Source organism: Enterobacter sp. HK169, assembly GCF_001719105.1.
Classification (GTDB): domain Bacteria; phylum Pseudomonadota; class Gammaproteobacteria; order Enterobacterales; family Enterobacteriaceae; genus Enterobacter; species Enterobacter asburiae_B.
The window spans coordinates 2,389,390-2,446,182 of sequence record NZ_CP017087.1 but is presented as its reverse complement, the minus strand read 5'-3'; the positions used below and the strand labels follow the sequence as shown (position 1 = coordinate 2,446,182).

52 protein-coding genes and 2 tRNA genes (2 of these 54 cut by a window edge) are annotated in these 56,793 nt (G+C 55.3%); 29 read left to right on the top strand and 25 right to left on the bottom strand.

The features are described 5' to 3' along the window. Positions 1–4,369, bottom strand: the 5' portion of a protein-coding gene (gene gltB / locus EnteroDNA1_RS11570) for a glutamate synthase large subunit (protein WP_064673375.1). The gene continues 92 nt to the left of window position 1, outside the view; the window shows 4,369 of its 4,461 coding nt (coding positions 1–4,369); the start codon lies at positions 4,367–4,369; its stop codon lies beyond the left edge, outside the window. A gap of 687 nt (positions 4,370–5,056) precedes the next feature. Here gltB and EnteroDNA1_RS11565 point away from each other — a divergent pair. Further along, positions 5,057–5,998: a TIGR01212 family radical SAM protein gene (locus EnteroDNA1_RS11565; RefSeq protein ID WP_134211484.1), complete on the top strand. Its 942-nt coding sequence runs from the start codon at positions 5,057–5,059 to the stop codon at positions 5,996–5,998. On the opposite strand, the gene EnteroDNA1_RS11560 is transcribed toward EnteroDNA1_RS11565, so the two are convergent. Continuing rightward, positions 5,978–7,480 (bottom strand): helicase HerA-like C-terminal domain-containing protein, encoded by a 1,503-nt coding sequence (locus EnteroDNA1_RS11560; protein WP_023309371.1) that lies wholly within the window; start codon positions 7,478–7,480, stop codon positions 5,978–5,980. The two genes, EnteroDNA1_RS11565 and EnteroDNA1_RS11560, sit on opposite strands and share 21 nt — an antisense overlap. 138 nt (positions 7,481–7,618) lie before the next feature. Here EnteroDNA1_RS11560 and EnteroDNA1_RS11555 point away from each other — a divergent pair, with 138 nt between their 5' ends. Continuing rightward, positions 7,619–9,265, top strand: a complete 1,647-nt coding sequence (locus EnteroDNA1_RS11555) for a dihydroxyacetone kinase subunit DhaK (protein ID WP_045888044.1) — start codon at positions 7,619–7,621, stop codon at positions 9,263–9,265. Positions 9,266–9,357: 92 nt separating this feature from the next. Here EnteroDNA1_RS11555 and ahr read toward each other — a convergent pair whose 3' ends face one another. From ahr to pepA, 5 genes are all read right to left on the bottom strand, one after another. After that, positions 9,358–10,377, bottom strand: coding sequence for an NADPH-dependent aldehyde reductase Ahr (gene ahr / locus EnteroDNA1_RS11550; RefSeq protein WP_033146757.1), 1,020 nt, complete (start codon positions 10,375–10,377; stop codon positions 9,358–9,360). A gap of 83 nt (positions 10,378–10,460) precedes the next feature. Beyond that, entirely contained in the window at positions 10,461–10,964 is a 504-nt protein-coding gene (locus EnteroDNA1_RS11545) for a GNAT family N-acetyltransferase (protein ID WP_069303349.1), read from the bottom strand. A gap of 123 nt (positions 10,965–11,087) precedes the next feature. Further along, complete coding sequence (locus EnteroDNA1_RS11540; protein ID WP_023309367.1) at positions 11,088–13,943, bottom strand: valine--tRNA ligase; 2,856 nt, start codon at positions 13,941–13,943, stop codon at positions 11,088–11,090. After that, positions 13,943–14,386, bottom strand: coding sequence for a DNA polymerase III subunit chi (gene holC / locus EnteroDNA1_RS11535; RefSeq protein WP_008502815.1), 444 nt, complete (start codon positions 14,384–14,386; stop codon positions 13,943–13,945). Before holC ends, EnteroDNA1_RS11540 begins: the two co-directional genes overlap by 1 nt. Before the next feature lie 86 nt (positions 14,387–14,472). Further along, on the bottom strand, positions 14,473–15,984 hold the full coding sequence (gene pepA / locus EnteroDNA1_RS11530; protein ID WP_023309366.1) for a leucyl aminopeptidase: 1,512 nt from the start codon (positions 15,982–15,984) through the stop codon (positions 14,473–14,475). A gap of 266 nt (positions 15,985–16,250) precedes the next feature. On the opposite strand from pepA, the gene lptF reads away from it, so the two are divergent. The 5 genes from lptF to mtgA all read left to right on the top strand — a co-directional run bounded on the left by lptF (position 16,251) and on the right by mtgA (position 22,510). Next, positions 16,251–17,351, top strand: coding sequence for an LPS export ABC transporter permease LptF (gene lptF, locus EnteroDNA1_RS11525; RefSeq protein WP_024906345.1), 1,101 nt, complete (start codon positions 16,251–16,253; stop codon positions 17,349–17,351). Then, positions 17,351–18,433 carry an LPS export ABC transporter permease LptG gene (lptG, locus tag EnteroDNA1_RS11520; RefSeq protein WP_024906346.1) on the top strand — a complete coding sequence of 361 codons (1,083 nt, stop codon included), beginning with the start codon at positions 17,351–17,353 and terminating at the stop codon, positions 18,431–18,433. The genes lptF and lptG overlap by 1 nt, the downstream gene beginning before the upstream one ends. A gap of 135 nt (positions 18,434–18,568) precedes the next feature. Continuing rightward, positions 18,569–20,902: an aerobic respiration two-component sensor histidine kinase ArcB gene (gene arcB / locus EnteroDNA1_RS11515; protein WP_069303348.1), complete on the top strand. Its 2,334-nt coding sequence runs from the start codon at positions 18,569–18,571 to the stop codon at positions 20,900–20,902. Between the two features lie 232 nt (positions 20,903–21,134). Continuing rightward, complete coding sequence (elbB, locus tag EnteroDNA1_RS11510) at positions 21,135–21,788, top strand: isoprenoid biosynthesis glyoxalase ElbB (protein ID WP_069303347.1); 654 nt, start codon at positions 21,135–21,137, stop codon at positions 21,786–21,788. After that, positions 21,785–22,510 (top strand): monofunctional biosynthetic peptidoglycan transglycosylase, encoded by a 726-nt coding sequence (mtgA, locus tag EnteroDNA1_RS11505; protein WP_069303346.1) that lies wholly within the window; start codon positions 21,785–21,787, stop codon positions 22,508–22,510. The genes elbB and mtgA overlap by 4 nt, the downstream gene beginning before the upstream one ends. 39 nt (positions 22,511–22,549) lie before the next feature. On the opposite strand, the gene npr is transcribed toward mtgA, so the two are convergent. From npr to EnteroDNA1_RS11450, 11 genes are all read right to left on the bottom strand, one after another. Further along, complete coding sequence (gene npr / locus EnteroDNA1_RS11500) at positions 22,550–22,822, bottom strand: PTS phosphocarrier protein NPr (RefSeq protein ID WP_003861872.1); 273 nt, start codon at positions 22,820–22,822, stop codon at positions 22,550–22,552. After that, on the bottom strand, positions 22,819–23,673 hold the full coding sequence (gene rapZ, locus EnteroDNA1_RS11495) for an RNase adapter RapZ (RefSeq protein ID WP_014885397.1): 855 nt from the start codon (positions 23,671–23,673) through the stop codon (positions 22,819–22,821). The genes npr and rapZ overlap by 4 nt, the downstream gene beginning before the upstream one ends. 45 nt (positions 23,674–23,718) lie before the next feature. Then, a complete protein-coding gene (gene ptsN, locus EnteroDNA1_RS11490) occupies positions 23,719–24,210 on the bottom strand; it encodes a PTS IIA-like nitrogen regulatory protein PtsN (RefSeq protein WP_008501443.1) in 492 nt (163 codons plus the stop codon). Between the two features lie 82 nt (positions 24,211–24,292). Further along, positions 24,293–24,580: a ribosome hibernation promoting factor gene (gene hpf, locus EnteroDNA1_RS11485; RefSeq protein ID WP_008501444.1), complete on the bottom strand. Its 288-nt coding sequence runs from the start codon at positions 24,578–24,580 to the stop codon at positions 24,293–24,295. Positions 24,581–24,602: 22 nt separating this feature from the next. Beyond that, positions 24,603–26,036 carry an RNA polymerase factor sigma-54 gene (gene rpoN / locus EnteroDNA1_RS11480; RefSeq protein WP_047060252.1) on the bottom strand — a complete coding sequence of 478 codons (1,434 nt, stop codon included), beginning with the start codon at positions 26,034–26,036 and terminating at the stop codon, positions 24,603–24,605. Between the two features lie 47 nt (positions 26,037–26,083). Then, a complete protein-coding gene (gene lptB / locus EnteroDNA1_RS11475; protein WP_033146751.1) occupies positions 26,084–26,809 on the bottom strand; it encodes an LPS export ABC transporter ATP-binding protein in 726 nt (241 codons plus the stop codon). Positions 26,810–26,815: 6 nt separating this feature from the next. Continuing rightward, positions 26,816–27,370 (bottom strand): lipopolysaccharide ABC transporter substrate-binding protein LptA, encoded by a 555-nt coding sequence (lptA, locus tag EnteroDNA1_RS11470; protein ID WP_033146750.1) that lies wholly within the window; start codon positions 27,368–27,370, stop codon positions 26,816–26,818. Next, complete coding sequence (lptC, locus tag EnteroDNA1_RS11465) at positions 27,339–27,914, bottom strand: LPS export ABC transporter periplasmic protein LptC (RefSeq protein WP_069303345.1); 576 nt, start codon at positions 27,912–27,914, stop codon at positions 27,339–27,341. Before lptC ends, lptA begins: the two co-directional genes overlap by 32 nt. Further along, on the bottom strand, positions 27,911–28,477 hold the full coding sequence (gene kdsC / locus EnteroDNA1_RS11460; RefSeq protein WP_048981180.1) for a 3-deoxy-manno-octulosonate-8-phosphatase KdsC: 567 nt from the start codon (positions 28,475–28,477) through the stop codon (positions 27,911–27,913). Before kdsC ends, lptC begins: the two co-directional genes overlap by 4 nt. A 14-nt stretch (positions 28,478–28,491) precedes the next feature. Then, entirely contained in the window at positions 28,492–29,478 is a 987-nt protein-coding gene (gene kdsD, locus EnteroDNA1_RS11455; protein ID WP_023333606.1) for an arabinose-5-phosphate isomerase KdsD, read from the bottom strand. A gap of 13 nt (positions 29,479–29,491) precedes the next feature. Beyond that, positions 29,492–30,469: a calcium/sodium antiporter gene (locus EnteroDNA1_RS11450; protein WP_023309354.1), complete on the bottom strand. Its 978-nt coding sequence runs from the start codon at positions 30,467–30,469 to the stop codon at positions 29,492–29,494. 227 nt (positions 30,470–30,696) lie between these two features. On the opposite strand from EnteroDNA1_RS11450, the gene mlaF reads away from it, so the two are divergent. From mlaF to murA, 7 genes are all read left to right on the top strand, one after another. Beyond that, positions 30,697–31,509 carry a phospholipid ABC transporter ATP-binding protein MlaF gene (gene mlaF, locus EnteroDNA1_RS11445; protein WP_024906354.1) on the top strand — a complete coding sequence of 271 codons (813 nt, stop codon included), beginning with the start codon at positions 30,697–30,699 and terminating at the stop codon, positions 31,507–31,509. 7 nt (positions 31,510–31,516) lie between these two features. Beyond that, the gene (mlaE, locus tag EnteroDNA1_RS11440; RefSeq protein WP_010436044.1) at positions 31,517–32,299 is read left to right on the top strand and encodes a lipid asymmetry maintenance ABC transporter permease subunit MlaE; all 783 of its coding nucleotides are present in this window, start codon (positions 31,517–31,519) and stop codon (positions 32,297–32,299) included. Positions 32,300–32,303: 4 nt separating this feature from the next. Then, positions 32,304–32,852: an outer membrane lipid asymmetry maintenance protein MlaD gene (mlaD, locus tag EnteroDNA1_RS11435; protein WP_033147081.1), complete on the top strand. Its 549-nt coding sequence runs from the start codon at positions 32,304–32,306 to the stop codon at positions 32,850–32,852. 18 nt (positions 32,853–32,870) lie between these two features. Further along, complete coding sequence (mlaC, locus tag EnteroDNA1_RS11430) at positions 32,871–33,506, top strand: phospholipid-binding protein MlaC (protein ID WP_033146748.1); 636 nt, start codon at positions 32,871–32,873, stop codon at positions 33,504–33,506. After that, positions 33,506–33,799 (top strand): lipid asymmetry maintenance protein MlaB, encoded by a 294-nt coding sequence (gene mlaB, locus EnteroDNA1_RS11425; protein ID WP_023309350.1) that lies wholly within the window; start codon positions 33,506–33,508, stop codon positions 33,797–33,799. The genes mlaC and mlaB overlap by 1 nt, the downstream gene beginning before the upstream one ends. A gap of 126 nt (positions 33,800–33,925) precedes the next feature. Then, on the top strand, positions 33,926–34,180 hold the full coding sequence (gene ibaG / locus EnteroDNA1_RS11420) for a BolA family iron metabolism protein IbaG (protein ID WP_008501458.1): 255 nt from the start codon (positions 33,926–33,928) through the stop codon (positions 34,178–34,180). A 50-nt stretch (positions 34,181–34,230) separates the two neighbouring features. Then, the gene (gene murA, locus EnteroDNA1_RS11415) at positions 34,231–35,490 is read left to right on the top strand and encodes a UDP-N-acetylglucosamine 1-carboxyvinyltransferase (RefSeq protein WP_023309349.1); all 1,260 of its coding nucleotides are present in this window, start codon (positions 34,231–34,233) and stop codon (positions 35,488–35,490) included. 60 nt (positions 35,491–35,550) lie between these two features. Here murA and sfsB read toward each other — a convergent pair whose 3' ends face one another. After that, the gene (gene sfsB, locus EnteroDNA1_RS11410) at positions 35,551–35,838 is read right to left on the bottom strand and encodes a DNA-binding transcriptional regulator SfsB (RefSeq protein ID WP_023309348.1); all 288 of its coding nucleotides are present in this window, start codon (positions 35,836–35,838) and stop codon (positions 35,551–35,553) included. A gap of 229 nt (positions 35,839–36,067) precedes the next feature. Continuing rightward, positions 36,068–37,039: an octaprenyl diphosphate synthase gene (ispB, locus tag EnteroDNA1_RS11405; protein WP_024906360.1), complete on the bottom strand. Its 972-nt coding sequence runs from the start codon at positions 37,037–37,039 to the stop codon at positions 36,068–36,070. Positions 37,040–37,296: 257 nt separating this feature from the next. Here ispB and rplU point away from each other — a divergent pair, with 257 nt between their 5' ends. From rplU to cgtA, 4 genes are all read left to right on the top strand, one after another. Further along, the gene (rplU, locus tag EnteroDNA1_RS11400) at positions 37,297–37,608 is read left to right on the top strand and encodes a 50S ribosomal protein L21 (protein ID WP_003025032.1); all 312 of its coding nucleotides are present in this window, start codon (positions 37,297–37,299) and stop codon (positions 37,606–37,608) included. Between the two features lie 19 nt (positions 37,609–37,627). Continuing rightward, a complete protein-coding gene (gene rpmA / locus EnteroDNA1_RS11395) occupies positions 37,628–37,885 on the top strand; it encodes a 50S ribosomal protein L27 (RefSeq protein WP_004385076.1) in 258 nt (85 codons plus the stop codon). 96 nt (positions 37,886–37,981) lie between these two features. Next, the gene (locus EnteroDNA1_RS11390) at positions 37,982–38,947 is read left to right on the top strand and encodes a DMT family transporter (protein ID WP_023309346.1); all 966 of its coding nucleotides are present in this window, start codon (positions 37,982–37,984) and stop codon (positions 38,945–38,947) included. 15 nt (positions 38,948–38,962) lie between these two features. Further along, a complete protein-coding gene (gene cgtA, locus EnteroDNA1_RS11385) occupies positions 38,963–40,138 on the top strand; it encodes an Obg family GTPase CgtA (RefSeq protein WP_039260419.1) in 1,176 nt (391 codons plus the stop codon). Positions 40,139–40,172: 34 nt separating this feature from the next. Here the strand turns inward: cgtA and pmrB are convergent, their stop codons facing one another. The 3 genes from pmrB to dacB are packed head-to-tail and all read right to left on the bottom strand — an operon-like array spanning position 40,173 to position 43,311. Further along, positions 40,173–41,216, bottom strand: a complete 1,044-nt coding sequence (gene pmrB, locus EnteroDNA1_RS11380; RefSeq protein WP_048981187.1) for a two-component system sensor histidine kinase PmrB — start codon at positions 41,214–41,216, stop codon at positions 40,173–40,175. Then, entirely contained in the window at positions 41,213–41,875 is a 663-nt protein-coding gene (gene pmrA / locus EnteroDNA1_RS11375; protein WP_033146744.1) for a two-component system response regulator PmrA, read from the bottom strand. Before pmrA ends, pmrB begins: the two co-directional genes overlap by 4 nt. 2 nt (positions 41,876–41,877) lie before the next feature. Next, the gene (dacB, locus tag EnteroDNA1_RS11370; protein WP_069303344.1) at positions 41,878–43,311 is read right to left on the bottom strand and encodes a serine-type D-Ala-D-Ala carboxypeptidase; all 1,434 of its coding nucleotides are present in this window, start codon (positions 43,309–43,311) and stop codon (positions 41,878–41,880) included. A gap of 228 nt (positions 43,312–43,539) precedes the next feature. Here dacB and greA point away from each other — a divergent pair, with 228 nt between their 5' ends. Next, on the top strand, positions 43,540–44,016 hold the full coding sequence (greA, locus tag EnteroDNA1_RS11365) for a transcription elongation factor GreA (protein ID WP_014171793.1): 477 nt from the start codon (positions 43,540–43,542) through the stop codon (positions 44,014–44,016). 151 nt (positions 44,017–44,167) lie between these two features. Here the strand turns inward: greA and yhbY are convergent, their stop codons facing one another. After that, entirely contained in the window at positions 44,168–44,461 is a 294-nt protein-coding gene (yhbY, locus tag EnteroDNA1_RS11360; RefSeq protein WP_003861814.1) for a ribosome assembly RNA-binding protein YhbY, read from the bottom strand. Positions 44,462–44,588: 127 nt separating this feature from the next. On the opposite strand from yhbY, the gene rlmE reads away from it, so the two are divergent. From rlmE to EnteroDNA1_RS11330, 6 genes are all read left to right on the top strand, one after another. Further along, positions 44,589–45,215 (top strand): 23S rRNA (uridine(2552)-2'-O)-methyltransferase RlmE, encoded by a 627-nt coding sequence (gene rlmE, locus EnteroDNA1_RS11355; RefSeq protein WP_003861812.1) that lies wholly within the window; start codon positions 44,589–44,591, stop codon positions 45,213–45,215. Between the two features lie 102 nt (positions 45,216–45,317). Next, a complete protein-coding gene (gene ftsH / locus EnteroDNA1_RS11350) occupies positions 45,318–47,252 on the top strand; it encodes an ATP-dependent zinc metalloprotease FtsH (RefSeq protein ID WP_029739626.1) in 1,935 nt (644 codons plus the stop codon). Between the two features lie 98 nt (positions 47,253–47,350). Then, positions 47,351–48,199: a dihydropteroate synthase gene (folP, locus tag EnteroDNA1_RS11345; protein WP_048981192.1), complete on the top strand. Its 849-nt coding sequence runs from the start codon at positions 47,351–47,353 to the stop codon at positions 48,197–48,199. Then, positions 48,192–49,529 carry a phosphoglucosamine mutase gene (gene glmM, locus EnteroDNA1_RS11340; RefSeq protein WP_023309339.1) on the top strand — a complete coding sequence of 446 codons (1,338 nt, stop codon included), beginning with the start codon at positions 48,192–48,194 and terminating at the stop codon, positions 49,527–49,529. The genes folP and glmM overlap by 8 nt, the downstream gene beginning before the upstream one ends. A gap of 223 nt (positions 49,530–49,752) precedes the next feature. Next, positions 49,753–50,085, top strand: coding sequence for a preprotein translocase subunit SecG (gene secG / locus EnteroDNA1_RS11335; RefSeq protein ID WP_023333590.1), 333 nt, complete (start codon positions 49,753–49,755; stop codon positions 50,083–50,085). A 9-nt stretch (positions 50,086–50,094) separates the two neighbouring features. Then, positions 50,095–50,181, top strand: a tRNA-Leu gene (locus tag EnteroDNA1_RS11330). Positions 50,182–50,372: 191 nt separating this feature from the next. On the opposite strand, the gene argG is transcribed toward EnteroDNA1_RS11330, so the two are convergent. After that, positions 50,373–51,719, bottom strand: coding sequence for an argininosuccinate synthase (gene argG, locus EnteroDNA1_RS11325; protein WP_024906366.1), 1,347 nt, complete (start codon positions 51,717–51,719; stop codon positions 50,373–50,375). Between the two features lie 287 nt (positions 51,720–52,006). Here argG and EnteroDNA1_RS11320 point away from each other — a divergent pair. From EnteroDNA1_RS11320 to infB, 4 genes are all read left to right on the top strand, one after another. Continuing rightward, positions 52,007–52,083: transfer RNA gene (locus tag EnteroDNA1_RS11320), tRNA-Met, on the top strand. A 207-nt stretch (positions 52,084–52,290) separates the two neighbouring features. Further along, positions 52,291–52,743 (top strand): ribosome maturation factor RimP, encoded by a 453-nt coding sequence (gene rimP / locus EnteroDNA1_RS11315; protein ID WP_014833432.1) that lies wholly within the window; start codon positions 52,291–52,293, stop codon positions 52,741–52,743. A gap of 28 nt (positions 52,744–52,771) precedes the next feature. Then, positions 52,772–54,274 (top strand): transcription termination factor NusA, encoded by a 1,503-nt coding sequence (gene nusA, locus EnteroDNA1_RS11310; protein WP_029739628.1) that lies wholly within the window; start codon positions 52,772–52,774, stop codon positions 54,272–54,274. Between the two features lie 24 nt (positions 54,275–54,298). Continuing rightward, positions 54,299–56,793: the 5' portion of a translation initiation factor IF-2 gene (infB, locus tag EnteroDNA1_RS11305; RefSeq protein ID WP_029739629.1), read on the top strand. It continues 193 nt past the right edge of the window; the window shows 2,495 of its 2,688 coding nt (coding positions 1–2,495); the start codon lies at positions 54,299–54,301; the stop codon falls past the right edge of the window.

The window sequence follows — 56,793 nt, the reverse complement described above, 5'->3', positions numbered from 1 at the left end:
ATTTCGCAGAGAACGCTGGCCAGTTCGCCAGGATCTCTTCGCCGCGCGAAGAACCGGTATGCTGCACGTGTTCGGTAATCAAACCGCGCAGGTGTTCTTCATGGATAGCCAGCGTATCAACGTCCAGCACTTCCACCAGCTCCGGGTTCACGCGTTTGCGGAACTCACCGTCTTCGTCCAGGACATACGCAAAACCGCCCGTCATGCCCGCGCCGAAGTTCACGCCGGTTTTACCCAGAACGCAAACAATCCCGCCCGTCATGTATTCACAACCGTTATCGCCAATGCCTTCCACCACGGTGATAGCACCGGAGTTACGCACCGCAAAACGCTCGCCCGCACGGCCTGCTGCAAACAGACGACCGCCGGTCGCGCCGTACAGGCAGGTGTTACCGATGATGCTGGCCTCATGGCTGCGGAAGGCTGAGCCGACCGGAGGACGCACCGCCAGCAGACCGCCCGCCATGCCTTTACCGACGTAGTCGTTGGCATCGCCGGTCAGATACAGCTCAACGCCGCCTGCGTTCCATACGCCGAAGCTCTGACCCGCGGTACCGCTGAAGTGCGCGGTAATCGGATCCGCTGCCAGACCCTGGTCACCGTGCGTCTGCGCGATGTAGCCGGAGAGGGAGGCACCCACGGAGCGGTCGGTGTTGCGGATATCAAACCAGAACGTTTTGCTCTGCTTGTCGTCCACGTACGGCTTCGCCTGCTGCAGCAGCTGCGCGTTCAGCACGCCGTTATCGAACGGCGGGTTGTTCTCGGTGCAGTAGACCGCTTTGCCAGGGTGCGGCTGCGCGGTTTCCAGCAGCTTAGACAGCTCAAGCTTCTGCTGCTTCGCCGTGAATCCTTCCAGCTCTTTCAGCAGGTCGGTACGGCCAATCAGGTCCACCAGACGCTTCACGCCCAGCTGCGCCATCAGCTCGCGGGTTTCGCGGGCGATGAAGTCAAAGTAGTTGGTCACTTTGAACGGCAGACCGTGATAGTGGTTCTTACGCAGCTTCTCGTCCTGGGTAGCCACACCGGTTGCGCAGTTGTTCAGGTGGCAAATACGCAGGTATTTACAGCCGAGCGCAACCATTGGGCCGGTACCGAAGCCGAAGCTTTCCGCGCCGAGGATCGCCGCTTTGATGATGTCGAGGCCGGTTTTCAGGCCGCCGTCCACCTGCAGACGGATCTTGTGACGCAGACCGTTAGCCACCAGCGCCTGCTGGGTTTCCACCAGGCCAAGCTCCCACGGACAGCCCGCATATTTTACGGAGGAGAGCGGGCTTGCGCCGGTGCCGCCGTCGTAGCCGGCGATGGTGATGAGATCCGCATAGGCTTTCGCCACGCCAGTAGCGATGGTGCCGACGCCCGGTTCGGAAACCAGCTTCACGGAGATCATCGCCTTCGGGTTGACCTGCTTCAGGTCGAAAATCAGCTGCGCCAGGTCCTCGATAGAGTAGATATCGTGGTGCGGCGGCGGGGAGATCAGCGTCACGCCCGGCACGGAATAGCGCAGTTTGGCGATGTACGGAGTAACTTTATCACCCGGCAGCTGGCCGCCTTCGCCCGGTTTAGCACCCTGAGCGACTTTAATCTGGATCACGTCGGCGTTGACCAGGTACGCAGGCGTCACGCCAAAGCGACCGGATGCCACCTGCTTGATACGGGACACTTTGTTGGTGCCGTAACGCGCCGGATCTTCACCGCCTTCGCCGGAGTTGGAGTTACCGCCGATGCTGTTCATGGCTTCCGCCAGCGCTTCGTGGGCTTCCGGGCTCAGCGCGCCGATGGACATCGCCGCGGTATCGAAGCGTTTGAACAGTTCGGATGCAGGCTCAACCTCGTCAATGCTGACCGCTTCATCGCCTGGATTGAGGGCAATGAGGTCGCGCAGCGTTGCCGCCGGACGGTTGTTTACCAGCTCAGCGTACTGCTGGTAGTCGCTGTATTCACCGCTCTGAACCGCCTGCTGCAGCGTGCGCACCACGTCCGGGTTATAGGCGTGGTATTCGCCGCCGTGAACGTATTTCAGCAGACCGCCCTGATCCAGCGGCTTACGTGCCAGCCAGGCGCGTTTGGACAGGTTCACCAGATCCTGCTGGAAGTCAGCAAAACCGGCGCCGCCGATGCGGCTGACCACGCCCTGGAAGCAGAGGTTGGCGACCTCGTCATGCAGGCCGACCGCTTCAAACAGCTTCGAACAGCGGTAGGAGGCAATGGTCGAGATGCCCATTTTGGACATGATCTTGTACAGGCCTTTGTTGATGCCGTTACGGTAGTTCAGCATCACCGCGCGGTAATCTTTGTCGATCGCGCGGGTATCCACCAGGCGCGCCAGCGTTTCGTAGGCCAGGTACGGGTAGATCGCCGTCGCGCCAAAGCCTAACAGCACGGCAAAGTGGTGCGGGTCGCGGGCGCTGGCGGTTTCCACAATGATGTTGGCGTCACAGCGCAGGCTCTTGTCGACCAGACGCGTCTGGATAGCGCCAACAGCCATCGGGGCAGGCACCGGCAGACGGTTTTTCGCGATATTGCGGTCGGACAGCACCAGCAGAACGGTACCGTTACGCACCATCTGTTCGGCTTTGTCACACAGCGCATTCACCGTCTCTTCGAGGCTCGCTTCGGTCACGTCGAAGGTAATATCGAGCGTGTCGGCGCGGTAGTGCTCCTCTTTCATGGTGGTGAGCTGTTTGAAATCGGAGTACAGCAGGATCGGCGATTTAAAGGTCAGACGGTGCGCCTGGCCTTCGGCCTCGCAGAAGACGTTCATCTCGCGACCGATGCTGGTGGCCAGCGACATCACGTGCGCTTCGCGCAGCGGGTCGATCGGCGGGTTGGTCACCTGCGCAAACTGCTGGCGGAAGTAGTCGTAAATGATGCGCGGCTGGCTGGAGAGTACGGCAAACGGGGTATCGTCACCCATCGAGCCGACCGCTTCCTGGCCGTTTTCACCGAGCACGCGAATAACGGAGTCCAGCTCTTCCGCGCTGTAGTTAAACTGTTTCTGGAAGCTTGCAAGCGTATCGTCGTCCAGTTCGCGGCGGCCCACTTCTTCATCCGATAAATCTTCGAACGGCACGAGGCGACGGACGTTTTTCTCCATCCACTCTTTGTACGGATGGCGGCTTTTCAGATCGTGATCGGTTTCGGCAGAGTGCAGAATGCGCCCGCCGCGGGTGTCGATAACCATCAGCTCGCCCGGGCCGACGCGGCCTTTCTCGACCACTTCGTCAGGCTGGTAATCCCAGATACCGACTTCAGAGGCGCAGGTGATGAGCTTGTCTTTGGTGATAACGTAGCGCGCCGGACGCAGACCGTTACGGTCCAGGTTACAGGCGGCGAAGCGGCCGTCGGACATGACGATGCCCGCCGGGCCGTCCCACGGCTCCATGTGCATGGAGTTAAAGTCGAAGAACGCGCGCAGCTCAGGGTCCATATCCGGGTTGTTCTGCCAGGCCGGTGGCACAAGCAGACGCATGGCGCGCACGATGTCCATCCCGCCCGCCAGCAGCAGTTCCAGCATGTTATCCATGGAGCTGGAGTCAGAGCCGGTTTCGTTCACGAACGGCGCAGCATCGTGCAGATCGGGGATCAGCGGCGTCTGGAACTTATAGGTACGGGCGCGGGCCCACTGGCGGTTACCGGTGATAGTGTTGATCTCGCCGTTGTGCGCCAGGTAGCGGAACGGCTGAGCCAGCGGCCAGCGTGGAACGGTGTTGGTGGAGAAGCGCTGGTGGAACAGGCAAATGGCCGATTCCAGACGCAGGTCCGCCAGGTCCAGGTAGAAGCGCGGCAGGTCAGCCGGCATACACAGACCCTTATAGATGTTCACCAGGTTAGAGAGGCTACAAACGTAGAACTCTTTATCGTCCTGGAGACGTTTTTCAATGCGGCGGCGGGCGATAAACAGACGGCGTTCCATATCACGCGGACGCCAGCCCGCAGGCGCATTAACGAAAATCTGTTCAATACGAGGCAGCGAGGAGAGGGCGATTTCACCGAGCACCCCTTCGTTGGTTGGCACATTGCGCCAGCCGACAATCGACAGGGTTTCACGCTGAAGTTCTTCTTCGACGATGCGGCGTGAGGCAGCAGCCTTTTCAGGATCCTGATTCAGGAACAGCATGCCGACAGCGTAGTTTTTGGCTAAACGCCAGCCGCGCTCTTCCGCCACGATGCGGAAGAAACGATCCGGTTTTTGCAGCAGCAGGCCGCAACCGTCGCCGGTTTTACCATCGGCAAGAATAGCGCCACGGTGCTGCATTCGGGCCAGTGCGTGAATAGCAGTACGCACTACCTTGTGGCTAGGTTCGCCTTCTATGTGGGCGATCAGGCCGAAACCACAGTTATCCTTCTCAAGGGATTTATCGTACAACATATCAGTGAACCTCCCCAGGCTCGTCGGGCTTCCCACTGAACTTTACCGTGGCGCACAGGCACAGAAAGAGCATGGCGACGGGGTTTGCGTTTCATACGCGGACCTCGCATTCGCCCTCTTTTTCATCCTTTCGCGCAGGTAAACAAGTTTGAGGACTTGCTTCAGAGGGAATCTCAATTACTGCATAAATATGATGAGCAGGCCGCTCATCCAGAAAGCTTCCAGCGGATTTCCAACTTATCGGGAATTGGTACACAGGTCAAATGGCAATCTTATTTATACAAAAATGTGCTAAAGAGCGTTTATGTCTTTGAAAGTAAATGTTATTTAACTATTTTTACATTGAATGTATGCCCTGGCAGGACGCAGCGGAGTGTGATCTGACTCACTATATGAAAGCGGTATTATCAATGTAGCGTGCTGAATAGCAGTTTTATAGCAGAATAATAATCTGGCATTGTCTGCAAACCCGCATAAACCCACTGTTTTTCAGTGGTGGCGCTATAAATGAAAAAAACAATCAGAACATAAGGAAAAGTAATCACGAATGGCGTGAATGAAATTGCAGTAATCCTGAGTATTTATTCATATAGATAAAGGCCGTCCGGGGCGATTGATCCAGGTCATCGCCGACAGAGGCTAAAAGTGGCAGGCTTGTCCCCTTTCTCCGGGACGGTCTATCAGATTATGCAGTTACAGAAATTAGTCAATATGTTTGGTGGGGATCTTTTGCAGCGGTACGGGCAAAAGGTTCATAAGCTGACGCTGCACGGCGGGTTTAGCTGCCCGAATCGCGATGGCACCATCGGGCGCGGCGGCTGCACCTTCTGTAACGTTGCGTCCTTTGCTGACGAAGCCCAGCAGCATAAATCTATCGCTGAACAGCTTGTCCATCAGGCAAGCCAGGTGAACCGCGCGAAGCAGTATCTGGCCTATTTTCAGGCCTACACCAGCACGTGGGCGGAGGTGCAGGTGCTGCGCTCTATGTATCAGCAGGCCGTCAGCCAGGCTAACATCGTTGGGCTGTGCGTGGGCACGCGCCCGGACTGCGTACCGGACGCGGTGCTGGACCTGCTCAGCGAGTACAAAGAACAAGGCTACGAGATCTGGCTGGAGCTGGGCTTGCAGACCGCGCACGACAAAACCCTGCACCGTATTAACCGTGGCCATGATTTCGCCTGCTACCAGCGTACCACGCGCCTGGCCCGCGAGCGCGGGCTGAAGGTCTGCTCGCATCTGATTGTCGGCTTGCCGGGTGAAGGGCAGCAGCACGGCCTGGAGACGCTGGAAAAGGTGGTTGAGACCGGCGTGGACGGCATTAAGCTGCACCCGCTGCATATCGTTACGGGAAGCATTATGGCGAAAGCCTGGGAAGCCGGACGGTTAAGCGATATTGAGCTTGAGGACTATACGGTGACGGCGGGGGAGATGATTCGCCACACCCCGCCGGAAATTGTCTACCATCGCATCTCGGCCAGCGCCCGCCGTCCAACGCTTCTGGCACCGCTATGGTGTGAGAACCGCTGGACGGGGATGGTGGAAATCGACCGCTATCTGCAGGAGAGCGGCGTACAGGGCTCAGCGCTTGGTCGTCCGTGGGTTCCCCGTCTACCGGCGACGGCCGCCTAACAGACTTCCCAGCATGCCGCGCACTATCTGATTGGTGACCTGCCGCGCCGCGCTTTTCGCCATGGTCTGTACCACGCCGTCGCGCTTGCCGCCGCGCGGCCCGGTGCTGCCGAACAGGATGTCTTTGAGCCCCCCGAGAATACCGTCATCCACGGCGACGGACTGTCCTTTAGCGGCAGGCGCATCCTGCGACTCCGTTGTCGCCTGCACCCCTTTTTGCAGCATCTCGAACGCGGACTCGCGATCAACCTCGTCTTCGTACTTTCCGTAAACCGGAGAGTGGTTAATCAGGCCGTTACGTTCATCGTCGGTAACGGGCCCCATGCGCGAGCAGGGCGCGATCACCATGGCGCGTTCCACCACGGACGGGCTGCCCTTCGCATCCAGGAACGAGATCAGCGCTTCACCGGTGCCTAACGCCTGAATCGCCGCTTCGGTATCAAAGGCAGGGTTGGCGCGCATGGTCTGCGCGGCGGCTTTCACCGCTTTCTGATCCTTCGGCGTAAAGGCGCGCAGGGCGTGCTGCACGCGGTTACCAAGCTGACCGAGCACGTTATCCGGAATGTCCGACGGGTTTTGCGAGACAAACCAGACGCCAACGCCTTTGGAGCGGATCAGGCGAATGACCTGTTCAATCTTATCCAGCAAGACCTGCGGCGCGTCGTTAAACAGCAGGTGCGCTTCGTCAAAGAAGAAGACCAGCTTCGGTTTTTCCAGATCGCCCGCTTCCGGTAACTGTTCGTAGAGCTCTGAGAGCATCCACAGCAGGCTGGCGGCGTAGAGCTTTGGCATCTGGTAGAGCTTCTCGGAGCTCAGAATGTTGATGATGCCTTTGCCGCTGCTGTCGGTGCGCATCCAGTCTTTGATATCCAGCATCGGCTCGCCGAAGAAGTGCTCGGCGCCCTGTTGCTCCAGCGTCAGTAACCCGCGCTGAATGGCACCCACCGAGGCGCTGCTGATATTGCCGTACTGGTTCTGGAAGGATTTGGCGTTATCGCCGATGTACTGGGTAATGGCGCGCAGATCTTTGAAATCAAGCAGCAGCAGCCCCTGATCGTCGGCAATGCGGAAGATAATATTCAGCACGCCGGACTGAACGTCGTTGAGGTTAAGCAGACGGGCCAGCAGCAGCGGGCCGAGATCGGAGACGGTAGCGCGCACCGGGTGGCCTTTCTCACCAAAGATATCCCACACTACCACCGGATTGTTATGCGGCGTCCAGTCCGTGATGCCAATATTCTTCAGCCGTTCGAGCAGTTTCTCAGAGGCCGTACCTTCCTGAGCCACACCGGTTAAATCGCCTTTCACGTCAGCCATAAAGACCGGTACGCCAATCTCCGAAAGCGACTCCGCCAGCTTTTGCAGGGTGACGGTTTTCCCCGTCCCGGTCGCTCCGGTGATGAGACCGTGGCGGTTCGCCATCGCGGGCAGTAAATACAACTCTTTTTCCAGCGTCCTGGCAATTAACAATGGTGTACTCATGATGCGCTTCCTCTCTTTGTCCTGGGTGGAGTATAGGCAACCTGACCGCAATTTGGTTGAGTAAATTCCTGACTTTGCGGCGCATTATCCAGCGCGGACTATGCTTTTGCATACGGTTCACAAAAATAGTGGGAAACGATGTCCAGATTCTTCTTTAACGATCGCAAACAGCTGGTCAACGATGCCATTGAAGGCATACTGCTTTCTGCGCCACATGCAAATCTCGTCAAACTTGATATCGATCCGGCCATCAGGATCGTCGCACGCGGCGACTGGGACAAAAGCCGCGTGGCGGTGATCTCCGGCGGCGGCTCAGGCCACGAACCCGCGCACGCCGGGTTTGTCGGCAAAGGGATGCTGACGGCGGCAGTGTGTGGCGATCTGTTTGCCTCGCCGAGCGTGGATGCGGTGCTGAACGCCATTGTGGCGGTCACGGGCGATCGCGGCTGTCTGCTGATCGTCAAAAACTACACCGGCGATCGCCTGAACTTTGGCCTCGCGGCAGAAAAGGCCAAACGCTACGGCCTGAAGGTGGAGATGGCGATCGTGGCGGACGATATCGCGCTGCCGGATAACAAACAGCCGCGCGGTATTGCCGGTACGGCACTGGTGCACAAGATTGCGGGCTATGCGGCGGAGCACGGTAAATCGCTAAGCGAGGTGCGGGATATTGCGCAACAGGCCTGTGATAACCTCTGGAGCCTGGGCGTTGCGATGCAAACGTGCAACCTGCCGGGCAGCGACGAGGAAGAGGGGCGCATTAAGCAGGGCCATGTCGAGCTGGGGCTGGGCATTCACGGCGAGCCCGGTGCTTCCGTCGTGGATACGCAGAACAGTAAAGCCATTATCGACACGCTGGTGACGCCGTTACGCGCGCAGGCGGGAGAAGGGCGGTTTGCGGTATTGATTAACAATCTCGGCGGCGTATCGGCGCTGGAGATGGCGCTGCTGACCAAAGAGCTGGCGCATTCGGCGCTGAAAGAGGAGATCGCGTACCTGATAGGCCCCGCGCCGCTGGTGAGCGCGCTGGACATGAAGGGCTTTTCGCTGACGCTGCTGAAGCTTAATGACTTCTTTGAAAAGGCGATTCACGCCGAGGTCGAAACGCTGGGCTGGCAGAAGCCCGTGGCGTTTGCGCCACTGCGCACCGTGGCGCATACCGCCATTCACGATCGCGTGGAATACACTCCGTCGGACAATCTGCGGGTGGGCGAGTATGTCTCCTCGGTGACGAAAACGCTGCTCCAGCTGGAAAACCGACTGAACGCGCTGGATGCCAAAGTGGGCGACGGCGATACCGGCTCCACTTTTGCGCAAGGGGCGCGGGATATTGCGCAGCGTCTGGAGGATCGCAAGCTCCCGCTTGATAACGTATCGACGCTGCTGTTGCTGGTGGGCGAGCGGCTGGCGACGGTGATGGGCGGATCGAGCGGGGTGCTGATGTCGATCTTCTTCACCGCGGCCGGGCAAAAGCTTCACGATGGTCAGCCGCTGCCCGAGGCATTGCTCAGCGGGCTGGCGCAGATGAAGCAGTACGGTGGGGCAGATCTCGGCGATCGTACCCTGATCGACGCGCTGCAGCCGGCGCTTGAAGCATTGAAGAATGGCGATCTTCAGGCAGCGGCGAAGGCAGCACAGCACGGTGCCGAAGCAACGGCGAAAATGGCGAAAGCCGGTGCGGGGCGCTCGTCGTATGTGAATAAAGAGAATCTGGATGGGGTAATGGATCCCGGTGCGGTTGCGGTGGCTGAGGTGTTTAAGGCCATGGTAGATGCAAAACGGTAACGACCGTTACCGTTTTTAGTGTGTGCGCCCTCTCCCTGTGGGAGAGGGTTGGGGTGAGGGCATCAGGCCGCACATTCCCCGCCTATGTCACATCAAAAATCCGCTTTCAACACCACGCGGTAGCGGGCTTTGCCGTCACGCACGTGCTGGATCGCTTCGTTGATTTTCGACATCGGATACAGTTCGGTGGTCGGCGCCACTTTGGTGCGTCCGGCAAACTTCATCAGTTTGCGCAACTCAAACGGCGTACCGGTCGCGGAGCCTGACACGCTGCGATCCCCGCCGATCAGGGTAAACGCCGGAACCGGCAGCGGCTTCATCACGGCACCTACGGTGTGGAAGTTACCGCCGTAGGCCAGCGCCTCAAAGTACGGCTGCCAGTTGAGATCCACGTTAACGGTGTTGATGATCAGATCAAACTGCCCAGCCAGCGCGTTCAGCGCGTCAGGATCGCGGCTGTTCACGACTTTATCCGCACCCATCGCCAGCACTTCTTTCTCTTTCGCCGGGTTCGAGCTGAACGCCGTGACTTCACAGCCCATCGCGTGCAGCAGCTTGATGGCGATATGGCCCAGACCGCCAATACCGATGACACCCACGCGGCTGGTGGCGGTGATATGGTGCATCAGCAGGGGTTTGAAGACGGTGATACCGCCGCACAGCAGCGGACCTGCGGATTCGATATCAATGCTGTCCGGCAGCGGGATCACCCATTGCCAGTCGGCGCGCAGTTTGTCGGCAAAACCGCCTTTGTTCAGAATGGTGGGAACGGCGCCCTCGAGGCAGTTGATCTGATTGCCGCTGATACAGGCGTCACAGTGACCACAGCTGCGTGCCGTCCAGCCAATGCCCACGCGTTGGCCTACCTTCAGCCCTTTGTCCTGCGCGGCGCTACCGAGCGCCACGACGCGGCCAATGACTTCGTGCCCGGCAACCAGCGGATAGCTCGAGAAGCCCCATTCGTTATCGATCATCGAGAGATCCGAGTGGCAGATCCCGCAGTAATCAACCTGTACTTCGACGTCTTCTGCTTTTAGTTCGCCCGCATCGTACTCGTACAGCTCAAGTTCTGCACCCGCCTGCGGTGCGGCGTAGCTTTTTATCTTCGACATCGTGTTTCCCCCGTTGTGGTGTGAACTGAGAGTGTAGAGCATTCAGTTTACAGCCGCTTAACAGAAGAGGGCAGGAACGAAAGTTACAGACTTTTCAGCATTCTGACTTCGCAATCAACGTGGCCGGTACAGCCCAGCGGCGCATCGATATGCTCAAAGCCCAGATGTTCATACAGGCCGATGGCCTCTTTGAGGAAAGCGGTGGTTTCCAGGTAGCAGCGGGTAAAACCCTGCTTGCGCGCGTGGTCCAGCGCCATCAGCGCCAGCTTTTTCGCCAGCCCTTGCCCGCGCGCCGTTGGCAGAAAATACATTTTCTGCAGCTCACAGATATCCGGCTCGCTGCAGCTGAGGGGCGCCACGCCGCCGCCGCCCACAACCTGACCGTTCTGCTCGATTACCCAGTAGGCATGCCCTGGCTGGCTGTAGAGCTGGTAAAGCTCGTCCAGGTTCGGGTCGGCAACCGTGTAGCCTTTGTCAGCCGTCAGGCCATATTCGGCAGAAACGGTGCGGATAACGGCGGCGATTGCCGGGTTATCCTGCTCAGCGATCCGGCGCATCGCCGTCGCGACGGGGGTAATCACGCTCATAGCATTACTCATTACAAAAATTGACACATAACTGCTGTTAATAGCACCGCAGAAAGGGGAGTGCAAGCGAGGAGTTTTCAGGAAGGATACCCCTTACGCCCTGAAGCGTAAGGGGTAAAAGCATTACAGGGCTGCGATAACCGCCTGCTGCTCGATCAGCTTGGTCTTCGCATCGGCGAAGGCAACCAGACGCTCGCGCTCTTTCGCGATGACCGCTTCCGGCGCGCGGGCGACAAAGCCTTCGTTCGCCAGCTTGCTTTCGATTTTGCCAATTTCCACGTCGACTTTTGCCACTTCTTTCGCCAGACGAGCCAGCTCGGCGTCTTTGTCGATCAGGCCCGCCATCGGGATCAGCAGCTCGGCGCCGTCGATGATTTTGGTCACGGAAACCGGACCTTTGTCATCCGCAGGCAGCACGGTGATGCTTTCCAGACGCGCCATGGTTTTCAGGAAGGTGTTATTCTCGGTGACGCGACGAACGGCAGCCTCGCTGCAGCCACGCAGCAGCAGCTCCAGCGGTTTGCCTGGGGCGATGTTCATTTCAGCACGGATGTTACGTACCGCAACGATCGCCTGTTTCAGCCACTCGGTATCCGCGGACGCCGCTTCATCAACCTTGGCCGCATCGAATTCCGGGAACGGCTGCAGCATGATGGTATCGGCGTTGATGCCCGCAATCACCTTCACGCGCTGCCAGATGGTTTCGGTGATGAATGGAATGACCGGATGCGCCAGGCGCAGCAGACCTTCCAGAACGGTAATCAGCGTGTTGCGCGTGCCGCGCAGCTCCGCCTCAGTGCCGCCGTTCATCACCGGCTTCGCCAGCTCCAGATACCAGTCGCAGAACTGGTTCCAGGTGAATTCATACAGGATGCCCGCCGCGATATCGAAGCGGTAGCTGTCCAGCGCCTCGCGGAACGCTTTCACCGTCTGGTTGAATTCCGCCAGGATCCAGCGGTCTGCCAGAGACAGCGTCATCTCGCCGCCGTTGAAGCCGCAATCCTGATCTTCGGTATTCATCAGCACGAAACGGCTGGCGTTCCACAGTTTGTTACAGAAGTTACGGTAACCTTCCAGACGCTTCATGTCCCAGTTGATGTCACGACCGGTTGAGGCCAGTGCCGCCAGGGTGAAGCGCAGGGCGTCGGTACCGTGAGACTCGATCCCGTTCGGGAACTGCTTCTCGGTACGCTTGCGGATTTTCTCAGCCAGCTGCGGCTGCATCATGTTGCCGGTACGTTTTTCCAGCAGATCTTCCAGAGAGATACCGTCAACCATGTCCAGCGGGTCAATAACGTTACCCTTGGACTTGGACATCTTCTGGCCTTCATCGTCGCGGATCAGACCGGTCATGTAGACGGTATGGAACGGAACCTGCGGCTTGCCGTCTTCGTCTTTGATGAAGTGCATGGTCATCATGATCATGCGGGCAATCCAGAAGAAGATAATGTCGAAGCCGGACACCATCACGCTGGTTGGGTGGAACTGACGCAGCGCGTCGGTGTTTTCTGGCCAGCCGAGGGTGGAGAAGGTCCACAGCGCGGAGGAGAACCAGGTGTCCAGCACGTCTTCGTCCTGACGCAGCGCAACGTCCGCGCTCAGGTTGTTTTCCTGACGCACTTCGTCTTCGCTACGGCCAACGTAAACGTTGCCTTCGTTGTCGTACCACGCCGGAATACGGTGACCCCACCACAGCTGACGAGAGATACACCAGTCCTGAATGTCGCGCATCCAGGAGAAGTACATGTTTTCGTACTGCTTCGGCACGAACTGAATGCTGCCGTTTTCAACCGCTTCCACAGCCGGTTTCGCCAGCACGTCGGCACGCACGTACCACTGGTCGGTCAGCATTGGCTCGATAACCACGCCGCCACGGTCGCCGTACGGCACGGTCAGATCGTGAGGTTTGATCTCTTCCAGCAGGCCGAGCGCGTCAACGGCTGCCACGATGGCTTTACGCGCGGCAAAACGCTCCAGCTTCTGGAACTCAGCCGGGATGTCGCTGGAGTAAACGTCGGATTCGTTGCCTTTGGTGTCGTACACTTCTGCGCTTTCGCGGATATCACCGTCGAAGGTCAGAATGTTGATCATCGGCAGGGCGTGACGACGGCCGACTTCATAGTCGTTGAAGTCGTGCGCCGGGGTGATTTTTACGCAGCCGGTGCCTTTTTCCATGTCGGCGTGTTCGTCGCCCACAATCGGAATACGGCGGTTTACCAGCGGCAGCACCACGAATTTGCCGATCAGATCTTTATAACGCGGATCTTCCGGGTTAACGGCCACGCCGGTATCGCCCAGCAGGGTTTCCGGACGGGTCGTTGCGACCACCAGGTAATCTTTGCCGTCGGCGGTTTTTGCGCCATCGGCCAGCGGATAGCGGATGTGCCACATGGAGCCTTTAGACTCGCGGTTTTCCACTTCCAGGTCAGAGATGGCGGTGCGCAGTTTTGGATCCCAGTTTACCAGGCGTTTGCCGCGGTAAATCAGGTCTTCTTTGTACAGGCGGACGAAGACTTCTTTAACGGCGTTGGACAGGCCTTCGTCCATGGTGAAGCGCTCGCGCTCCCAGTCCACGGAGTTGCCGAGACGGCGCATCTGACGGGTAATGGTGCCGCCGGATTCCGCCTTCCACTGCCAGATTTTGTCGATGAACGCGTCGCGACCGTAGTCGTGGCGGGTTTTTCCTTCTTCAGCGGCAATTTTACGCTCAACCACCATCTGGGTCGCGATACCCGCGTGGTCAGTCCCCGCCTGCCACAGGGTGTTTTTACCCTGCATACGCTGATAGCGGATCATGGTGTCCATGATGGTCTGCTGGAAAGCATGACCCATATGCAAACTGCCGGTGACGTTCGGCGGCGGGATCATGATGCAGAAGGACTCTTTGCTTTCGTCGCCGTTAGGCTTGAAATAGCCCTGCTGTTCCCAGTGCTCGTAAAGCGGCTGTTCGATATCGCGTGGGTTATATGTCTTTTCCATTATTTCCAGGTTGCCGTATTCAGGTTAAAACCAGCCAGGCGGTACGCTTTATAGCGTTCGCGCGCCAGTTGTTTCAAAGATTCTTCGTAAGGGACAAAGTCTACCACTTCTGTGAAAGCGGTGGCAAAATCTGCAAAATCTATCCGCAGGCTAATCAGAATATCGCGCGCGCTGCTGTTGCGCTTTTGCGGCCAGGCAATTTCAACCGGTGCACCGCCGCGCGGGCCTTCGCCCGACAGGTTATGCGGCACAAAACTCTCCGGGGGGCGCGCCCACAGCGCTTCATCCAGGCGAATCGCCTGCTGTTCATCTTCACAGGCAATCAGAACGCGTTTACCTGCGCGCCAACGTTCTGCGGCAATTTCACACACCAGCTGTTCTACGGCGCTGAGGCCATCCTGATGGGTGTCGTTGTCCAGAAGGTAGAACGTTGCATTCTTCATATATGGGGCTTCTTGTGCTCACTTTAAATGCTTAAGCCGGGTGGCGGCTTCGCCTTACCCGGCCTACGGTTTACTGCCGTTTTGACTTACTCGTCGCCGTTAAAACCTGCGCGGTTCAGCAGGAACTGCGACAGCAGCGCCACTGGACGGCCGGTTGCGCCTTTGGCTTTACCGGAGCGCCATGCGGTGCCCGCGATATCCAGGTGTGCCCAGTTGTACTTGCGGGTGAAGCGTGCCAGGAAGCAGCCCGCGGTGATCGCCCCGCCAGGACGTCCGCCAATGTTCGCCATATCCGCAAAGTTAGACTCCAGCTGATCCTGATACTCGTCACCCAGCGGCAGACGCCATGCGCGATCCCCGGCCTGCTCTGAGGCACCAATAAGCTCGTGCGCCAGAGGATTGTGGTTCGACATCAGGCCGGTGATATGGTGACCCAGCGCAATCACACAGGCTCCGGTGAGGGTAGCGACGTCAATCACCGCTTCCGGCTCGAAGCGCTCAACATAGGTCAGCACGTCACACAGCACCAGACGGCCTTCGGCGTCGGTGTTCAGCACTTCAACGGTCTGGCCGGACATGGTGGTCAGAACGTCACCCGGACGATAGGCGCGCCCGCCAGGCATGTTTTCGCAGCCCGCCAGTACGCCGATCACGTTGATAGGCAACTGCAGTTCCGCGACCATGCGCATCACGCCGTAAACCGCCGCCGCACCGCACATGTCGTACTTCATCTCATCCATGCCTTCGGCAGGCTTGATGGAGATACCGCCGGAATCGAAGGTCAGGCCTTTACCGACGAGCACAATCGGGCGCGCGTCTTCGGACGGATTGCCTTTGTACTCGATGACGGACATCAGGGATTCGTTCTGCGAGCCGTTACCGACCGCAAGGTAAGAGTGCATCCCCAGCTCTTTCATCTGCTGTTCGCCGATGACGCGGGTAATGACGTTTTTGCTGTAGGCGTCGGCCAGCTGACGTGCCTGAGAGGCCAGGTACGCCGCGTTACAGATATTAGGCGGCATGTTGCCGAGATCTTTGGCCGCTTTAATGCCGGCTGCGATCGCCAGACCGTGCTGGATCGCGCGTTCGCCGCTGGTCAACTCGCGACGGGTTGGCACGTTAAAGACCATTTTACGCAGCGGACGACGCGGCTCGCTTTTATTGGTCTTCAGCTGATCGAAGCTGTACAGGCTCTCTTTTGCCGTTTCAACCGCCTGACGCACTTTCCAGTAGGTGTTACGCCCTTTAACGTGCAGCTCCGTCAGGAAGCAGACGGCTTCCATTGAGCCGGTATCATTCAGCGTATTGATTGTTTTCTGAATCACCTGCTTATACTGACGTTCATCAAGCTCGCGTTCTTTACCGCAGCCAATCAGCAGAATACGTTCTGACAGCACGTTCGGAACATGGTGCAGTAACAGCGTCTGCCCAGGTTTGCCTTCCAGTTCGCCACGGCGCAGCAGGGCGCTAATATAGCCGTCACTGATTTTATCGAGTTGCTCGGCGATCGGGGAGAGTCGGCGTGGTTCAAAGACGCCCACAACGATGCAGGCACTCCGCTGTTTCTCCGGGCTACCGCTTTTTACACTGAACTCCATGCACTACGCTCCTGAATCTTAAAGACAACGGCGGCAGCTACGGATAGAATTGAAACCTTTCGTAACTCATGTCCGCTGTTGTGGTGACTTCGTGTTAATCTTACGTTACTACGGTTTCGACACGTCAGAAAAAGTCCTGAAGCGTGAATCCGCCGGATGTTTTAATCTTAGCGATGATTTCGACGACTCAAGAGAATAAATGACGTTTAAGCCATGAAACAAGCGATTTTCCAGCAAAGAGACGGGTTTTTACGGGCGTATTTAAAGTGATAATCATAAGATATCTGGTGCGGGAGACGCTCAAAAGCCAACTGGCGATTCTCTTCATCCTGCTGCTGATTTTTTTCTGTCAGAAGCTGGTTAAGATCCTCGGTGCGGCCGTTGACGGCGAAATTCCAACAAATCTGGTGCTTTCCCTGCTTGGTTTAGGGATCCCGGAAATGGCGCAGCTCATCCTGCCGCTAAGTCTTTTCCTTGGCCTGCTCATGACGCTTGGGAAACTCTACACCGAGAGTGAAATCACGGTGATGCATGCCTGTGGCCTGAGCAAAGCGGTACTGGTGAAAGCGGCCATGATACTGGCGCTGTTCACGGGTATTGTCGCGGCGGTGAATGTGATGTGGGCGGGTCCCATGTCTTCCCGTCATCAGGACGAAGTGCTGGCCGAAGCGAAAGCCAACCCCGGCATGGCAGCCTTAGCCCAGGGGCAGTTCCAGCAGGCGACCGACGGCAACTCCGTGCTGTTCATTGAGAGCGTTGACGGCAGTAAATTCAACGACGTATTCCTGGCGCAGTTACGTCCCAAAGGTAACGCGCGTCCTTCCGTGGTGGTTGCAGACTCCGGCCAGCTTGCTCAGCGCAAAGATGGTTCTCAGATCGTGACGCTGAACAAAGGCACCCGTTTCGAAGGCACAGCCATGCTGCGCGACTTCCGTATTACGGATTTCCAGAACTATCAGGCCATTATCGGCCATCAGGCGGTGGCGCTCGATCCAACGGATACCGAGCAAATGGACATGCGTACCCTGTGGAATACCGATACCGACAGAGCGCGTGCTGAGTTCCACTGGCGTATTACGCTTGTCTTCACCGTGTTTATGATGGCGCTGATTGTCGTTCCGCTGAGCGTGGTGAACCCGCGCCAGGGCCGCGTGCTCTCTATGCTGCCGGCGATGCTGCTTTACCTGATCTATTTCCTGCTGCAAACCTCGATTCGTTCTAACGGCGCGAAGGGGAAGCTGGACCCTATGGTCTGGACATGGTTCGTCAACAGCCTGTACATCTTACTGGCGCTGGGATTAAACCTGTGGGATACGGTGCCTGTGCGCCGCATACGTGCCCGATTCTCGCGTAAAGGAGCCATCTAATGCAGGCGTTTGGCGTTCTTGATCGCTATATCGGTAAAACCATTTTTACCACCATCATGATGACGTTGTTCATGCTGGTGTCACTCTCCGGCATTATCAAATTTGTCGATCAGCTGAAAAAAGCCGGCCAGGGGAGCTATGACGCGATGGGCGCGGGGATGTATACCCTGCTCAGCGTGCCGAAAGATGTGCAGATTTTCTTCCCGATGGCGGCCCTGCTGGGCGCGCTGCTGGGGCTGGGGATGCTGGCGCAGCGCAGTGAGCTGGTCGTTATGCAGGCCTCGGGCTTTACCCGCATGCAGGTTGCGCTGTCGGTAATGAAAACCGCGATCCCACTGGTGCTGTTGACCATGGCGATTGGCGAGTGGGTCGCGCCGCAGGGTGAACAGATGGCGCGTAACTACCGTGCGCAGGCCATGTACGGCGGCTCGCTGCTCTCGACCCAACAAGGTTTATGGGCGAAAGACGGTAAAAACTTCGTCTACATCGAACGGGTGAAGGGGAATGATGAGCTGGGTGGGGTGAGCATCTATGCTTTCGATGACCAGCGCCGTCTGGAGTCAGTCCGCCACGCCTCTTCGGCAAAATTTGACGCCGAACATAAACAGTGGCGTTTGTCCCAGGTCGATGAGTCTAACCTGACCGATCCGAAACAGATTACGGGTTCTCAGACGGTAACCGGTACGTGGAAGACCAACCTGACGCCCGATAAGCTCGGTGTTGTGGCGCTGGATCCTGACGCGCTCTCCATCAGCGGTTTGCACAACTATGTGAAATACCTGAAGTCGAGCGGGCAGGACGCCGGACGTTACCAGCTCAACATGTGGAGCAAGATCTTCCAGCCTATGTCCGTGGCGGTGATGATGCTGATGGCGCTGTCGTTTATCTTCGGCCCGTTACGCAGCGTGCCGATGGGCGTGCGCGTCGTGACCGGTATCAGCTTCGGCTTTGTGTTCTACGTGCTCGATCAGATCTTCGGTCCGCTGACGCTGGTTTATGGCATTCCGCCGATAATTGGTGCGCTGCTGCCAAGCGCCAGTTTCCTCCTGATCAGCCTCTGGCTGCTGTTGAAACGCTCCTGATTGACCTCTCCTCGCTTCCGGTTAACCGGGAGCGAGGCTAATCTCCTGTTTCACCCCGCACTTTTTCTCACAACCTTCAACGCCTCGCCCTGAATTTGAGTATTATTGAGCGATAAAGTCGTGAAGGGATCCTCTATGAAGCAAATTCGAATGCTTGCCCAGTATTACGTCGACCTGATGATGAAGCTTGGGCTGGTGCGTTTCTCCATGCTGCTTGCGCTGGCGCTGGTCGTTCTGGCCATTGTCGTACAAATGGCCGTCACCATGGTTCTGCATGGTCAGGTCGAGAGTATCGACGTCATCCGCTCCATCTTCTTTGGCTTGCTCATTACGCCCTGGGCGGTCTATTTCCTTTCCGTGGTGGTTGAACAGCTGGAAGAGTCCCGTCAGCGTCTGTCAAAACTGGTCGATAAACTGGAAGAGATGCGCGAGCGCGACCTGAAGCTCAACGTCCAGCTTAAAGACAATATTGCGCAGCTGAATCAGGAGATTTCCGATCGTGAGAAGGCGGAAGCCGAGCGTCAGGCCACGCTGGAGCAGCTGAAAATCGAAATGAAAGAGCGCGAGGTCACGCAGATCCAGCTTGAGCAGCAATCCTCTTTCTTGCGGTCGTTCCTTGATGCTTCGCCGGATCTGGTGTTTTACCGTAATGAAGATAAAGAGTTTTCCGGCTGTAACCGGGCGATGGAGCTGCTCACCGGGAAAAGCGAGAAGCAGCTGATTAACCTGAAGCCGCAGGACGTTTACTCTGAAGAGGCGGCGGCTAAGGTCATGGAGACGGACGAAAAAGTATTCCGCCATAACGTCTCGCTGACCTATGAACAGTGGCTGGATTACCCGGACGGACGCAAAGCCTGCTTTGAGATCCGTAAGGTGCCCTACTATGACCGCGTGGGGAAACGCCACGGCCTGATGGGCTTTGGCCGCGATATCACCGAGCGTAAGCGCTACCAGGACGCTCTGGAGCGCGCCAGCCGCGACAAGACTACCTTTATCTCCACCATCAGCCACGAGCTGCGTACGCCGCTTAATGGCATTGTCGGGCTGAGCCGTATTCTGCTGGATACCGACCTGACCGCAGAGCAGGAAAAATACCTCAAGACTATCCATGTATCCGCGGTCACGCTGGGTAATATCTTCAACGATATTATTGATATGGATAAGATGGAGCGCCGTAAAGTTCAGCTTGATAATCAGCCGGTTGATTTCACCAGCTTCCTTGCCGACCTCGAAAATCTCTCCGGCCTGCAGGCGCAGCAGAAGGGACTGAGCTTTGTCATGGAGCCAACCCTGCCGCTGCCGCATAAAGTGGTGACCGACGGCACGCGTCTGCGTCAGATCCTGTGGAATCTCATCAGCAACGCGGTGAAATTTACCCAGAAGGGGCAGGTGGCGGTGCGCATCCGCTTTGACGAAGGCGATATGCTGCACTTCGAGGTGGAAGACTCCGGGATGGGTATTCCGCAGGAGGAGCAGGATAAAATTTTCGCGATGTACTACCAGGTGAAGGACAGCAACGGCGGGAAACCGGCCACAGGAACGGGCATTGGTCTTGCGGTGTCTAAGCGGCTGGCGAAGAGCATGGGGGGCGATATCACCGTTGTCAGCCAGCCGGGCAAAGGATCAACCTTCACGCTGACGGTCCATGCGCCGGCGGTGGCGGAGGAGGTTGAAGACACCTTTGAAAACGACGACATGCCGCTGCCCGCGCTGCACGTCCTGCTGGTGGAAGACATTGAGCTGAACGTGATTGTGGCGCGCTCGGTGCTGGAAAAACTGGGCAATAGCGTGGATGTCGCGATGACCGGTAAGGCCGCGCTGGAGATGTTTAAACCGGGCGAATACGATCTTGTTCTGCTCGATATCCAGCTGCCGGATATGACCGGGCTGGATATCTCTCGTGAGCTGACGCGTCAGTACGTGGCCGACGAGCTGCCGCCGCTGGTGGCGCTGACGGCGAACGTGCTGAAAGACAAAAAAGAGTATCTCGATGCCGGTATGGACGATGTACTCAGCAAGCCGCTGGCGGTGCCTGCTCTGACCGCCATGATTAAGAAGTTCTGGGATACCCGTGATGAAGAGGAGAGCACCATGACGTCTGTTGATAGCGCAAAAGCCCAAATGATACTCGATACCGCAATGCTGGAGCAGTACATCGATCTGGTGGGTCCGAAACTGATTACCGATGGTCTGGCGGTGTTCGAAAAAATGATGCCGGGCTATCTGAGCGTGCTGGAATCAAACCTGACGGCTCGTGACCAGAAGGGCATCGTCGAAGAAGGACATAAAATCAAAGGCGCCGCCGGCTCGGTCGGCTTACGCCATCTGCAGCAGCTGGGTCAACAGATTCAGTCGCCTGATTTACCTGCATGGGAAGATAACGTGGGTGATTGGGTTGAAGAGATGAAACAAGAGTGGCAAAACGATGTGGCGGTGCTTAAAGCCTGGGTAGACGCCAGAAAAAAATGACCCCGGATTAACCGGGGTGCGCGAATACTGCGCCAACACCAGGGAAATCGTGGCTGCGCCTGTTTTATAAAGTTATTTTCGAAAGGGCGCTGCCTGAAAAATTTAGGCCGCACGCAGATAAGATAGCAAATCTTAAATGGTTTGTTACATGAATCAGTGAAATGTGTGAAGCATAGCGTTTTAATCAAAATTATTAATGTGCTTCAGCAAGTTGCAGAAAAGGATTGTCATGATGAAAAAGATTGGTGTCGTGCTGAGCGGATGCGGTGTTTACGATGGTTCTGAAATACATGAAGCCGTAATCACGCTGCTGGCCCTGGCTAAGCAGGGAGCAGAGGTTATTTGTTTTGCGCCGGACAAAAATCAGGCGGATGTGATTAATCATCTGACCGGCGAGCCGATGGCGGAAACCCGTAATGTACTGATTGAAGCCGCGCGTATTGTGCGAGGTGATATCCATCCTCTTATTCAGGCAGACCCTACAGAGCTTGATGCGCTTATTGTGCCGGGTGGGTTTGGCGCGGCCAAAAATCTCAGTACCTTTGCTGCGCAGGGAGCGGAGTGTCAGGTCGATCCTCATTTAAAGGCGCTGTCGCAGGCCATGCACGCGGCAGGAAAACCGCAGGGCTTTATCTGCATCGCGCCGGCAATGCTGCCCAGGATTTTTGATTTCCCGCTGCGCCTGACTATCGGGACGGATATTGATACCGCAGAGATCGTCGAGGAAATGGGGGGCGAACACGTTCCGTGCCCGGTTGATGACATTGTGGTTGATGAAGATAACAAACTTGTCACCACGCCGGCTTATATGCTGGCGAATAATATCGCTGAGGCGGCCTCAGGTATTGAAAAGCTGGTGGCTCGCGTGCTGGTGCTGACTGAATGAGGCGTAAATTTGCCGCAGGCGCAGGGGTGAAACGTTTTCTCTTGCGCATCGTACTTGTGCTGGCGGTATTCTGGGGAGGCGGGCTGGCTTTATTCAGCATTATGCCGGTACCGTTCTCTGCCGTTATGGTTGAGCGCCAGCTTAGCGCGTGGTTCAGCGGCGATTTCAGCTATGTTGCCCACTCTGACTGGGTGAGCATGGACGAGATCTCCCCGTTCATGGGGCTGGCGGTCATCGCGGCGGAGGACCAGAAATTCCCGGAGCACTGGGGGTTCGACGTGGCGGCCATTGAGAAGGCGCTAGCCCATAACGAACGCCATGAAAACCGCGTGCGCGGGGCATCAACCTTGTCGCAGCAGACGGCCAAAAACCTGTTTCTGTGGGATGGTCGAAGCTGGGTGCGAAAAGGGCTGGAAGCGGGGTTGACCCTGGGGATGGAAACGGTCTGGAGCAAAAAACGAATTCTGACCGTCTATCTCAACGTCGCTGAGTTTGGCGACGGTATATTTGGCGTGGAGGCTGCCGCACAGCGGTATTTCAATAAGCCAGCCAGCCGTCTGAACATGTCAGAAGCAGCGCTATTGGCCGCTGTGTTACCGAACCCTATCCGCTTTAAGGCCAGCGCCCCATCAGGGTATGTGCGAAGCCGACAGGCGTGGATTATGCGCCAGATGAATCAGCTGGGTGGAGAGGGGTTTATGCAGCGTAATAATCTTATGTAGAGCGGGTAAGCGCAGCGCTACCCGCCTGAATAGCAGACCTTAATCTTCGTCGAACCCTGCGTTAAACAGGGCAATCACCGCCGCCAGCGCTTCCTCTTCCTGAGGCCCGGTGGCTTCTACCTCAATCTGGCGTCCTTTGGCGGAATCCAGCATCAGCAGCGCGATCACGCTGTTCGCTTCCGCTTCGGTGCCTTCGTCATTCCGCAGCAGTACCTCTGCATCGAAACCTTGCATCAGCTCAAACAGCTTCATCGCCGGGCGTGCATGCATACCCAGCTTGTTGGTGATCTCAACGGTTTGTTTTACGGTCATGTTTTACGTTTTTCCAGCGTGCGATGACGGGACTGAACGTTCTTCCCGCGCGAGCGGAAATAGTCGGCCAGCTGTTCGGCGATATAAACCGAACGATGTTTACCGCCGGTACAGCCAATCGCCACCGTCAGGTAGCTACGATTGTTTGTCTCCAGCATAGGTAACCATAGCTCAAGGTAGCTTCGCGTCTGGTAGATAAAATTGTGTACTTCTGTGTGCCGGTCGAGGAACGCCGCCACCGGCTTATCCAGACCGGTCATTGGACGCAGTTTTGGATCCCAGTGCGGGTTCGGCAGGAAGCGCACGTCGAAAACGTAATCCGCATCAATCGGAATACCGTGCTTAAAGCCGAAGGATTCGAACACCATCGTCAGTTCGCGCTCGCGTTTACCCAACAGCCGGGTACGCAGCATTTCCGCCAGCTCGTGAACGGACATCTCAGAGGTGTCGACAATCAGGTCGGCACGAGAACGCAGCGGCTCCAGCAGGTCGCTCTCTTCATCGATAGCGCTCTCCAGAGAGAGGTTCTTGCTAGATAGCGGGTGCAAACGACGGGTATCGCTGTAGCGGCGGATCAGCGTATTGCGGTCTGCATCGAGGAACAGCAGCTGAGGCGAGAACGCGTCAGGCAGGTTGCTCATGGCCTGTTCGAAGATCTCTGGCGATTCAGGCATGTTACGAACGTCGATACTGACGGCGGCAGAGGTTTGTCTCTCCGCCAGCGTGCGGGCCAGATCGGGTAACAACACGACCGGCAGGTTATCGACGCAGTAAAAACCCATGTCTTCCAGGGCGCGCAGAGCAACGGATTTCCCCGACCCTGAACGGCCACTGACAATCATCAGCACCATGTTCCGTTTCTCCTCAGGACAACAGATGTGAAGGCCATCTCCTGGTTATGCATCATCCTGATTGCCTTCTGCTTCAGTGATAATTTGATAGAGCTCTTCATCACTTTGGGCCGAGCGCAGTCGACGGCAAATGGTTTTATCGGCCAGACGTTTTGCGACCAGCGACAGCGTATGCAGATGGGTTTTCGTCTGGTCGGCAGGTACCAGCAGCGCGAAGAGGAGATCGACGGGCTGGTTATCAATGGCATCGAAGGCGATGGGTGTTTCAAGCTGCACAAACACACCAACGGCACGCAGGGTATCCTCTTCCAGTTTGCCGTGCGGGATCGCGATGCCGTTGCCGATACCGGTACTGCCCATTTTTTCACGGGTCAGAATCGCTTCGAACACCACCTGCGGCGGCAGGCCCAGCTGTTTGGCAGCCAGTTCACTGATGATCTCCAGCGCACGTTTTTTGCTCTGGCAGTGAACCGCACTGCGGGTACATTCCTGGTTAAGGACATTGCTCAGTTGAAGAGCGGAATCGTTGTTCATCATAATTTCACCTAAGCGCTAACTGTACAAATGGCCTGTTGTGTTTCACAACAGGCCGTCCTGCACCCGTTAACTGCCCGGACAATTAGTGTTGTTTCAGTTTATCTTTATGTTTATTGAGCTGTCGTGCAAGCTTATCAATCAAGCCGTCGATAGCAGCGTACATGTCTTGCCCTTCCGCACTGGCATGCAGTTCACCCCCGTTAACATGCAGGGTGGCATCCGAGATGTGAGTCACTTTCTCCACTTTCAACACAATATAGACCTGATTGATCCTTTCGAAATACTGCTCGAGTTTTGCAAACTTCGCGTTCACGAAGTCGCGTAAAGCCTCAGTAATTTCGACGTTTTGTCCAGTGATGTTGAGCTGCATAGTGTCTTCCTTATCGGTTGTGTCAGACCAGCTGTTTACGCTGGTTGGACGGCGGAATGGATAAAGACTCTCGATACTTCGCAACAGTACGACGTGCCACCATAATACCCTGATCGGACAGCATGGTGGTTAACTTACTGTCGCTTAGTGGCTTCGCGGGGTTCTCCGCGGCGATCAACTTCTTCACCAGGGCACGAATGGCCGTTGACGACGCTTCGCCGCCGCCCTCGGTATTCACATGGCTGGAGAAGAAATACTTAAGCTCAAATATACCGCGTGGACTGTGCAGATACTTCTGCGTGGTGACACGGGAAATGGTTGATTCATGCATCTCGACGGCCTGGGCGATATCCGCCAGTACCATCGGTTTCATATACTCTTCGCCCTGCTCAAAGAACGCCTGCTGCTGTTCGACAATACAGCGGCTGACGCGCAGCAGCGTATCATTTCGGCTTTCCAGACTTTTGATCAGCCATCGCGCTTCCTGAAGATTGCTACGAATATATTGATTGTCGGAGTCGTTACGCGCGCTGGTGCACATGGAGGCATACTGCTGGTTGATTTGCAGGCGAGGGATGCTGTCTGAATTCAGTTCAACGACCCAGCGGTCATTGTGTTTTCTCACCAGCACGTCCGGGATGACGTACTCGGGCTCGCTGGTCTGGATCGACTGTCCCGGGCGCGGATCGAGTGACTGGATCAGATTCACCGCTTCTTTCAGCACCTCTTCCTTCAGGCGCGTGACGCGCATCAGGCTGCGGAAATCGTGGTTGGCCAACAGATCCAGATGATCGCTGATGATTAAGCGCGCCTCGTCGAGCCATGGCGTCTCTTTGCTGAACTGAGAAAGCTGGATCAGCAGGCAGTCGCGCAGATCTTTTGCGGCCACGCCTACCGGATCGAAACGCTGGATGCGCTTCAGAACGGCTTCGATCTCCTCAAGTTCAATCTCTTCGTCGCCCATGCTTTCCAGGATATCGTCCAGCGTGACGGTCAAATAGCCGGTGTCGTCAACGGCATCGACAATTGAGGTGGCAATCGCGCGGTCGGTATCGGAGAAGGGGGTAAGTTCCACCTGCCACATCAGGTAATCCTGCAGCGACTGGGTGGTTTCTCCCTGATAGACCGGTAGCTCATCATCCTGGTAGTCTGCACGCGTACCGGAAGGGGTTCCGGCGGTGTAGATTTCATCCCAGCTGGCATCCAGCGGTAGCTCGTCGGGCATCTCTTTTTGTTCGAGTGCATCCGCGGTGTCGAGCGCTTCTGTATCCTGTGACTGCTGAGTATCTACCTCGTCATGAAGATCGGTTTGTTCCAGCAGGGGGTTGCTGTCCAGCGCCTGCTGGAGCTCCTGCTGAAGTTCTAACGTGGACAGTTGCAACAGGCGAATTGCCTGCTGTAGCTGCGGCGTCATTGCCAGTTGTTGGCTGAGCCTTAATTGCAAACCTTGCTTCATGTTCAGAGCATTTTTCTCCGGTTCGGCGTTACGTTACCTCTACCCTATCAGAGTCTGAAGTCTTCCCCAAGATAGACGCGCTTAACATGATCGTCTTCGAGGATCTGCTGCGGCGTACCGTGGGCGATCAGATTGCCCTGGCTCACAATATACGCGCGTTCACACACGGCCAGCGTTTCACGGACGTTGTGGTCGGTGATCAGTACGCCAAGCCCGCTGTCACGCAGGTGTTCAATGATGCGTTTAATGTCGATAACCGAGATCGGGTCAACGCCGGCAAACGGTTCATCCAGAAGGATAAATTTCGGGTTTGCGGCCAGCGCACGTGCAATCTCAACACGACGGCGTTCACCCCCGGAGAGTGCCTGACCGAGGCTGTCGCGCAGATGCTCAATGTGGAACTCTTCCATCAACTCGTTGGCACGATCCTGACGCTGTTCGCTGGTCAGATCGTTACGAATTTCCAGGACCGCCATCAGGTTATCGTAAACGCTAAGACGACGGAAAATGGAGGCTTCCTGCGGCAGGTAGCCGATCCCGCGACGCGCGCGCGCGTGCAGCGGCAGAAGGCTGATGTCTTCATCGTCAATGATAATGTTGCCGGCATCGCGCGGCACAATGCCAACGACCATGTAGAAGGTGGTGGTTTTACCCGCACCGTTAGGGCCAAGCAGCCCTACAATTTCGCCGGAGTTGACGGTCAGACTGACATCTTCTACGACACGGCGGCCCTTGTAGGCCTTCGCGAGATTTTTTGCAGTTAATGTTGCCATAACGAATTAGTTACTCTTCTTCTGTGCCGGGGCCTGGCCTTTGCCTTTGTCCTGCAGCTGCGACGGAACCAGGACGGTCGTGACGCGTTTGCCTTTCTCGCTGGAGGCCTGCATTTTTTGCTCTTTCACCAGATAGGTGATCTGGTCGCCGGTAATGTTGCTGTCCAGCTGTTCCAGATACGCGTTTCCGGTCAGGATGACCAGGTCCTTCGCCAGCTCATAGTGCATATGCGAGGCGCGGCCTTTCACCGGCTTGCCGTTATCCTGCATCTGGTAGAAGGTGGCCGGGTTGCCGTAACCATCAATGATCTCTTTGCCCTGCTCGCCACCCGGACGGGTCACGACCACTTTGTCGGCGTTAATTTTGATGGTGCCCTGAGTCATGACGACGTTACCCGTGAAGGTGACGACGTTGCCCTGCATATCGAGAGACTGGGTATCAGACTCGATATGGATCGGTTGGTCGGTATCGCCCGTTACAGCAAGCGCGGGGAGACTGGTCGCCAGCATCGCGCTGGCGATAATTACTTTAAGGCTGAGTTTGTTTGTTTTGAATTTCATAGGAGGTTCTAACCTTTTCAATCAGCTCGGCGTTCTTGCTGCGTAAGTTCCCGCGCATTCTCAAACCGCTGGAATTAAATGTTGTGCCATACAGTGTGACCAGATCCTGCGAGGTCACGTCCTGGGTTACCAGGTTAATTTGGGCATTATCCGTCGTAATTTTTCGCAGTTGCGAGTCTGCGGTCAGGGCGTTGACTTCAACGTGGCCATACAGATAAAGCATACGGTCATTTGTCAGTTTTGCCCGATCTGACTTAATTGACCACGTTGGCACTTTGTCCTTATCAAATGTGGTCATGATAGGTTGGGTAAACCACGAAATACCGTCATCTGAAAAATATTCAACATGCTGGGCAATCAGGCGATAGTTCAGCGCGCCTTCCGGGCTGTAGACCACGGTGTCGCTGTGATCGCTTTTATAGGTTGGATCGTTATTGTTGACCACTTCCGTTTGCGGATCGTCGCGATCGGCAAGGTTCACGCCAATCAATACCAGTGCGACAAGCGAAAGCAAAATGATAATCCAGCGTCTGGTTTTACTCATATCGATTGCCCTTTGGCCTCATCAAGCTTGCCCTGCGCCAGCAAAAGCAGATCGCAGACTTCACGTACGGCACCACGGCCCCCGTTGATGTGGGTAACGTAGTCAGCGCGCGGGATCAGCAGCGGATGCGCATCCGCAACGGCGATGCTCAGCCCAACTTCAGCCATCACGGGCCAGTCAATCAGATCGTCCCCGACGTAGGCTACGTTTTCCGGCGCGATAGCCAGTTTACCCAGTAAATCCTTAAACGCCGCCATCTTATCGGATTGACCCTGATACAGATGGGTAATTCCTAAGGTTTCACAGCGGTCTTCTACCAGTTTAGCTTTTCGCCCGGTGATGATAGCCACCTCAATACCCGAGGTGAGCGCGCAGCGGATACCGTAGCCGTCGCGAACGTTAAACGCTTTCAGCTCTTCACCATTATTGCCCATGTAAATCAGGCCATCGGAAAGTACGCCATCCACGTCCAGGATGAGCAGACGAATGTTTTTCGCCTTTGCCATCATCTGGGTACTGACCGGTCCATAACAGGTTGCAAGGGATGCACCCGCATTACTCATTGTCTTATCCTTCATTACACTACGCCTGCGCGCAGCAGATCATGCATATGTACCACACCCAGCAACTGGTCGCCATCGGCAACCATCACTGAGGTAATGTGGCGGGACTGCATCAGGTTCAGCACATCCACGGCCAGCGTACCCGGACGGACGCGGATACCGCCCGGCGTCATCACATCGGCAATGCCGAGCGTGCGGACATCTACACCCATGTCGAACACGCGGCGCAGGTCGCCATCGGTGAAGATCCCCTGAATTTTCATCAGATCGTCGCACACGACCGTCATACCCAGATTCTTACGGGTGATTTCCAGCAGCGCATCACGCAGGGAGGCTTCTTTACTGACGTGAGGGATCTCATCCCCGGTGTGCATAATATCGTTTACCCGAAGCAGAAGCTTGCGCCCCAGCGCGCCGCCCGGGTGGGAAAGCGCGAAATCTTCCGGCGTAAAACCGCGGGCTTCGAGCAGCGCGACGGCAAGCGCATCACCCATGACCAGCGCGGCGGTAGTGCTGGACGTCGGCGCCAGGCCGAGCGGACAGGCCTCCTTGGGCACTTTCACGCACAGGTGAATATCGGCCGCCCGCGCCATGCTGCTTTCCGGACGGCTGGTCATGCAAATAAGCGGCACCTGCAGTCGCTTCAGTACCGGGATCAGCGCCAGAATTTCATTGGACTCCCCGGAGTTGGACAGCGCGATGACGATATCCTGCGGCGTGACCATACCCAGGTCACCGTGCGCGGCTTCCCCCGGATGTACAAAGAAGGAAGAGGTTCCGGTGCTGGCAAACGTTGCCGCCATTTTGCGTCCAATGTGGCCGGACTTACCCATCCCCATCACCACGACTTTGCCGGCACAGTAGAACATCTTCTCACATGCCAGACTAAAATCCTGATTAATGTACTGATCTAACTGCGCCAGACCTTCACGTTCAATCTCCAGAACCTCTTTGCCTGCTTTCTGAAAGTCAAAACCCGGCTGCAATTCTATTTGCGACATAATGCGTTTCCGTTTATCCAGAGAGAAGAGGCGAGAGCCAGTACAGCATCGCCATCCATACGATAAATCCACCCGTCAGCAGCGCGCCTGCGCCTTTGCCGATCTGTCGTTGCCGCCGCCAGCAGAGCAGGGCAAATATCACGCTGACCAATAACATCACGCCGTAGTCGCGTGAGAACGCCAGGGGGTTAAAGGGCCCTGGCGTAATCAGGGCCGGCAGGCCCATCACAATGGCGATATTAAATATGTTGGAACCGATGATATTACCAATGGCAATGTCATCCTCACCTTTACGTGCCCCCGCAATGGCCGTGGCCAGCTCCGGCAGGCTGGTGCCGATGGCAATCACCGTCAGGCCAATGGTCAGTTCACTGATGGCGAAATAGTTCGCCAGCACGGTCGCGTTATCCACGACCATGCGCGTTGCCATCGGCATGATGATCAGCGCAACGCCAAGCCAGAGCAGGGCAACAGGCAGCGTGCCTTCTCGCGGCAGTTCGGCGACCTGCTCCCGCGTGAGGCTATCCTGACCCTGCTTCTCAGCCAGACGGGCGATTTTAACACTATACAGCAACCAGATGACGGCCAGCGCCAGCAGGAAAATGCCGTCGCTGTAGCTCAGTACACCATCGTAAAATACGCAGCCTGCCAGCAGGCTTACGATTAACATTAGCGGCAATTCACGGCGCAGAACATCAGAATGCACGCGAAATGGATGGAGCAGTGCGGCCAGGCCCAAAATCAAGAGTATATTGACGATGTTGGAGCCAATCGCGGTACCTACTGCCAGGTCTAACTGACCATGCAGCGATGCCGAGACAGAGACGATGATTTCAGGAAGTGACGTTCCAACACTCACCACGGTCATCCCGATGACGACAGGCGGTACGCCCGTCAGGCGACACAGGATAGATGCGGCAAACACTAAACGGTCAGCACTGTAGACCACCAAAAGTAAACCAATTATTAACAGTGCTGTTGCTAAAAGCATCAAAAGTCCTTTCTTCAGGTATACTCGTCGGTCCATCGCACGGGAATGGCTGGACTGCATACAGTCTGAGGCGTAACGAATTCCTAATTTTGACTTTATGCGCCGGAAAAGTAAAACAAATGCCAGCTTTCGCTAACCTCAACGGCTATTATTCTGTAAAAATGCGGAGTTGAGGGCTGATTCAGGCGGCATGCCTTAACGTGAGCAGGGTAATAAAGGAACCATAAATGAGCCAAACGATGGCGAATTTAGTCGATGTTCGCGGCGTGAGTTTTTCTCGCGCCAACAGATTGATATTTGATGATATTTCGTTGACCGTACCGCGTGGCAAAATCACTGCCATCATGGGGCCGTCCGGGATCGGTAAAACGACCCTGCTGCGCCTTATTGGTGGGCAGATCCCACCTGATAGCGGTGAAATCCTCTTTGATGGCGAAAACATCCCGGAGATGTCACGCTCGCGTCTGTATACTGTCCGCAAACGCATGAGCATGCTCTTTCAGTCGGGAGCCTTGTTCACCGACATGAATGTCTTTGATAACGTCGCCTATCCGCTGCGTGAGCATACCAGCCTGCCGCCTGAACTGCTGAAAAGCACGGTGATGATGAAGCTCGAAGCCGTCGGTTTGCGGGGCGCCGCAAAGTTGATGCCTTCGGAGCTGTCCGGCGGGATGGCGCGCCGCGCCGCGCTGGCACGCGCCATTGCATTAGAACCTGATTTAATCATGTTCGACGAACCGTTTGTTGGACAGGATCCCATCACGATGGGCGTGCTGGTGAAGCTCATCTCTGAACTGAACAGCGCGCTTGGCGTCACCTGCATTGTGGTATCTCACGATGTACCGGAAGTATTGAGCATTGCCGATTACGCCTATATTGTGGCGGACAAAAAGATCGTCGCACACGGTAGCGCTCAGGCGCTGCAGGAAAATTGCGATCCGCGCGTGCGGCAGTTCCTTGACGGTATTGCCGATGGCCCTGTGCCGTTCCGCTACCCGGCGGGCGACTATCGTGACGATTTACTGGGAATAGGGAGTTAAGCCACTCATGCTGTTAAATGCGTTGGCCGCTCTCGGACACCGTGGCATAAAAACCATCAGGACGTTCGGGCGTGCCGGATTGATGTTATTCAACGCGCTGGTCGGCAAGCCGGAATTCCGTAAGCACGCACCGCTGCTGGTGCGGCAGCTTTATAATGTCGGCGTGCTGTCGATGCTCATCATCATTGTCTCCGGTCTGTTTATCGGTATGGTGCTTGGGCTGCAGGGCTATCTGGTTCTGACAACCTACAGTGCGGAAACCAGCCTCGGGATGCTGGTGGCGCTCTCGCTGCTGCGCGAACTGGGGCCGGTTGTGGCGGCGCTGTTGTTCGCCGGGCGCGCGGGGTCGGCATTAACGGCTGAAATTGGCCTGATGCGTGCGACCGAGCAGCTCTCCAGCATGGAGATGATGGCGGTCGATCCGCTGCGTCGCGTGATCTCGCCGCGTTTCTGGGCTGGGGTGATCTCTTTACCGTTACTGACTATTCTGTTTGTCGCCGTGGGTATCTGGGGCGGTTCGCTGGTTGGTGTGCACTGGAAAGGCATTGATGCCGGTTTCTTCTGGTCCGCGATGCAGGACGCCATCGACCTGCGAATGGATCTGGTTAACTGCCTGATTAAAAGCGTGGTATTTGCCATTACGGTCACCTGGATTGCATTGTTCAATGGTTACGATGCCATCCCGACGTCGGCGGGCATTAGCCGCGCAACTACACGTACAGTCGTACATTCGTCGCTGGCCGTACTGGGTCTGGATTTTGTGCTCACCGCACTGATGTTTGGGAATTGAGTTCATGCAAACGAGAAAAAATGAAATTTGGGTCGGTGTATTCCTGCTGCTGGCGCTGCTGGCCGCGCTGTTTATCTGCCTGAGAGCGGCGGATATCACGTCTGTACGCACCGAGCCGACGTATCGCATCTATGCCACCTTCGATAACATCGGCGGGCTGAAGGCGCGTTCACCGGTCCGCATCGGCGGCGTGGTGATCGGACGCGTATCTGACATTACGCTGGATGAGAAAACCTATCTGCCCCGCGTCGCGATGGATATCGAAGAGCGTTACAACCATATCCCGGACACCAGTTCCCTTTCTATCCGTACTTCCGGCCTGCTGGGCGAACAATATCTGGCGCTTAACGTTGGCTTTGAAGATCCCGAGCTGGGAACGACTATCCTTAAAGACGGTAGCGTCATTCAGGATACGAAATCCGCGATGGTTCTGGAGGATATGATTGGTCAGTTCCTTTACAACAGTAAAGGGGATGAGAAAAAATCCGACGCTGCCCCTGCGCAGAGCGAAGATCATACCGACGTCGCACCGACGCCAGGTGCTGCGAATTAATATCAGGAGAAGTCATTCATGTTTAAACGACTGTTAATGGTTGCCATGCTGGTCATCGCCCCTCTCACCGCCGCCCACGCTGCGGATCAGAGTAACCCGTACAAACTGATGGACGAAGCGGCGAAGAAGACCTTCGACCGTCTTAAAAACGAACAGCCTAAAATTCGTGCTAATCCTGATTATCTGCGTGACGTCGTTGACCAGGAGCTGCTGCCGTACGTGCAGATTAAATATGCGGGTGCGCTGGTGCTGGGACGTTATTACAAAGACGCGACCCCTGCGCAGCGTGATGCCTACTTTGCCGCGTTTCGTGAATACCTGAAACAGGCTTATGGCCAGGCGCTGGCGATGTACCACGGCCAGACCTATCAGATTGCGCCTGAGCAGCCGCTGGGCGATGCGACCATCGTCCCTATCCGTGTGACGATCATCGATCCTAACGGTCGTCCGCCGGTTCGTCTGGATTTCCAGTGGCGTAAAAACAGCCAGACCGGTCACTGGCAGGCGTATGACATGATTGCCGAAGGGGTAAGCATGATCACCACCAAACAGAACGAATGGAGCGACCTGCTGCGCACCAAAGGCATTGATGGCCTGACCGCTCAGCTGCAGTCTATCTCTCGCCAGAAAATTACTCTGGATGAGAAGAAGTAATGTCACAGCAACTCAGCTGGTCGCGTGAAGGCGAGACATTAAAGCTGTCCGGTGAACTGGATCAGGATCTGCTGAACCCACTGTGGGACAAACGCCACGAAGCGATGCAGGGCGTGACGCTTATCGACTTAACCGACGTCACGCGGGTGGATACGGCAGGTGTTGCGCTGCTTGCCCATCTGATTGCCGTGGGGAAAAAGCAGGGGACAAGCGTCACGCTTCACGGCGCGAGCGATAATGTCGTGACCCTTGCGCAGCTCTACAATCTCCCTCAGGACGTACTGCCTCGTTAATATTTTCAGTGCGTTACTTCCGAAAGCCCTGACTGTTTCATCGTCGGGGCTTTTTGCTTGTTTAAGACAACGCCACTTTGCTCTAAGATGTTGGGCTTGTTTTCACTATCAGATGATTAAGAGCCCATGGAAAATCATGAAATCCAGACAGTGCTGATGAATGCACTCTCCCTTCAGGAAGCCCACGTCACTGGCGATGGCAGTCACTTCCAGGTTATTGCTGTGGGTGAGATGTTCGACGGTATGAGCCGCGTGAAGAAACAGCAGGCTGTGTACGCGCCGCTGATGGAATATATTGCGGATAACCGCATCCACGCCCTGTCGATTAAAGCGTTTACCCCGCAAGAGTGGGCACGCGATCGCAAACTAAACGGTTTTTGAGCTGAGGGCGACAGGCCCGCAGCACGGTTGAATTTATAAGAGAGCACACAATGGATAAATTTCGTGTACAGGGGCCAACGCGTCTCCAGGGCGAAGTCACAATTTCTGGCGCTAAAAACGCCGCGCTGCCAATCCTCTTTGCTGCGCTGCTGGCTGAAGAGCCGGTAGAAATTCAGAACGTACCGAAGCTGAAAGATATCGACACCACCATGAAGCTGCTCACCCAGCTGGGCACGAAAGTTGAGCGTAACGGTTCCGTCTGGATCGACGCCAGCAAGGTGAACAACTTCTCAGCCCCTTACGATCTGGTGAAAACCATGCGTGCATCCATCTGGGCGCTTGGCCCGCTGGTGGCGCGTTTTGGTCAGGGGCAGGTCTCTCTGCCTGGCGGTTGCGCCATCGGTGCGCGTCCGGTTGACCTGCACATCTTTGGTCTGGAGAAGCTGGGCGCCGAGATCAAGCTGGAAGAAGGTTACGTTAAAGCGTCCGTTAATGGTCGTCTGAAAGGCGCGCACATCGTCATGGACAAAGTGAGCGTGGGCGCAACGGTCACCATTATGTCTGCGGCGACGCTGGCAGAAGGTACCACCATCATCGAAAATGCCGCGCGCGAACCGGAGATTGTGGATACCGCCAACTTCCTCGTGGCGCTGGGGGCAAAGATTTCCGGTCAGGGTACCGACCGTATCACCATCGAAGGCGTTGAGCGTCTGGGCGGCGGTGTCTATCGCGTTCTGCCGGACCGTATCGAAACCGGCACCTTCCTGGTCGCTGCGGCGATTTCTGGCGGTAAGATTGTTTGTCGCAACGCGCAGCCAGATACCCTGGATGCGGTGCTGGCGAAACTGCGCGATGCGGGTGCGGATATCGAAATCGGTGAAGACTGGATCAGCCTCGATATGCACGGTCAGCGTCCAAAAGCAGTCAATGTGCGTACGGCGCCGCATCCGGCGTTCCCTACGGACATGCAGGCACAGTTCACCCTGTTGAACCTGGTTGCCGAAGGCACTGGCTTCATCACAGAAACCATTTTCGAGAACCGCTTTATGCACGTACCGGAGCTGATCCGTATGGGCGCGCATGCTGAGATCGAAAGTAATACCGTGATTTGCCACGGCGTTGAGAAACTGTCAGGTGCTCAGGTGATGGCAACCGATCTGCGTGCGTCTGCAAGCCTGGTGCTGGCGGGTTGTATCGCGGAAGGTACAACGATCGTGGATCGTATCTATCACATCGATCGTGGTTATGAACGTATCGAAGATAAACTGCGCGCGCTGGGTGCCAACATCGAGCGTGTGAAGGGCGAGTAATCGTTCCGGCAGCCCCCTGCCAGCAATGACCGGGGGGTTGCTGTTCCTGTCAAAAATGCGTTATTCCTGCGGTTCTCTTTTTACCTTTCTCTGGCGAATCATGCGCGATCTGTCGATAAATTCATGGGTGATGGGATCGTGATAGCGTGAAGGCCAAATTACCCACGGATGCGTATCCAGCGCCGTCGCGATAATTAATTCTCCCTTGGGCCAGGGGCGGGTGAGGGCGTTTGCCAGAGTGGAAGAACTCAGTCCATGGCGGCGGGACTCTGCTGCCAGTGAAGTGCCTCTTTTGCGCAGCGCGGCAATAATATCAGCCGTGTGCCAGTCGATAAATTTCGTATCCATAACGCCGTCCTTAAGTTCGGATTCACCTACGCCGTTTCTTCTGAAACGACGCGGTTACTATACCCATTTCAACTTCTTGTTCTAAAAAGTTCGCGTTACTTGAAGGGATATTCAGAATAAGACACGGCTTTATTCATGCGGTCTCTAAACCGATGAATTTACATGAACACGGAATTTACAGGTGTGTACTGGAATCTCCCCGCTATCGCTGCGGGGAGAAACAAGGGGATTAACGGTCGCGCTGAACGGCGATGTGGGCAAGACCAATCAGTGCCTCGCGCCACGGGCTGTCTGGAATGACCTGAAGCGCTTCGATGGCTTTGTCGGCTTCTTCTTCCGCGCGCTGACGCGTCCATTCCAGCGATCCGCAGATAGCCATAGTTTCTAGTACAGGTTCCAGAAGATGGCGGCCATTTCCCTGCTCAATCGCTTCACGGATCATTTTCGCCTGGTCGGCTGTTCCGTTGCGCATAGCATGAAGCAGCGGCAGGGTAGGTTTACCTTCGTTCAGGTCATCACCCACGTTTTTACCGAGCGTCTCGCCGTCCGCACTGTAGTCAAGCAAATCATCAATCAGCTGGAAGGCCGTACCCAGATAGCGGCCATAGTCCTGCAGGCCTTTTTCCTGGGCTTCAGTACAGTCGGCCAGAATGCCGGAACACTGGGCAGCCGCTTCAAACAGGCGCGCCGTTTTGCTGTAGATGACGCGCATGTAGTTTTCTTCGGTAATGTCAGGGTCGTTGACGTTCATCAGCTGCAGCACTTCGCCTTCAGCAATGACGTTTACGGCTTCGGACATCACTTCCAGCACTTTCAGGGAGCCCAGGCTGGTCATCATCTGGAAGGCGCGGGTATAGATAAAATCCCCCACCAGGACGCTGGCTGCGTTTCCGAAAGCGGCGTTTGCCGTGGCTTTGCCACGACGCATATCCGATTCATCCACAACATCGTCATGCAGAAGCGTCGCCGTGTGAATAAATTCGATGAGCGCTGCGATAGTGATGTGAGCATTTCCCTGATAGCCAACGGCTCTGGCAGCCAGAATGGCAATCATCGGACGAATGCGTTTACCGCCGCCGCTGACGATGTAATAGCCCAACTGATTGATCAGCTGAACGTCAGAGTTGAGTTGCTCCAGGATTGCTGCATTCACACCCGCCATATCTTGCGCGGTTAACTCGTTGATTTTTTCTAAATTCATCGCAAAAGCCGGGCTTTTTATCCTGTTGATCCCATCTTCAATGGGGTAACGAAGGGTTTCGGTTTATCAATAGTAGTGCTGATTGTACTGAAAAAACGGCACAGATAAACGTTACCGTACGTGTTGTGTTTTTTTTCTTCATGTATTGACGGTAGCACTTGTCAAAGGCTCGCGTTTTGCGTAATATTCGCGCCCTATTGTGAATATTTATAGCGCACTCTGATTCATACGAAGACGTGCGCGGAAGCGGAGTTTATATGTACGCGGTTTTCCAAAGTGGTGGTAAACAACACCGAGTAAGCGAAGGTCAGACCGTTCGCCTGGAAAAGCTGGACATCGCAACTGGCGAATCTGTTGAGTTCGCAGAAGTTCTGATGATCGCAAACGGTGAAGAAGTCAAAATCGGCGTTCCTTTCGTTGATGGCGGCGTTATCAAAGCTGAAGTTGTTGCACACGGTCGTGGCGAGAAAGTTAAAATCGTTAAGTTTCGTCGTCGTAAGCACTACCGTAAGCAGCAGGGCCACCGTCAGTGGTTCACTGATGTGAAAATTACTGGCATCAGCGCCTAAGACCTGAGGAGAGATTTAAATGGCACATAAAAAGGCTGGCGGCTCCACACGTAACGGTCGCGATTCAGAAGCTAAACGCCTTGGCGTTAAGCGTTTCGGTGGCGAATCCGTTCTGGCGGGTAGCATCATCGTTCGTCAACGTGGTACCAAATTCCACGCTGGCAACAACGTAGGTTGCGGTCGTGACCACACTCTGTTTGCTAAAGCAGACGGTAAAGTGAAATTTGAAGTTAAAGGCCCGAACAACCGTAAATACATCAGCATCGTTGCTGAGTAAGGTTTTCTCGGTCCGGTAACGGATTAAAGCCCCGCAACCTGTTGCGGGGCTTTTTACATTGGAAACCCGGTAATTTTTTCTGTAGGGAAAACGGGCATGAAGCAGCAGGCCGGCATTGGTATTCTTTTGGCGCTCACTACCGCAATGTGCTGGGGTGCGCTGCCAATTGCAATGAAGCAGGTACTGGAAGTGATGGAGCCGCCTACGGTGGTCTTTTATCGCTTTCTGATGGCAAGCATCGGCCTCGGGGCCATTCTGGCTATCAAAGGTAAGCTTCCACCCTTGCGGCTCTTCCGCAAACCGCGCTGGCTGGTATTGCTGGCTATCGCGACGGGCGGTCTGTTCGGTAACTTCATCCTGTTCAGCTCTTCCCTGCAATATCTCAGCCCCACGGCGTCGCAGGTGATAGGTCAGCTTTCACCGGTGGGCATGATGGTCGCCAGCGTCTTTATCCTCAAGGAAAAGATGCGCGGTACGCAGATTATCGGGGCGAGCATGCTGCTGTGCGGTCTGGTGATGTTCTTCAACACCAGTCTGATTGAGATTTTCACCCGCCTGACGGATTACACATGGGGTGTAATTTTCGGCGTGGGGGCGGCAACGGTCTGGGTGAGCTATGGCGTCGCGCAAAAGGTGTTATTGCGTCGTCTTGCCTCACAGCAGATCCTCTTTTTGCTGTACACTTTGTGTACAATAGCATTGCTGCCATTAGCAAAGCCGGGTGTGATTTCCCAGCTTAGCGACTGGCAACTGGCGTGCCTCATTTTTTGTGGGCTGAACACGCTGGTCGGTTATGGCGCGCTGGCCGAAGCGATGGCGCGCTGGCAGGCGGCACAGGTGAGCGCGTTAATTACGCTTACTCCGCTGTTTACGCTGTTATTTTCAGATTTGTTATCAATGGCCTGGCCCGATGTCTTCGTCAGACCGATGCTCAACCTGTTGGGTTATCTCGGTGCGTTTGTCGTGGTTGCGGGCGCGATGTATTCCGCCATTGGTCATCGTCTTTGGGGGCGTTGGCGCAAAAATGAAGCGGTTGTAGTAGTCCCCCGCTCAGGCGAATGAGTTACGGAGAGTAAAATGAAGTTTGTTGATGAAGCGACGATCCTGGTCGTGGCTGGTGATGGCGGCAATGGTTGCGTGAGCTTCCGCCGTGAAAAGTATATCCCACGTGGCGGTCCTGACGGCGGCGACGGTGGGGATGGTGGTGACGTGTGGCTGGAGGCGGATGAGAACCTCAACACGCTGATCGACTACCGTTTCGAAAAATCCTTCCGCGCTGAACGTGGCCAGAACGGCCAGAGCCGTGACTGTACCGGGAAACGCGGTAAAGACGTCACCATTAAGGTTCCGGTCGGTACGCGTGTGATTGACCAGGGAACCGGTGAAACCATGGGTGACATGACCAAACACGGTCAGCGCCTGATGGTGGCTAAAGGCGGCTGGCACGGTCTGGGTAACAGCCGTTTCAAATCCTCCGTTAACCGTACTCCGCGTCAGAAAACGATGGGTACGCCGGGCGATAAGCGCGATCTGCAGCTGGAGCTGATGCTTCTGGCAGACGTGGGCATGCTGGGTATGCCAAACGCCGGTAAATCGACGTTCATTCGCGCCGTTTCTGCGGCGAAACCAAAAGTGGCGGACTATCCGTTTACCACGCTGGTACCAAGCTTGGGCGTTGTCCGTATGGATAACGAGAAGAGCTTTGTGGTTGCCGATATTCCGGGTCTGATTGAAGGCGCTGCGGAAGGCGCGGGTCTGGGTATTCGCTTCCTGAAACACCTTGAGCGTTGCCGCGTGCTGCTGCACCTTATCGATATCGATCCTATCGACGGTTCCGATCCGGTAGAAAACGCCCGCATCATCATCGGTGAGCTGGAAAAATACAGCGAAAAACTGGCGAATAAACCACGCTGGCTGGTCTTCAACAAGATCGACCTGATGGACAAAGCTGAAGCGGAAGCGAAAGCTAAAGCGATTGCTGAAGCGATGGGCTGGGAAGATAAATACTACCTGATCTCTGCGGCAAGCCAGGTTGGCGTGAAAGATCTGTGCTGGGATGTGATGACCTTCATCATTGAGAACCCAGTTGTTCAGGCAGAAGAAGCGAAACAGCCTGAAAAAGTCGAATTCATGTGGGATGACTACCACCGCCAGCAGCTCGAAGAGCTGGAAGCGGAAGAGGATGATGAAGACTGGGACGATGACTGGGATGAAGACGACGAAGAAGGCGTCGAGTTCATCTACAAGCACTAATATCTGTCGAGAGCCCCCATTATGGGGGCTTTTTTTATTCCAGCGTTGCGGGCAGCCAGCAGCTGGCGATCAAACCACCTTCAGCGCCGTTCTCAAGCGTCAGCCTGCCGTGGTGGAGCTGTACAATGCGCTGCACGATACTCAGCCCCAGACCGCTGCCACCGTAACGCTGGTCAAGACGGCGGAATGGCTCGGTAATTGACTGTCGGTGCGCGTCATCAATACCGGGCCCCTGATCGATCACGCCGATCTGCGTCCCCCCGTCGACCCCGGTTAATGTCACTGTAATCGTTGTCCCTGCCGGGCTGTAGCGTCCGGCATTCTCCAGCAGGTTGCGCAGCATCAGACGCAGGAGCACGGCGTCTCCCTGAACCGTGAGCGCGCTTTTAGCGGGCCAAATCACCGTATGCTCTTTGGCTTCATGGCCCAGGCCGAGAGGTTCAATGATATTTTCCGTCCAGCTCACGGTTTCGTAGTGGCCGCTGGCCATTGCCTGTCCGGCACGGGCCAGCATCAGCAGCTGCTCAACGGTATGCATGAGCTGATCGATACGGCTAATTAACGTCGCGGCCTGTGGTGCGCCTGACTGCGCCATGAGCTCCAGATGGAGCCGGATACCGGCAAGGGGCGTTCGAAGCTCGTGCGCGGCGTCAGCGGTGAAGAGACGCTCCTGCTGAATGGTATTGTCCAGCCGGGCGAGCAGCTGGTTCAGGGAGGTTGTCACCGCGCCGATTTCTTCCATGTCGGAATACATAGGAAGCGGAGTTAAGTTATCTGCCGAACGGTTAGCCAGGCTGTCACGCAGTTTATTCAGCGGTCGGGTTATCCAGGTGACTGCCCAGAAAGAGAAAAACAGCGTAAAGCCTACCATCACCAGAGAAGGGACGAGAAGGGAAGCAATCGCTTCGCGGATCTCTTTTTCGACATGGTTATTACGGGCTTTTGCCGACAGCGTTTCATTCACCAGAAAACCGATCTGCTCGCGGCTTTCATGCCACAGCCAGATGACGCTTATCAGCTGGAAAAATAAGAGAATGACCGCCAGCAGCACCATTAAACGCCGACGCATGCTGTTCATTTCTGGCTCTCAAGGCGATAGCCAACGCCACGGACGGTTTTGATTCTGTCCTTGCCGAGCTTGCGACGCAGGTTGTGAATGTGAACTTCAAGGGTATTTGACCCCGGATCGTCCTGCCAGGAGTAGATATCCTGCTGGAGCGTCTCTCTGTGCACCGTTTGCCCGCTGCGCATGATCAGACGCGTAAGCAGGGCGAACTCTTTTGGCGTCACCTCTACCGCCTGGTCCCGGCGCAGTACCTGCTGGGTTTGCAGATTCAGCGTAATATCGCCGTCGGTGAGTAAGTTATCGCTATGGCCCTGATAGCGGCGAATCAACGCCCGCACTCGCGCCTGCAGCTCCGCAAGCGCAAAAGGCTTCACCAGGTAATCATCTGCGCCTGCATCGAGGCCGGTGATGCGATCTTCAATGGCATCGCGCGCCGTCAGGATCAACACCGGGTTGGCGATACCGCGGCGTCGCCACTGGCTGAGCAGCGTGGCCCCATCTTTATCAGGCAAGCCCAAATCGAGGATCACCAGACTGTATTCGCCGCTCTGGATCAGGGCGTCCGCCTCCGCTGCGGTGCCAGCACAGTCGAGGGCATACCCTTCATTGGCCAGCCCCAGCGCCAGCCCTTCCTGCAATAACAGATCGTCTTCAACTATGAGTAGTTTCATCGCTAGTTATTCTGGTAGATGTCCTTATAAAGCCTGCTTTCGAAGCGAACAAGCGGAATACGGCGATTGCGCTGGTCGGTCGGTTCGACGGCATAGCCGGAAAGATACTGCACGAATGCCATGCGTTGTCCGCTGGCGGTAGTGATGAAGCCTGCAAGGTTGTAAACCCCCTGCAGCGAGCCTGTCTTAGCGGATACTTTGCCATCCACGCCGGCAGCGTGAAGCCCGGCACGGTACTGCAGCGAACCGTCATGCCCGGCCAGCGGCAGCATTGAAATAAAGTTTAGCTCAGTGTCATGCTGTGCAATGTACTGAAGCACCTGCATCATCGTGGCCGGAGAGATCAAATTATGACGCGATAATCCTGAGCCATCGACGGCGATGGTATTACCCAGCTCGATCCCGGCCTGCTGGCGCAGGATCTGACGAACGGCGTCTGAACCCGCGCGCCAGGTTCCCGGCACGCCGAAACGCGCGTGGCCAATCATGCGGAACACGGTGTCGGCAATCATGTTGTCCGACTTTTTCAGCATGATTCGCAGTAAATCGTGCAGCGGAGGAGACTGTTTGCTGGCGATGACCGTGCCGGGCTGATTGACCTGCGTCTGGCGAAGCAGCGTGCCGGTGTAGGTTATGCCCGCTTGTTTCAGCTCATCTTTCAGAATGGCACCCGCGTAGCTTGCTCCATCCTGTATCGCAAAGGCCAGCGGCAGCGGATCGGCGCGCTGCGTCAGGCAGCCGGTAAGCGTGAAGCGGTTAAGATCGCCCGGCACGACGTCCAGCTCACAATATTGCGCATCCGGGGAGCCTTTCGCCAGCGTGCGGACCTGGCTAAACATTGTGACCGGGTAGTAGGACGCTATGCGGATAAACGCTAAATCATCTGGCTTTGGCGCGCTGTAAAGCGAAACCGAGAAGCAGTTACGGTCAACGATTGCGGCGGCGGGCGGGGCGCTAAAACATTGGGTCATGTCGTTCCACGGCCAGCCTGGGGCTTTATCGTGGCTGGCAAAGATGGACGTGTCGATCAGTACATTGCCATCAATTTTCTGCACGCCAGATTTTTTCAGTACCGCAACCATATTGCGGATATCCTGGCGCTTAAAGGTCGGATCGCCGCCAAAACGGGCGATAAGATCGCCTCTCAGTGCGCCACCCTCGACGTTACCTTTGGTCTCGAGTGTGGTCGTAAAACGGAAGTCAGGCCCGAGCTGGAGCAGGGCAGCGAGGGCAGTGATCACCTTTTGGGTACTGGCAGGCAGGGCCATCTGTTGACTGTGATAGTCAATCTCGGGAGCCTGTGCGCCAACCTTCTGCACCATCAGGGCAAGGTTCGCGCCTGCGGGGAGCTGATTAATGTACTCATCAACATTCGCGGCCTGGGCGGTGAACGTTATACTGGTAGTCAATCCGATGATAAATCTGGAAAATCGCATAATCTCGCGCTAACAACCCGAAAACAAACCGTCATACTACGGTGCATGGCACTGCAAAGTAAACGATGACCCATAGTGAACTTCGCGGTAAAATGCATATCAAATTGAAAAATTGCTGCTGACCTGGGGCATTGCTCCCGGGTCGGTTTTCTTTTTGCTTCTTGCCCGCTTAGGGGGGCAGGAGCAGGGAACACTGCTCCCAACAGGAATGTTTAAGAGGTATAACAAATGCAAGCTATTCCGATGACCTTACGTGGTGCCGAAAAACTGCGCGAAGAGCTGGATTTCCTGAAATCCGTGCGTCGTCCTGAAATCATCGCCGCTATCGCGGATGCGCGCGAGCATGGCGACCTGAAAGAGAATGCTGAATACCACGCCGCGCGTGAGCAGCAGGGCTTCTGTGAAGGGCGTATTAAAGATATCGAAGCAAAACTGTCCAATGCACAGGTTATCGATATCACCAAAATGCCTAACAACGGGCGTGTGATCTTTGGTTCTACCGTGACCGTGTTGAACCTGGACAACGACGAAGAGCAGACCTATCGCATCGTGGGTGATGATGAAGCAGACTTCAAACAGAACCTGATTTCAGTGAACTCCCCGATTGCTCGCGGCCTGATTGGCAAAGAGCAGGACGATGTTGTCACCATTCGCACCCCTGGCGGTGAAGTGGAATACGAAATTATTAAGGTTGAATACCTGTAATTCGCTTCTCTACTAAGATGTTGATACATTGTAAAGAAAAGAAAAAGGCCGCATAGCGGCCTTTTATCAACTCAAGGAGCATGGCATTTTGCTCGCCTGCTGACAGAAATCCCTCGTTTCACACAGAAAATGTGTTTGATTCAGGATATCCTTAGCGTGGCAGCGAGATTTTACGCTCTTTAGATGGGCGGTAGAGCACCAGCGTTTTACCGATGACCTGTACATTACAGGCGCCGGTTTCGCGCACGATGGCTTCCACGATCAGGTTTTTAGTGTCTCTGTCTTCAGAGGCGATTTTCACCTTGATCAGCTCGTGGTGTTCCAGCGCTTGTTCAATCTCGGCAAGCACCCCTTCGGTCAAACCATTGTTGCCAAGCATCACTACAGGCTTGAGCGGATGTGCCAGACCTTTAAGGTGCTGTTTTTGTTTAGTACTCAGATTCATCGTATATTTTTGCTTACGTTGGGATTGAAAACGGTTCATTCTACCGCCATCTCCCTTATATCGCCAAATAGCTGCGTAGAAATTTACGTCACAGGCAGGTAACGATGAACCAGGACGGAAATGTTAAATGACAGGTAAAAAGCGTTCTGCCAGCTCCAGCCGCTGGCTTCAGGAACACTTTAGCGATAAATATGTTCAACAGGCACAGAAAAAGGGGTTACGTTCCCGTGCCTGGTTTAAACTTGATGAAATACAGCAAAGTGACAAACTTTTTAAGCCGGGGATGACGGTTGTTGACCTCGGTGCTGCACCTGGCGGATGGTCCCAGTATGCGGTAACGCAGATCGGCGGAACGGGCCGAATCATCGCGTGCGATCTTTTACCAATGGATCCCATCGTCGGTGTCGACTTCCTTCAGGGCGACTTTCGTGATGAATTAGTGCTGAAAGCGTTACTTGATCGTGTAGGTGATAGTAAGGTCCAGGTTGTCATGTCAGATATGGCACCAAATATGTGCGGAACACCGGCGGTGGATATCCCCCGCGCCATGTATCTGGTGGAGCTAGCGTTAGAAATGTGTCGTGATGTACTAGCGCCTGGTGGTAGTTTTGTTGTGAAGGTGTTTCAGGGCGAAGGTTTCGAGGAGTATCTTAAGGAAATTCGCTCCCTGTTTGCGAAGGTTAAAGTTCGTAAGCCGGACTCTTCCCGGGCCCGTTCCCGAGAAGTGTATATTGTAGCGACCGGGCGAAAATGATAACCGGTAGATTTCAGGCGAAAGTTTGAATGAAACTGGATATAGAGTATCCTGACGCTGTTTTTAACACAGTTGTAATATGAGGTTAATCCCTTGAGTGACATGGCGAAAAACCTAATACTCTGGCTGGTCATTGCCGTTGTGCTGATGTCAGTATTCCAGAGCTTTGGGCCCAGCGAGTCGAATGGCCGCAAGGTGGATTATTCTACCTTCCTGCAGGAGGTCAATCAGGACCAGGTTCGCGAAGCGCGTATCAACGGACGTGAGATCAACGTTACCAAGAAAGATAGTAACCGTTACACGACTTACATCCCGGTGAACGATCCTAAGCTGCTTGATAACCTTCTGACCAAAAACGTCAAGGTGGTAGGTGAGCCGCCAGAAGAACCAAGCCTGCTGGCTTCTATCTTCATTTCCTGGTTCCCGATGCTGCTTCTTATCGGCGTCTGGATCTTCTTTATGCGCCAGATGCAGGGCGGCGGTGGCAAAGGTGCCATGTCGTTCGGTAAGAGCAAGGCGCGTATGCTGACGGAAGACCAGATCAAGACCACGTTTGCTGATGTCGCCGGTTGTGACGAAGCGAAAGAAGAGGTGGGTGAACTGGTTGAGTACCTGCGTGAACCGAGCCGTTTCCAGAAGCTGGGCGGTAAGATCCCGAAAGGCGTGCTGATGGTTGGCCCTCCGGGTACCGGTAAAACCCTGCTGGCGAAAGCCATCGCAGGTGAAGCGAAGGTGCCGTTCTTTACTATTTCAGGTTCTGACTTCGTCGAAATGTTCGTGGGTGTCGGCGCATCTCGTGTGCGTGACATGTTCGAGCAGGCCAAGAAGGCAGCACCGTGCATTATCTTCATCGATGAAATCGACGCCGTAGGCCGCCAGCGTGGCGCGGGCCTGGGCGGTGGTCATGATGAACGTGAACAGACGCTGAACCAGATGCTGGTTGAGATGGACGGCTTCGAAGGTAACGAAGGTATCATCGTTATCGCGGCGACTAACCGTCCGGACGTACTTGACCCTGCGCTGCTGCGTCCAGGCCGTTTCGACCGTCAGGTTGTTGTGGGTCTGCCGGACGTTCGCGGTCGTGAACAGATTCTGAAAGTTCACATGCGTCGCGTACCGCTGGCACCAGATATCGACGCGGCAATCATTGCGCGCGGTACCCCGGGCTTCTCCGGTGCGGACCTGGCGAACCTGGTCAACGAAGCAGCTCTGTTTGCCGCTCGCGGTAACAAGCGCGTCGTATCGATGGTGGAGTTTGAGAAAGCGAAAGACAAAATCATGATGGGTGCGGAACGTCGCTCCATGGTGATGACGGAAGCGCAGAAAGAGTCCACGGCATACCACGAAGCGGGTCACGCGATTATTGGTCGCCTCGTGCCGGAACACGATCCGGTGCATAAAGTGACGATTATTCCGCGCGGTCGTGCGCTGGGTGTGACCTTCTTCCTGCCTGAAGGCGACGCGATCAGCGCCAGCCGTCAGAAGCTGGAAAGCCAGATTTCGACCCTGTACGGCGGTCGTCTGGCAGAAGAGATTATCTACGGTGTGGAACATGTTTCTACCGGTGCGTCCAACGACATTAAAGTTGCGACAAACCTGGCGCGTAACATGGTGACGCAGTGGGGCTTCTCCGACAAACTCGGTCCGCTGCTGTATGCAGAGGAAGAGGGTGAAGTATTCCTGGGCCGTTCTGTGGCTAAAGCGAAACATATGTCCGATGAGACGGCTCGTATCATCGACCAGGAAGTAAAATCTCTGGTAGAGCGTAACTACGCACGTGCACGCCAGATCCTGACCGACAATATGGACATCCTGCATTCGATGAAAGATGCGCTCATGAAATATGAGACCATCGATGCACCGCAGATTGACGACCTGATGGCGCGCCGTGAAGTGCGTCCGCCAGCGGGCTGGGAAGACCCAGGCGCTTCCAATAATTCTGACAACAATGGCACCCCGCGTGCGCCGCGTCCGGTTGATGAACCGCGTACGCCAAACCCGGGCAACACCATGTCAGAACAGTTAGGCGATAAGTAAGTCACTGCTGTTGAAGCGTTTGTCCGTACCTCAAACCCTGGAGCTTGCTCCGGGGTTTTTCATTTCTGTTTAACGATATAGATACCAGGGATTTCGCCATGAAATTATTCGCTCAGGACTCGCATCTCGATCTTTCACATCCCCATGTGATGGGGATCCTGAATGTTACCCCTGACTCCTTCTCTGACGGCGGCACGCATAACACGCTTATCGAGGCGGTTAAACACGCGAATCTAATGATTAATGCGGGTGCCACCATTATTGACGTGGGCGGCGAATCGACGCGTCCTGGTGCGGCTGACGTGTCTGTGGAAGAAGAGCTGGCGCGCGTGGTGCCGGTGGTTGAAGCTATCGCGCAGCGGTTTGAAGTATGGATCTCCGTTGATACCTCTAAACCCGAAGTGATTCGTGAAGTGGCGAGAGTGGGCGCTCACATTATCAATGATATTCGCTCGCTCACTGAGCCCGGCGCACTTGAAGCTGCGGCAGAGACCGGGTTACCGGTATGCCTGATGCACATGCAGGGCCAACCGAAAACCATGCAGGAAGCACCGAAGTATGATGATGTCTTTGCCGACGTGAATCGCTTCTTTATTGAACATATTGCGCGCTGCGAACGTGCAGGTATCCCAAAAGAGAAATTGTTGCTCGACCCGGGGTTCGGTTTCGGTAAAAATCTCTCCCACAATTATGCGTTGCTCGCGCGCTTATCGGAATTCCATCACTTTGACCTGCCGCTGCTGGTGGGGATGTCGAGAAAGTCGATGATTGGGCAGTTGCTGAACGTGGGGCCGAGCGAACGCCTGAGCGGCAGCCTGTCCTGCGCGGTGATTGCGGCGATGCAGGGCGCGCACATTATTCGTGTCCATGACGTCAAAGAAACAGTAGAAGCCATGCGTGTGGTGGAAGCCACACTGGCAGCGAAGGAAAACAAACGCTATGAGTAATCGTAAGTATTTTGGCACCGATGGTATCCGTGGGCGTGTAGGCGATGCTCCCATCACCCCTGATTTTGTCCTGAAGCTCGGCTGGGCTGCTGGCAAAGTGCTGGCGCGTCATGGTTCCCGTAAGATCATTATCGGTAAAGACACCCGTATTTCCGGCTATATGCTGGAGTCAGCGCTGGAAGCGGGTCTGGCGGCGGCTGGACTGTCCGCGTCCTTTACGGGCCCAATGCCAACGCCTGCTGTCGCGTATCTGACGCGCACTTTCCGTGCGGAAGCGGGGATTGTTATCTCAGCTTCTCACAACCCGTTCTACGACAACGGCATTAAATTCTTCTCCATTGACGGCACCAAGCTCCCGGATGACGTGGAAGAAGCCATTGAAGCCGAAATGGAAAAAGAGATCACCTGTGTAGATTCCGCAGAGCTGGGTAAAGCGAACCGTATCGTTGATGCGGCGGGCCGTTATATCGAATTCTGTAAAGGTACCTTCCCGAATGAGCTGAGCCTGGCTCACCTCAAAATTGTGGTGGACTGTGCAAACGGCGCGACCTATCACATCGCCCCGAATGTCTTCCGCGAACTGGGTGCGAAAGTCATCACCATTGGCTGCGAGCCGGATGGTCTGAACATTAACGAGCAGGTGGGTGCAACTGATGTTCGTGCCCTGCAGGCGCGTGTTCTGGCAGAGAAAGCCGACCTGGGCATTGCGCTGGACGGCGACGGTGACCGCGTGATCATGGTCGACCACGAAGGTAACAAGGTCGACGGCGATCAGATCCTCTACATCATTGCCCGTGAGGGCCTGCGTCAGGGCCAGCTGCGCGGCGGTGCGGTGGGCACGCTGATGAGTAACATGGGCCTGGAACTGGCGCTGAAACAGCTCGGTATTCCGTTTGTCCGCGCGAAAGTGGGTGACCGCTATGTGCTGGAAAAACTGCAGGAGAAGGGCTGGCGCATCGGTGCAGAAAACTCGGGTCACGTGATCCTGCTCGACAAAACTACTACCGGTGACGGTATCGTGGCCGCGCTGCAGGTGGTTGCCGCGATGGCGCGCAACCATATGAGCCTGCACGATCTGTGCAGCGGGATGAAAATGTTCCCACAGATCCTGGTAAACGTACGCTTCACTGCCGGTAAAGGCGATCCGCTGGAAAACGAGAACGTCAAAGCGGTGATGGCTGACGTTGAAGCGGCCCTGGGCAATCGTGGACGCGTGCTGTTGCGTAAGTCCGGTACTGAACCGCTGATCCGCGTGATGGTGGAAGGTGAAGACGAAGCGCAGGTAACCGAATTTGCACACCGTATTGCGGACGCTGTGAAAGCTGCATAATCGTGCACGCTAAATGTATAAAAAGGCGGCTTTTGTCGCCTTTGTTTTAAGCAATTAATGGCTTTTTGCTGTTTTTTTCCGCAGTTGATACAATGCGTCAAAAATGCCCTTGCGAAGGTCATTCGCTTTGGTTAGTATTCACACCCGCTTCAGTGGGAAACAAAAATCCTGCTAATTGGTCGAAGCATTGGTATGCGGCAAATCCGCAAGGAACAGGTTGATTATGTACGAAGCTCTTTTAGTTATTTTCCTTATTGTAGCCATCGCTCTCGTAGCGCTGATCATGCTGCAGCAAGGTAAAGGCGCTGATATGGGAGCCTCCTTCGGAGCAGGCGCTTCCGGTACGCTGTTCGGTTCAAGTGGTTCTGCGAACTTCATGACCCGCACAACGGCGATTCTGGCTACGCTGTTCTTCATCATCAGCCTTGTGCTTGGCAATATCAACAGCAACAAGACCAGCAAAGGAAGCGAGTGGGAAAATCTGAGCGCGCCAGCGAAAACTGAGCAAACTCAGCCAGCTGCACCGGCTAAGCCAACCAGCGATATCCCGCACTAAGTATTCTGTACCGAGGTGGTGGAATTGGTAGACACGCTACCTTGAGGTGGTAGTGCCCTAACGGGCTTGTGGGTTCGAGTCCCATCCTCGGTACCAATATTCCAGAAGAAAGACGTCGAAAGACGTCTTTTTTTCGTCTGTAGACTGCGAGATCTCCGATCTTTTGTAGGGCGGGTAAGCGCATGCGTCAACCGCCATGTTGCCCGGTGGCGCTGCGCTTACCGGGCCTACGAAAATCAAAATAAAAAAGGCGCCCTGTGGGCGCCTTTTGCACGTTACGTCAGCGATTACTTCTTATCGCTGTGCTCCAGGTTTTCAACCTGCGGCAGACCGTTACCTGAACTGGCGGAGAGCAGGCCATTCTCAACATAGTTGAACAGCTTCTCGCGGGTATCGGTGATGTCCAGGTTACGCATGGTCAGCTGACCAATACGATCGTCCGGTGAGAACACGGATTCACCTTTCTCCATGGTCAGACGCTCTGCTTTATAGGTCAGGTTGTCAGACACGGTGTTCAGGATGGAGTAGTCGTTGCCGCGACGCAGCTCCAGCGTCACTTCACCAGTGATCGCGCTTGCCACCCAACGCTGCAGCGCATCACGCAGCATCAGCGCCTGTGGATCGAACCAGCGGCCCTGATACAGCAGTTTACCCAGTTGACGGCCATGAGAGTGATACTGCTCGATGGTGTCTTCGTTGTGAATGCCGGTCAGCAGACGCTCGTAAGCGATGTGTAGCAGTGCCATTCCCGGGGCTTCATAGATGCCACGGCTTTTCGCTTCGATGATACGGTTTTCAATCTGATCGCTCATGCCCAGACCGTGACGACCGCCAATACGGTTAGCTTCCAGCATCAGCTCAACATCATCAGAGAAGGTTTTACCGTTCAGCGCAACCGGATGGCCGCGTTCGAAACGCACGGTCACTTCTTCAGCCTGGATTTTGACGTTCTCGTCCCAGAACTTCACGCCCATGATCGGGTTAACGATCTTCACGCTGGAGTTCAGGAATTCCAGGTCTTTTGCTTCGTGCGTCGCACCCAGCATGTTGGAGTCGGTGGAGTAGGCCTTCTCGACTGACATCTTATAGTCGAAGCCGCAGGCGATCATAAACTCGGACATTTCATGACGGCCACCCAGTTCGTCGATGAAGTCGGTATCCAGCCACGGCTTGTAGATCTGCAGTTCGGCGTTGGTCAGCAGGCCATAACGATAGAAACGTTCAATATCGTTACCTTTATAGGTGCTACCATCACCCCAGATGTTGACGCCGTCTTCTTTCATCGCCGCAACCAGCATAGTGCCGGTGACCGCACGGCCCAGAGGGGTGGTGTTGAAATAGGTCAGGCCGCCGGTGGTGTTATGGAACGCACCGCACTGAATAGCCGCGATACCTTCAGCGACCAGTTGCTTACGGCAGTCAATCAGGCGCGCGTTCTCTGCACCATACTCTTTAGCGCGACGAGGAATGGCATCGTAGTCGTCCTCATCCGGCTGACCCAGGTTCGCAGTATAGGCGTACGGAACCGCTCCCTTCTGGCGCATCCACAGCAGTGCAGCGCTGGTATCCAGGCCGCCTGAGAAAGCGATGCCAATACGTTGTCCTACCGGAAGATGCTTGAGAATCGTCGTCATAGAATAAAACCCTGCTTGATTGACTGATTAGAGACCGCTTTCGCTCTCTTGTGCATTTTTATGCAAAATAAGTGAGTATTCATTTAATCATCTTTTGGCGAAGACCGGAAGAGAGTCGTGCGTTTTTTGTAAAAATTTTGGTCTAATCGATCTGGCGGAAGTTGGGTTGACAGGTGGGGTCAACTATCAATATACTAAACGCCGATTTTACGTCCCGTCTTCGGTACCAAATCCCAGCATTATTTGCAAATTCTGTCCAAAACGCGTAGAATTTGCCACGTTTCAGGCGCGGGGTGGAGCAGCCTGGTAGCTCGTCGGGCTCATAACCCGAAGGTCGTCGGTTCAAATCCGGCCCCCGCAACCACTTTCCCATAAAGTTCTTTTTCAAATATACTGTGAAGACTTAGAGCCTTCGTAGCTGGATTTGAAAAAATTCTTTCGGAAAGTGCTCCAGGCCACAGTTGTGGCTATAGGGTTCAGTTATCTAAAGCCCCGATTTATCGGGGTTTTTTGTTATCTGACTACAGAATAACTGGGCTTTACGCCCTTTTTTTATGTCTTGGGGGTGGGCTTGTCCACATTAGAGCAAAAATTAACAGAGATGATTACTGCACCGGTCGAAGCACTGGGCTACGAACTGGTCGGCATCGAATTCGTTCGCGGCCGTACATCGACGCTGCGCATCTATATTGATAGTGAAGATGGCATCAATGTTGATGATTGTGCTGATGTCAGCCACCAGGTGAGTGCGGTTCTTGATGTTGAAGACCCGATTACCGTTGCGTACAACCTGGAAGTTTCCTCACCTGGCCTCGATCGCCCGATGTTCACGGCCGAGCACTATGTGCGTTTTACCGGTGAAGAAGTGGCTCTCGTTCTGCGTATGGCCGTACAGAACCGCCGTAAATGGCAGGGAATTATCAAAGCCGTTGATGGTGAAATGATCACGGTGACAGTCGAAGGCAAAGATGAAGTGTTCGCGCTGAGTAATATCCAGAAGGCGAACCTGGTTCCCCACTTTTAACAGTCTGGATTGAGGTGAAAAGCCCGCGATGAACAAAGAAATTTTGGCTGTTGTTGAAGCCGTCTCCAACGAGAAATCACTGCCGCGTGAGAAGATTTTCGAAGCGCTGGAAAGTGCACTGGCTACAGCAACCAAGAAAAAATACGAACAAGAGATCGATGTTCGCGTAGAAATCGATCGTAAAAGCGGTGACTTCGATACATTCCGTCGTTGGGTAATCGTTGAAGAAGTGACCCAGCCGACCAAAGAGATCACGCTGGAAGCTGCCCGTTTTGAAGACGAAAGTCTGAACGTGGGTGAGTACGTTGAAGATCAGATTGAATCTGTGACCTTCGACCGTATCACGACTCAGACCGCTAAACAGGTTATCGTGCAGAAAGTGCGCGAAGCCGAGCGCGCGCTGGTTGTCGATCAGTTCCGCGATCAGGAAGGCGAGATCATCACCGGCGTGGTGAAGAAAGTGAACCGCGACAACATCTCCCTGGAGATCAAATCCGAAGGGTTGCCGGGTAACGCTGAAGCCGTGATCCTGCGTGAAGATATGCTGCCGCGTGAAAACTTCCGCCCAGGCGACCGTATTCGCGGTGTTCTGTACGCCGTTCGCCCTGAAGCGCGTGGTGCACAGCTGTTCGTGACTCGTTCTAAACCAGAAATGCTGGTAGAACTGTTCCGTATCGAAGTGCCGGAAATCGGTGAAGAAGTTATCGAGATTAAAGCGGCGGCTCGCGATCCGGGCTCCCGTGCGAAAATTGCGGTGAAAACCAATGACAAGCGTATCGACCCGGTCGGTGCTTGCGTCGGTATGCGCGGTGCGCGCGTTCAGGCAGTTTCGACTGAGCTGGGCGGCGAACGTATTGATATCGTTCTGTGGGATGACAACCCGGCGCAGTTCGTGATCAACGCAATGGCTCCAGCTGATGTGGCGTCTATCGTTGTTGACGAAGACAAACACACCATGGATATCGCTGTTGAAGCGGGCAACCTGGCGCAGGCAATCGGCCGTAACGGTCAGAACGTACGCCTGGCGTCACAGCTGAGCGGCTGGGAACTCAACGTAATGACCGTTGATGACCTGCAGGCTAAGCATCAGGCTGAAGCCCATGCGGCGATCGATACCTTCACTAAATACCTGGATATTGACGAAGACTTCGCCACTGTTCTGGTTGAAGAAGGTTTCTCTACGCTGGAAGAACTGGCCTATGTGCCAATGAAAGAGCTGCTGGAAATTGACGGTCTGGATGAACCAACCGTTGAAGCCCTGCGTGAACGCGCTAAAAACGCACTGACCACCCTGGCACTGGCTCAGGAAGAAAGCCTTGGCGATAAGAAGCCGGCTGATGACCTGCTGAATCTGGAAGGTCTTGATCGTGCGATTGCGTTCAAGCTGGCTGCCCGTGGTGTTTGTACGCTGGAAGATCTCGCTGAGCAAGGCGTTGATGACCTGGCTGATATCGAAGGTTTAACCGACGAGAAAGCCGGCGAGCTCATCATGGCCGCACGTAATATTTGCTGGTTCGGCGACGAAGCGTAATAAACTGTAGCAGGAAGGAACAGCATGACTGATGTAACTGTAAAATCGCTGGCTGCTGAGATTCAGACCTCCGTGGACCGCCTGGTACAGCAATTTGCTGATGCAGGGATCCCGAAGTCCGCTGATGACTCGGTGACCGCGCAAGAAAAACAAACCTTGTTAACGCACCTGAACCGTGAACACGGTTCTACGCCTGACAAGTTAACGCTGCAGCGCAAAACGCGTAGCACGTTAAACATCCCTGGTACCGGTGGCAAAAGCAAATCGGTCCAAATTGAAGTCCGCAAGACGCGCACCTTTGTAAAACGTGATCCGCAAGAGGCAGAACGCCTTGCCGCGGAAGAGCAGGCACAGCGTGAAGCGGAAGAACAAGCTCAGCGTGAGGCGGAAGCAACCGCCAAACGTGAAGCAGAATTAAAAGCTGAACGTGAGGCCGCAGAAAAAGCGAAACGCGACGCAAGTGATAAAGTGAAGCGTGACGCTGCGGAAAAAGACAAAGTGAGCAATCAACAGACAGACGAAATGACCAAAACCGCCCAGGCTGAAAAAGCCCGCCGTGAAAATGAAGCTGCCGAGCTGAAGCGTAAAGCGGAAGAAGAAGCCCGCCGTAAGCTGGAAGAAGAAGCTCGCCGCGTCGCCGAAGAAGCACGCCGTATGGCAGAAGAAAACGAGAAGAATGGTGTGAATACCGTTGAGCCGACTGAAGACACCAGCGACTATCACGTGACCACTTCTCAGCATGCGCGTCAGGCTGAAGATGATAACGACCGTGAAGTTGAAGGCGGTCGTGGCCGTGGCCGTAATGCAAAAGCAGCGCGTCCGGCGAAAAAAGGCAACAAACACGCTGAATCCAAAGCTGACCGTGAAGAAGCACGCGCTGCTGTTCGCGGCGGTAAAGGCGGTAAGCGTAAAGGTTCCGCTCTGCAGCAGAGCTTCCAGAAGCCTGCTCAGGCCGTTAACCGTGACGTCGTGATTGGCGAAACCATCACCGTTGGCGATCTGGCGAACAAGATGGCGGTTAAAGGCTCTCAGGTCATCAAAGCGATGATGAAACTGGGCGCCATGGCGACCATCAACCAGGTCATCGATCAGGAAACCGCACAGCTGGTTGCTGAAGAGATGGGCCACAAAGTTATCCTGCGTCGTGAAAACGAGCTGGAAGAAGCAGTAATGAGCGACCGTGATACTGGCGCTGCGGCTGAACCGCGTGCACCGGTTGTGACCATCATGGGTCACGTTGACCACGGTAAAACCTCTCTGCTTGACTACATTCGTTCTACTAAGGTTGCCTCTGGTGAAGCGGGTGGTATTACCCAGCACATCGGTGCTTACCACGTAGAAACCGAAAACGGCATGATCACCTTCCTGGATACCCCAGGCCACGCAGCGTTTACCTCAATGCGTGCTCGTGGTGCTCAGGCAACGGATATCGTTGTACTGGTTGTTGCCGCAGACGACGGCGTGATGCCACAGACCATCGAAGCTATCCAGCACGCGAAAGCGGCGCAGGTGCCTCTGGTTGTTGCAGTCAACAAAATCGATAAGCCAGAAGCCGATCTGGACCGCGTGAAGAACGAACTGTCTCAGTACGGCGTTATGCCGGAAGAGTGGGGCGGTGAAGCGCAGTTCATCCCAGTATCTGCGAAAGCGGGTACCGGTATCGACGACCTGCTGAACGCGATCCTGCTGCAGGCTGAAGTACTGGAGCTGAAAGCGATCCGTAATGGTATGGCGAGCGGCGCGGTAATCGAATCCTTCCTGGATAAAGGTCGTGGTCCGGTTGCAACCGTTCTGGTTCGTGAAGGTACCCTGAACAAGGGCGACATCGTTCTGTGTGGCTTCGAATACGGCCGCGTTCGTGCGATGCGTAACGAACTGGGTCAGGAAGTTCTGGAAGCAGGTCCGTCCATTCCAGTGGAAATCCTGGGTCTGTCCGGTGTTCCGGCTGCCGGTGACGAAGTGACCGTTGTGCGTGACGAGAAGAAAGCGCGTGAAGTTGCGCTGTATCGTCAGGGCAAATTCCGTGAAGTTAAACTGGCTCGTCAGCAGAAATCTAAACTCGAGAACATGTTTGCCAACATGACCGAGGGCGAAGTTCACGAAGTGAACATCGTTCTGAAAGCTGACGTTCAGGGCTCTGTGGAAGCGATCTCCGACTCCTTGCTGAAACTGTCTACCGACGAAGTGAAAGTGAAGATCATCGGTTCTGGCGTAGGTGGTATCACCGAAACCGACGCAACCCTGGCTGCGGCCTCCAACGCTATCCTGGTTGGCTTCAACGTTCGTGCGGATGCATCTGCGCGTAAAGTAATTGAAGCCGAAAGCCTGGATCTGCGTTACTACTCCGTCATCTATAACCTGATCGACGAAGTGAAAGCAGCGATGAGCGGCATGCTGTCTCCTGAGCTGAAACAGCAGATCATCGGTCTGGCTGAAGTACGTGACGTGTTCAAATCACCGAAATTCGGTGCGATCGCGGGCTGTATGGTTACCGAAGGTAACATCAAGCGTCACAACCC

Excerpts from the sequence above, each read along its gene's own strand:
- ftsH (WP_029739626.1), top strand. The coding sequence starts at position 45,318 with ATGGCGAAAAACCTAATACTCTGGCTGGTCATTGCCGTTGTGCTGATG.
- pmrA (WP_033146744.1), bottom strand. The coding sequence starts at position 41,875 with ATGAAACTACTCATAGTTGAAGACGATCTGTTATTGCAGGAAGGGCTG.
- kdsD (WP_023333606.1), bottom strand. The coding sequence starts at position 29,478 with ATGTCGCAAATAGAATTGCAGCCGGGTTTTGACTTTCAGAAAGCAGGC.
- EnteroDNA1_RS11560 (WP_023309371.1), bottom strand. The coding sequence starts at position 7,480 with ATGAGTACACCATTGTTAATTGCCAGGACGCTGGAAAAAGAGTTGTAT.
- EnteroDNA1_RS11545 (WP_069303349.1), bottom strand. The coding sequence starts at position 10,964 with ATGAGCGTGATTACCCCCGTCGCGACGGCGATGCGCCGGATCGCTGAG.
- EnteroDNA1_RS11540 (WP_023309367.1), bottom strand. The coding sequence starts at position 13,943 with ATGGAAAAGACATATAACCCACGCGATATCGAACAGCCGCTTTACGAG.
- ispB (WP_024906360.1), bottom strand. The coding sequence starts at position 37,039 with ATGAATTTAGAAAAAATCAACGAGTTAACCGCGCAAGATATGGCGGGT.
- rpmA (WP_004385076.1), top strand. The coding sequence starts at position 37,628 with ATGGCACATAAAAAGGCTGGCGGCTCCACACGTAACGGTCGCGATTCA.
- hpf (WP_008501444.1), bottom strand. The coding sequence starts at position 24,580 with ATGCAGCTCAACATCACTGGACAAAACGTCGAAATTACTGAGGCTTTA.
- dacB (WP_069303344.1), bottom strand. The coding sequence starts at position 43,311 with ATGCGATTTTCCAGATTTATCATCGGATTGACTACCAGTATAACGTTC.
- ahr (WP_033146757.1), bottom strand. The coding sequence starts at position 10,377 with ATGTCGAAGATAAAAAGCTACGCCGCACCGCAGGCGGGTGCAGAACTT.
- ptsN (WP_008501443.1), bottom strand. The coding sequence starts at position 24,210 with ATGATGAACAACGATTCCGCTCTTCAACTGAGCAATGTCCTTAACCAG.
- kdsC (WP_048981180.1), bottom strand. The coding sequence starts at position 28,477 with ATGAGTAATGCGGGTGCATCCCTTGCAACCTGTTATGGACCGGTCAGT.
- EnteroDNA1_RS11565 (WP_134211484.1), top strand. The coding sequence starts at position 5,057 with ATGCAGTTACAGAAATTAGTCAATATGTTTGGTGGGGATCTTTTGCAG.
- rplU (WP_003025032.1), top strand. The coding sequence starts at position 37,297 with ATGTACGCGGTTTTCCAAAGTGGTGGTAAACAACACCGAGTAAGCGAA.
- yhbY (WP_003861814.1), bottom strand. The coding sequence starts at position 44,461 with ATGAATCTGAGTACTAAACAAAAACAGCACCTTAAAGGTCTGGCACAT.
- cgtA (WP_039260419.1), top strand. The coding sequence starts at position 38,963 with ATGAAGTTTGTTGATGAAGCGACGATCCTGGTCGTGGCTGGTGATGGC.
- mlaB (WP_023309350.1), top strand. The coding sequence starts at position 33,506 with ATGTCACAGCAACTCAGCTGGTCGCGTGAAGGCGAGACATTAAAGCTG.
- pepA (WP_023309366.1), bottom strand. The coding sequence starts at position 15,984 with ATGGAGTTCAGTGTAAAAAGCGGTAGCCCGGAGAAACAGCGGAGTGCC.
- mlaC (WP_033146748.1), top strand. The coding sequence starts at position 32,871 with ATGTTTAAACGACTGTTAATGGTTGCCATGCTGGTCATCGCCCCTCTC.
- rlmE (WP_003861812.1), top strand. The coding sequence starts at position 44,589 with ATGACAGGTAAAAAGCGTTCTGCCAGCTCCAGCCGCTGGCTTCAGGAA.
- argG (WP_024906366.1), bottom strand. The coding sequence starts at position 51,719 with ATGACGACGATTCTCAAGCATCTTCCGGTAGGACAACGTATTGGCATC.
- folP (WP_048981192.1), top strand. The coding sequence starts at position 47,351 with ATGAAATTATTCGCTCAGGACTCGCATCTCGATCTTTCACATCCCCAT.
- mlaD (WP_033147081.1), top strand. The coding sequence starts at position 32,304 with ATGCAAACGAGAAAAAATGAAATTTGGGTCGGTGTATTCCTGCTGCTG.
- nusA (WP_029739628.1), top strand. The coding sequence starts at position 52,772 with ATGAACAAAGAAATTTTGGCTGTTGTTGAAGCCGTCTCCAACGAGAAA.
- npr (WP_003861872.1), bottom strand. The coding sequence starts at position 22,822 with ATGACCGTAAAACAAACCGTTGAGATCACCAACAAGCTGGGTATGCAT.
- EnteroDNA1_RS11555 (WP_045888044.1), top strand. The coding sequence starts at position 7,619 with ATGTCCAGATTCTTCTTTAACGATCGCAAACAGCTGGTCAACGATGCC.
- lptA (WP_033146750.1), bottom strand. The coding sequence starts at position 27,370 with ATGAAATTCAAAACAAACAAACTCAGCCTTAAAGTAATTATCGCCAGC.
- lptG (WP_024906346.1), top strand. The coding sequence starts at position 17,351 with ATGCAGGCGTTTGGCGTTCTTGATCGCTATATCGGTAAAACCATTTTT.
- lptB (WP_033146751.1), bottom strand. The coding sequence starts at position 26,809 with ATGGCAACATTAACTGCAAAAAATCTCGCGAAGGCCTACAAGGGCCGC.
- ibaG (WP_008501458.1), top strand. The coding sequence starts at position 33,926 with ATGGAAAATCATGAAATCCAGACAGTGCTGATGAATGCACTCTCCCTT.
- mlaE (WP_010436044.1), top strand. The coding sequence starts at position 31,517 with ATGCTGTTAAATGCGTTGGCCGCTCTCGGACACCGTGGCATAAAAACC.
- EnteroDNA1_RS11450 (WP_023309354.1), bottom strand. The coding sequence starts at position 30,469 with ATGCTTTTAGCAACAGCACTGTTAATAATTGGTTTACTTTTGGTGGTC.
- secG (WP_023333590.1), top strand. The coding sequence starts at position 49,753 with ATGTACGAAGCTCTTTTAGTTATTTTCCTTATTGTAGCCATCGCTCTC.
- sfsB (WP_023309348.1), bottom strand. The coding sequence starts at position 35,838 with ATGGATACGAAATTTATCGACTGGCACACGGCTGATATTATTGCCGCG.
- greA (WP_014171793.1), top strand. The coding sequence starts at position 43,540 with ATGCAAGCTATTCCGATGACCTTACGTGGTGCCGAAAAACTGCGCGAA.
- rapZ (WP_014885397.1), bottom strand. The coding sequence starts at position 23,673 with ATGGTGCTGATGATTGTCAGTGGCCGTTCAGGGTCGGGGAAATCCGTT.
- mlaF (WP_024906354.1), top strand. The coding sequence starts at position 30,697 with ATGAGCCAAACGATGGCGAATTTAGTCGATGTTCGCGGCGTGAGTTTT.
- arcB (WP_069303348.1), top strand. The coding sequence starts at position 18,569 with ATGAAGCAAATTCGAATGCTTGCCCAGTATTACGTCGACCTGATGATG.
- lptC (WP_069303345.1), bottom strand. The coding sequence starts at position 27,914 with ATGAGTAAAACCAGACGCTGGATTATCATTTTGCTTTCGCTTGTCGCA.
- rpoN (WP_047060252.1), bottom strand. The coding sequence starts at position 26,036 with ATGAAGCAAGGTTTGCAATTAAGGCTCAGCCAACAACTGGCAATGACG.
- murA (WP_023309349.1), top strand. The coding sequence starts at position 34,231 with ATGGATAAATTTCGTGTACAGGGGCCAACGCGTCTCCAGGGCGAAGTC.
- holC (WP_008502815.1), bottom strand. The coding sequence starts at position 14,386 with ATGAAGAATGCAACGTTCTACCTTCTGGACAACGACACCCATCAGGAT.
- glmM (WP_023309339.1), top strand. The coding sequence starts at position 48,192 with ATGAGTAATCGTAAGTATTTTGGCACCGATGGTATCCGTGGGCGTGTA.
- EnteroDNA1_RS11390 (WP_023309346.1), top strand. The coding sequence starts at position 37,982 with ATGAAGCAGCAGGCCGGCATTGGTATTCTTTTGGCGCTCACTACCGCA.
- pmrB (WP_048981187.1), bottom strand. The coding sequence starts at position 41,216 with ATGAACAGCATGCGTCGGCGTTTAATGGTGCTGCTGGCGGTCATTCTC.
- elbB (WP_069303347.1), top strand. The coding sequence starts at position 21,135 with ATGAAAAAGATTGGTGTCGTGCTGAGCGGATGCGGTGTTTACGATGGT.
- mtgA (WP_069303346.1), top strand. The coding sequence starts at position 21,785 with ATGAGGCGTAAATTTGCCGCAGGCGCAGGGGTGAAACGTTTTCTCTTG.